The 42,115-nt window shown below is 65.8% G+C and carries 36 protein-coding genes and 1 pseudogene; 16 read left to right on the top strand and 21 right to left on the bottom strand.

What is annotated here, in order from left to right:
* Positions 1–135 precede the first annotated feature (135 nt).
* The 3 genes from EET13_RS18930 to EET13_RS18940 are packed head-to-tail and all read right to left on the bottom strand — an operon-like array spanning position 136 to position 3,532.
* Positions 136–975 (bottom strand): transglutaminase family protein, encoded by an 840-nt coding sequence (locus EET13_RS18930; protein ID WP_122443728.1) that lies wholly within the window; start codon positions 973–975, stop codon positions 136–138.
* Entirely contained in the window at positions 975–1,952 is a 978-nt protein-coding gene (locus EET13_RS18935) for an alpha-E domain-containing protein (protein ID WP_122443729.1), read from the bottom strand. The genes EET13_RS18930 and EET13_RS18935 overlap by 1 nt, the downstream gene beginning before the upstream one ends.
* Positions 1,952–3,532, bottom strand: a complete 1,581-nt coding sequence (locus tag EET13_RS18940; RefSeq protein WP_425293702.1) for a circularly permuted type 2 ATP-grasp protein — start codon at positions 3,530–3,532, stop codon at positions 1,952–1,954. The genes EET13_RS18935 and EET13_RS18940 overlap by 1 nt, the downstream gene beginning before the upstream one ends.
* A 251-nt stretch (positions 3,533–3,783) precedes the next feature.
* Here EET13_RS18940 and rpsT point away from each other — a divergent pair, with 251 nt between their 5' ends.
* The gene (gene rpsT, locus EET13_RS18945; protein ID WP_122443730.1) at positions 3,784–4,047 is read left to right on the top strand and encodes a 30S ribosomal protein S20; all 264 of its coding nucleotides are present in this window, start codon (positions 3,784–3,786) and stop codon (positions 4,045–4,047) included.
* 4 nt (positions 4,048–4,051) lie between these two features.
* Here the strand turns inward: rpsT and holA are convergent, their stop codons facing one another.
* From holA to EET13_RS18960, 3 genes are all read right to left on the bottom strand, one after another.
* Positions 4,052–5,023: a DNA polymerase III subunit delta gene (holA, locus tag EET13_RS18950; protein ID WP_122443756.1), complete on the bottom strand. Its 972-nt coding sequence runs from the start codon at positions 5,021–5,023 to the stop codon at positions 4,052–4,054.
* A 30-nt stretch (positions 5,024–5,053) separates the two neighbouring features.
* Positions 5,054–6,547, bottom strand: a complete 1,494-nt coding sequence (locus EET13_RS18955) for a ComEC/Rec2 family competence protein (protein ID WP_122443755.1) — start codon at positions 6,545–6,547, stop codon at positions 5,054–5,056.
* Positions 6,548–6,642: 95 nt separating this feature from the next.
* Positions 6,643–7,521 (bottom strand): ComEA family DNA-binding protein, encoded by an 879-nt coding sequence (locus tag EET13_RS18960; RefSeq protein ID WP_122443757.1) that lies wholly within the window; start codon positions 7,519–7,521, stop codon positions 6,643–6,645.
* 326 nt (positions 7,522–7,847) lie between these two features.
* Here EET13_RS18960 and EET13_RS18965 point away from each other — a divergent pair, with 326 nt between their 5' ends.
* Genes EET13_RS18965 through EET13_RS18975 form a run of 3 tightly spaced genes read left to right on the top strand, consistent with a single transcriptional unit; the run spans position 7,848 to position 10,746 of the window.
* Positions 7,848–9,014, top strand: a complete 1,167-nt coding sequence (locus tag EET13_RS18965; RefSeq protein ID WP_122443731.1) for an acyl-CoA dehydrogenase family protein — start codon at positions 7,848–7,850, stop codon at positions 9,012–9,014.
* A gap of 7 nt (positions 9,015–9,021) precedes the next feature.
* On the top strand, positions 9,022–10,131 hold the full coding sequence (locus tag EET13_RS18970) for an acyl-CoA dehydrogenase family protein (RefSeq protein WP_122443732.1): 1,110 nt from the start codon (positions 9,022–9,024) through the stop codon (positions 10,129–10,131).
* A 42-nt stretch (positions 10,132–10,173) separates the two neighbouring features.
* A complete protein-coding gene (locus EET13_RS18975) occupies positions 10,174–10,746 on the top strand; it encodes a VOC family protein (RefSeq protein WP_122443733.1) in 573 nt (190 codons plus the stop codon).
* 200 nt (positions 10,747–10,946) lie between these two features.
* Here EET13_RS18975 and EET13_RS18980 read toward each other — a convergent pair whose 3' ends face one another.
* Positions 10,947–12,116, bottom strand: a complete 1,170-nt coding sequence (locus EET13_RS18980) for a GNAT family N-acetyltransferase (protein ID WP_280177730.1) — start codon at positions 12,114–12,116, stop codon at positions 10,947–10,949.
* 124 nt (positions 12,117–12,240) lie between these two features.
* Here EET13_RS18980 and EET13_RS18985 point away from each other — a divergent pair, with 124 nt between their 5' ends.
* The 4 genes from EET13_RS18985 (at position 12,241) to EET13_RS32355 (ending at position 18,509) form a co-directional block, all read left to right on the top strand.
* Positions 12,241–13,290, top strand: coding sequence for an NAD(P)H-dependent amine dehydrogenase family protein (locus tag EET13_RS18985; RefSeq protein WP_103803079.1), 1,050 nt, complete (start codon positions 12,241–12,243; stop codon positions 13,288–13,290).
* 164 nt (positions 13,291–13,454) lie between these two features.
* Positions 13,455–13,883: an MmpS family transport accessory protein gene (locus tag EET13_RS18990; RefSeq protein WP_122443735.1), complete on the top strand. Its 429-nt coding sequence runs from the start codon at positions 13,455–13,457 to the stop codon at positions 13,881–13,883.
* Positions 13,880–16,759 (top strand): MMPL/RND family transporter, encoded by a 2,880-nt coding sequence (locus EET13_RS18995; RefSeq protein ID WP_122443736.1) that lies wholly within the window; start codon positions 13,880–13,882, stop codon positions 16,757–16,759. The genes EET13_RS18990 and EET13_RS18995 overlap by 4 nt, the downstream gene beginning before the upstream one ends.
* 229 nt (positions 16,760–16,988) lie before the next feature.
* Positions 16,989–18,509 carry a PecA family PE domain-processing aspartic protease gene (locus EET13_RS32355; RefSeq protein WP_122443737.1) on the top strand — a complete coding sequence of 507 codons (1,521 nt, stop codon included), beginning with the start codon at positions 16,989–16,991 and terminating at the stop codon, positions 18,507–18,509.
* Between the two features lie 12 nt (positions 18,510–18,521).
* Here the strand turns inward: EET13_RS32355 and EET13_RS19005 are convergent, their stop codons facing one another.
* Genes EET13_RS19005 through nadD form a run of 5 tightly spaced genes read right to left on the bottom strand, consistent with a single transcriptional unit; the run spans position 18,522 to position 21,790 of the window.
* The gene (locus tag EET13_RS19005; protein WP_122443738.1) at positions 18,522–19,355 is read right to left on the bottom strand and encodes a DegV family protein; all 834 of its coding nucleotides are present in this window, start codon (positions 19,353–19,355) and stop codon (positions 18,522–18,524) included.
* Between the two features lie 3 nt (positions 19,356–19,358).
* On the bottom strand, positions 19,359–20,096 hold the full coding sequence (gene octT, locus EET13_RS19010; protein WP_122443739.1) for a diglucosylglycerate octanoyltransferase: 738 nt from the start codon (positions 20,094–20,096) through the stop codon (positions 19,359–19,361).
* A complete protein-coding gene (gpgP, locus tag EET13_RS19015) occupies positions 20,086–20,751 on the bottom strand; it encodes a glucosyl-3-phosphoglycerate phosphatase (protein WP_122443740.1) in 666 nt (221 codons plus the stop codon). The genes octT and gpgP overlap by 11 nt, the downstream gene beginning before the upstream one ends.
* The gene (gene rsfS / locus EET13_RS19020; RefSeq protein WP_122443741.1) at positions 20,748–21,128 is read right to left on the bottom strand and encodes a ribosome silencing factor; all 381 of its coding nucleotides are present in this window, start codon (positions 21,126–21,128) and stop codon (positions 20,748–20,750) included. Before rsfS ends, gpgP begins: the two co-directional genes overlap by 4 nt.
* On the bottom strand, positions 21,125–21,790 hold the full coding sequence (gene nadD, locus EET13_RS19025; RefSeq protein WP_122443742.1) for a nicotinate-nucleotide adenylyltransferase: 666 nt from the start codon (positions 21,788–21,790) through the stop codon (positions 21,125–21,127). The genes rsfS and nadD overlap by 4 nt, the downstream gene beginning before the upstream one ends.
* A gap of 19 nt (positions 21,791–21,809) precedes the next feature.
* Here nadD and EET13_RS30505 point away from each other — a divergent pair, with 19 nt between their 5' ends.
* Positions 21,810–21,962: a hypothetical protein gene (locus tag EET13_RS30505; protein ID WP_168990833.1), complete on the top strand. Its 153-nt coding sequence runs from the start codon at positions 21,810–21,812 to the stop codon at positions 21,960–21,962.
* A 496-nt stretch (positions 21,963–22,458) separates the two neighbouring features.
* Positions 22,459–23,451, top strand: a complete 993-nt coding sequence (locus EET13_RS19030; protein ID WP_122443758.1) for a class I SAM-dependent methyltransferase — start codon at positions 22,459–22,461, stop codon at positions 23,449–23,451.
* Positions 23,452–23,457: 6 nt separating this feature from the next.
* Here EET13_RS19030 and EET13_RS19035 read toward each other — a convergent pair whose 3' ends face one another.
* The 3 genes from EET13_RS19035 to EET13_RS19045 are packed head-to-tail and all read right to left on the bottom strand — an operon-like array spanning position 23,458 to position 27,070.
* Positions 23,458–24,897, bottom strand: a complete 1,440-nt coding sequence (locus EET13_RS19035; protein ID WP_122443743.1) for a vWA domain-containing protein — start codon at positions 24,895–24,897, stop codon at positions 23,458–23,460.
* A 12-nt stretch (positions 24,898–24,909) separates the two neighbouring features.
* Positions 24,910–25,785 carry an AAA family ATPase gene (locus EET13_RS19040; protein ID WP_122443744.1) on the bottom strand — a complete coding sequence of 292 codons (876 nt, stop codon included), beginning with the start codon at positions 25,783–25,785 and terminating at the stop codon, positions 24,910–24,912.
* Positions 25,786–25,810: 25 nt separating this feature from the next.
* Positions 25,811–27,070: a glutamate-5-semialdehyde dehydrogenase gene (locus EET13_RS19045; RefSeq protein ID WP_122443745.1), complete on the bottom strand. Its 1,260-nt coding sequence runs from the start codon at positions 27,068–27,070 to the stop codon at positions 25,811–25,813.
* 180 nt (positions 27,071–27,250) lie between these two features.
* On the opposite strand from EET13_RS19045, the gene EET13_RS19050 reads away from it, so the two are divergent.
* Positions 27,251–28,963, top strand: coding sequence for an amidohydrolase (locus EET13_RS19050; RefSeq protein ID WP_122443746.1), 1,713 nt, complete (start codon positions 27,251–27,253; stop codon positions 28,961–28,963).
* 70 nt (positions 28,964–29,033) lie between these two features.
* Here EET13_RS19050 and EET13_RS19055 read toward each other — a convergent pair whose 3' ends face one another.
* Both EET13_RS19055 and EET13_RS19060 read right to left on the bottom strand, forming a co-directional pair.
* A complete protein-coding gene (locus tag EET13_RS19055) occupies positions 29,034–30,437 on the bottom strand; it encodes a mechanosensitive ion channel family protein (protein ID WP_122443747.1) in 1,404 nt (467 codons plus the stop codon).
* The gene (locus EET13_RS19060) at positions 30,434–32,617 is read right to left on the bottom strand and encodes an adenylate/guanylate cyclase domain-containing protein (protein ID WP_244603998.1); all 2,184 of its coding nucleotides are present in this window, start codon (positions 32,615–32,617) and stop codon (positions 30,434–30,436) included. The genes EET13_RS19055 and EET13_RS19060 overlap by 4 nt, the downstream gene beginning before the upstream one ends.
* A 316-nt stretch (positions 32,618–32,933) precedes the next feature.
* Between EET13_RS19060 and EET13_RS19065 the strand changes: the two genes are divergently transcribed.
* Positions 32,934–33,614, top strand: coding sequence for an esterase (locus EET13_RS19065; protein ID WP_122443749.1), 681 nt, complete (start codon positions 32,934–32,936; stop codon positions 33,612–33,614).
* Between the two features lie 128 nt (positions 33,615–33,742).
* Here EET13_RS19065 and EET13_RS19070 read toward each other — a convergent pair whose 3' ends face one another.
* Positions 33,743–35,146 carry a mechanosensitive ion channel domain-containing protein gene (locus EET13_RS19070; RefSeq protein ID WP_122443750.1) on the bottom strand — a complete coding sequence of 468 codons (1,404 nt, stop codon included), beginning with the start codon at positions 35,144–35,146 and terminating at the stop codon, positions 33,743–33,745.
* Entirely contained in the window at positions 35,143–37,350 is a 2,208-nt protein-coding gene (locus tag EET13_RS19075; protein ID WP_122443759.1) for an adenylate/guanylate cyclase domain-containing protein, read from the bottom strand. Before EET13_RS19075 ends, EET13_RS19070 begins: the two co-directional genes overlap by 4 nt.
* A 138-nt stretch (positions 37,351–37,488) precedes the next feature.
* Here EET13_RS19075 and EET13_RS19080 point away from each other — a divergent pair, with 138 nt between their 5' ends.
* Positions 37,489–38,352: a ribokinase gene (locus EET13_RS19080; protein ID WP_122443751.1), complete on the top strand. Its 864-nt coding sequence runs from the start codon at positions 37,489–37,491 to the stop codon at positions 38,350–38,352.
* Here the strand turns inward: EET13_RS19080 and EET13_RS19085 are convergent.
* Positions 38,349–39,152, bottom strand: coding sequence for a GntR family transcriptional regulator (locus EET13_RS19085; RefSeq protein ID WP_244603999.1), 804 nt, complete (start codon positions 39,150–39,152; stop codon positions 38,349–38,351). The genes EET13_RS19080 and EET13_RS19085 overlap by 4 nt on opposite strands.
* 94 nt (positions 39,153–39,246) lie before the next feature.
* Between EET13_RS19085 and EET13_RS19090 the strand changes: the two genes are divergently transcribed.
* The 3 genes from EET13_RS19090 to EET13_RS19100 are packed head-to-tail and all read left to right on the top strand — an operon-like array spanning position 39,247 to position 41,881.
* Entirely contained in the window at positions 39,247–40,134 is an 888-nt protein-coding gene (locus EET13_RS19090; protein ID WP_122443752.1) for an isocitrate lyase/PEP mutase family protein, read from the top strand.
* Complete coding sequence (locus EET13_RS19095; protein WP_122443753.1) at positions 40,125–41,372, top strand: aconitase/3-isopropylmalate dehydratase large subunit family protein; 1,248 nt, start codon at positions 40,125–40,127, stop codon at positions 41,370–41,372. Before EET13_RS19090 ends, EET13_RS19095 begins: the two co-directional genes overlap by 10 nt.
* On the top strand, positions 41,369–41,881 hold the full coding sequence (locus tag EET13_RS19100) for a LeuD/DmdB family oxidoreductase small subunit (RefSeq protein ID WP_122443754.1): 513 nt from the start codon (positions 41,369–41,371) through the stop codon (positions 41,879–41,881). Before EET13_RS19095 ends, EET13_RS19100 begins: the two co-directional genes overlap by 4 nt.
* A gap of 4 nt (positions 41,882–41,885) precedes the next feature.
* On the opposite strand, the pseudogene EET13_RS19105 reads toward EET13_RS19100, so the two are convergent.
* Positions 41,886–42,115, bottom strand: a pseudogene (locus EET13_RS19105) (hypothetical protein); the annotation flags it as partial.

The following is a 42,115-nucleotide window of genomic DNA, read 5'->3' on the forward strand; positions in this document are numbered from 1 at the left end:
GGACGCCTTCTTCATCGGCAACGGCGGCAACGGCGGCGCCGGCGGCCGCGGTTTCGGCGCCGGACCGCCCGGCAAGGGTGGGAGCGGCGGCACCGCCGGGATCATCGGCTGGGCGGGAAACCCGGGTCCGGACGGTTAAGCCAACCGGGTGATCTCGACGTCGACGTCGAGGTCGGTTGCGCCCAGCCCCGAGTAGATGCCCTTCAGCGGCGACACGTCGCTGTAGTCGCGTCCGACGCCGACGCTGATGTACTGCTCGGTGATTTCGGTGTCGTGGGTGGGATCGTAATTCCACCACGCGCCCGTCCAGGCCTGAACCCAGGCGTGGCTGCGCCCGGCTACGGCTTTACCGGCCACGGCGTCACGATCGGGATGCAGGTAGCCAGATACGTAGCGTCCGGGAATTCCCATGCTGCGCAACAGGGTCAGCGTCAGGTGGACGAAGTCCTGGCAGACGCCGCGGCCCTGTTCCAGTGCGTCCAGTCCCGTCGAATAGACGCCGGTGGTACCCGGGAGGTACTCCAATTCACTTCGCGCCCAACGAGATGCGGCAGCAACGGATTCGGCGGGATCGTGATACTTGGTGATCCGCCGGCCCACGGCGGCGATGCGTTTGCTGGTCGGGGTGTACCAGGTGGGGCGCAGCACCTCGTCGAACCGGTCGATCACCGGTACCGAGTGCAGCTCCTCCCAACTGGTTTTGGCCGTCGGCGGCTCGGGGCGCTCGGTCTCGACAACCGACGACGAGGTGACCGTCAGCTGCGTGTGCGGCGCGTGCAGGTCGAACGCCGTCACCGCGGTGCCCCAATAGTCGATATAGCGGTAGGAACGGGTGGCCGGGACGGTTTCGACCCGGTTGAGGATGACGTTTTGGCGGGTGTTGGAGCGCGGCGTCAGCCGGGCCTCGTTGTAGGACGCCGTGACCGGCGACTGGTATGCATACCCGGTGGTGTGTACCACCCGCATTCGCCACATCAGGATTCCCCTTGCCTGCCGAGTAGTTGGCCACGCCGGCCCGCGTCGGTCCAGGCCACCCACGGAGATACGTGAAAGTACTGTAACGCCAACGCTTCTCCGACATCCCGGCATGTTCGTTGCAAGCCGGCCAACCTGTTGTCCAGGGATTCGAGCAGGACACCGGGCTGCACGAACTCAAGTTCACTGCGGGCCTGGCCGAGCAGCCGTTGCGCTTCGGTGGTGGCCCCGATCCGGCTCTGCGGATTGTGCAGCAATTCGTCGAGGTTGTGTTCGGCCAGCCGCAGCGAGTAGTACACCGAGCGCGGAAACAACCGGTCGAGCATCATGAACTCGACCACCCGCGCCGCGTCCAGCACCCCGCGGTAGGTGCGCAGATAGGTGTCGTGCGCGCCGGCCGAGCGCAGCAGGGTCACCCATGCCGGGGACGACGCGCTGTCTCCCACCCGCGACAACAGCAGGCGCACGGTCATGTCGACCCGCTCAATGGCGCGGCCCAGCAACAAAAACCGGTATCCGTCGTCGCGGGAAAGCGTCGAGTCGGCAAGCCCGGCGAACATAGCCGCGCGGCCTTCGATGAACGACAGGAATTCATGCGGCCCAAGGCGTTTGGCAGCTCGCTCGCGCTCCGGCAGCGCATTGTAGGTGGTGTTGAGGCACTCCCAGATCTCGATGGAGGTGACTTCGCGCGCCGACTTCGCGTTCTCACGCGCCGCCGAGATCGCGGCGACGATCGAGGAGCCGCCCTGGGCGTTGGTGCTGAAAGCCACCAAGTCCGTCAGTGACCACAGGTCGAGTTCGTGGTCGGGGGGCTCGATGCCGAGCACCCGCAGCAGCAGCCGGGACGCCTGATCGGGGTCGACGCTGGAGTCTTCGAGCAGTTGGTGCACCGCGACGTCCAGGATGCGCGCCGTGTCGTCGGCGCGCTCGACGTAGCGACCGATCCAGTACAGCGCTTCAGCATTGCGGGCGAGCATCAGTCGGTCGCTTTCTGCTGCTGGGACAGTTCGTTGCGGGACGGCTCGGTCTGCGGTGGCCCGGGCACCGCCGGGGGCAGTGACCGCACCACCTGGGCGCCGCCCAGCTCACGATCGACCGCGGCAGCCCGGGGCGCCAGCACCCAGGTGTCCTTGGACCCGCCGCCCTGGCTGGAGTTGACCACCCGTGAGCCCTCCACCAGCGCGACGCGGGTCAGCCCGCCCGGCAGCACCCAGACGTCGTTGCCGTCGTTGACCGCGAACGGCCGCAGGTCGACATAACGTGGCGCCAGTGATCCCGCCACCCGGGTGGGCACCGTGGACAGCTCCATCATCGGCTGGGCGATCCAGCTGCGGGGATTGTCGCGAATCTTCTTGCCGACGGTGGCCAGCTCTTTCGCGGTGGCCTGCGGGCCGAAGACGATGCCGTAGCCGCCGGAGCCCTCGACCGGCTTGAGCACCAACTCGTCGATTCGGTCCAGAACTTGCTCGCGTTCGTCATCGAGCCAGCACCGATACGTCTCCACATTGGCCAGCAGCGGCTTCTCGTGCAGGTAGTACTCGATCATGGTGGGCACGTAGGTGTAGACCAGCTTGTCGTCGGCGACACCGTTGCCGATCGAACTGGAGATGACGACATTGCCGGCGCGTGCGGCGTTGACCAGACCCGCCACCCCGAGCACCGAGTCGGCGCGGAACTGCAGCGGGTCCAGGTACGCGTCGTCGATGCGCCGGTAGATGACGTCGACCTGGCGCTCCCCCTCGGTGGTACGCATGTACACCTGGTTGTCGCGGCAGAACAGGTCGCGACCTTCGACCAACTCCACACCCATCTGGCGAGCCAGCAGCGAATGCTCGAAGTAGGCCGAGTTGTAGACCCCGGGCGTCAGGACCACCACCGTCGGATCGGCCTCGTTGGTGGCCGCCGAGTTGCGCAGCGCGCGCAGCAGGTGCGCGGGATAGTCGTCGACGGCGCGGACCCGGTGCGTGGCGAACAGGTTCGGAAAGACCCGCGCCATGGTGCGCCGGTTCTCCAGGACGTAGGACACTCCCGACGGCGAGCGCAGGTTGTCCTCCAGCACCCGGAAGTCGCCGCGGTCGTCGCGGATCACGTCGATGCCGGCCACATGGATGCGCACCCCGTTGGGCGGAACGATCCCCACCGCCTCACGGTGGAAGTGCTCACAGGAGGTCACCAGGCGACGTGGGATCGCGCCGTCGCGCAGGATTTCCTGGTCACCATAGATGTCGTCGAGATACATCTCGAGGGCCTTGACCCGCTGGATGATGCCGCGCTCCAGCCGCGCCCACTCGGCCGCCGAGATCACCCGGGGCACCAGGTCGAGCGGGAAGGGCCGCTCCTGACCCGACAGCGAAAAGGTGATGCCCTGGTCGATGAACGCCCGGCCCAGCGCATCGGCTCGCGCTTTGAGCTCCGACGCGTCGGTGGGCGCCAGCTCGGCGTAGATGCCTTTGTAGGGGCCACGAACGTTGCCCTGCGCGTCGAACATCTCGTCGAAGGCCATCGCATAACCATCCGAGACATCCGAGCTACCCGAGTTGTCCGGGGCATCCGGGATAGGCGAGTTGTCCGAGCCAGCTGACTTGCGGTAGCCGTCGAAGATGCGCTCCGAACTGGCGGCTGATCGCCGGCTGCTCGCTTCAATCGCGTCAGAGAGACTCACCCGTGTCATGGTGCCTCACTTGGGCGTTTCAGCAGGCCAGGGACTGGTCTTTTGGGCGAAAACGTAACCGACTGCTAACCTGAGCAGTCGTTGTCGGGCGACAGGGGCGCCCGAGTGATCCCCGAATCAACATAAGGAATCAACGCGTGGCCAACATCAAGTCGCAGCAAAAGCGCAACCGGACAAACGAACGCGCCAGACTGCGCAACAAGTCCGTGAAGTCGTCGCTGCGTACCGCTGTGCGGGCGTTCCGCGAAGCAGCGCACGCCGGCGACAAAGACAAGGCCGCGCAGCTCTTGGCGTCGACCAACCGCAAGCTGGACAAAGCGGCCAGCAAAGGTGTGATCCACAAGAACCAGGCGGCCAACAAGAAGTCGGCCCTGGCGCGGGCTCTCAACAAGCTCGGCTGAGTCGTCAGTTCCGGTCGGCGACCAACTCGGCCACTTTCCTGACCGCAGATTCCAGCGCGTAGTCGGCGTCGGCGACGGCGCCCTTGACGTTGGCGTTGAGTTCGGCGACCAGCCGCATCGCCGTTGCCACCTTGTCGCGTGACCAACGCCGGGCCTGTTTTTGCGCTTTCTGCACCCGCCACGGCGGCATGCCCAGTTGCGCCGCCAGACGGTACGGGTCGCCGGACAACGGACCCACTCGACCGATCGTGTGCACGGCTTCGGCCAGCGCATCGGCCAGCACCACCAGCGGCTCGCCACGCATCATGGCCCAGCGCAGCGCTTCGGCAGCTCCCGCGACATCGCCAGTTACGGCTTTGTCGGCGATGTCGAATCCCTTCACTTCTGCCTTGCCGCTGTGATAGCGGCGCACCGCCGTCACGTCGACGTGACCGCCGGTGTCGGCGACCAGCTGCGAGCAGGCCGCGGCGAGTTCGCGCAGATCGGAGCCGACCGCGTCGAGCAAGGCCGTCACGGTCTCGTCGTCGACCTTGATGCGCAGGCAGCGAAATTCGCCGCGGACGAATTCGACACGTTCGCTGAGTTTGGTGATTCGCGCGCACGGATGCACCTGTGCACCCAGCGACTGCAGCTGACCGGCCAGGGCTTTGGCCCGCCCGCCGCCGGAGTGCACCACCACCAGCACAGTGCCCTGCGGCAGGTCGGCAGCGGTCGACGTGATCATCGCGACGGCATCCTTGCCGGCCTCGGCGGCGGCCTCCAGCACGACGATCCGCTCGTCGGCGAACAACGACGGGCTGAGGAGCTCGGCGAGCTCATAGGTGCTGACATCGCCGGCCCGTAGGCGGTTGATCGGTACATCATCGGCGCCCGGGCCGACGCCCGGGCCGGCGCCGGCCCGTTGCCGCGCCGACCGCAGTATCTCCGCAACCGCCCTTTCGACCAGCAATTCTTCGTCGCCCAGGACCAAGTGCAACGGCGAAAGTTCTGTCACTCCACGATGGTGTCACGACGGGCCGACCAATCCCGCCAGTGACCACGCCAGCAGGCATCCCAGGGCGGCCACGAGCGCCGACCTCGCCGCCATGCGAAACCACCGGAATCGCCACAGCGCAACCACGCACACGGTGGCCCCGCCGACGACCACCGCCCCGGCCAGGCCGTCGGGTACCGGGACCGTCGCTGCCGGCACACCGGCCGCCCAATGCGCCACCCGTAACACCCACCACACCTCCGGCCCGGTGAAGCGGATCAGCAGCTGCGCCCCGGTCGGCCACAGAACGGCCAGGGCGGCTGCCGCGCTACCCAGCACGGCGATGGGTGCGATCATCGATGCCACTGCGAGGTTGGCGACCACCGCAACCAGACTGAATCGGCCGGAGATCGCGGCAACCAGCGGGGCGGTCGCCAGCTGCGCGGCAGCGGCGACGGCGAGCGCATCCGCCAGCGGTTTGGGCAAGCCGCGGCCGGCCAGCCGAGCTGACCATCGCGGAGCGACGACGACCAGCGCGGCCGTTGCCACCACCGAAAGCGTGAAACCCATGTCGATGGCCAGCTGCGGGGCCGTGGCCATCAGCACCAAAACCGTGGCCGACAGCGCCGGAATCGCTTGCCGACGACGGGAAGTCAGCATCCCCGCTAGCCCTATCGCGCCCATCAGGGCCGCACGCAACACGCTAGCCGTCGGCTGCACCACGACCACAAACGCCGCCAATGCGCCCCCGGCCAGCCCGACGGCGGTGCGCAATCCGATCAGTCGTGCCGTAAACAGCACCGCCGCACAGACGATGGTGACGTTGGCACCCGACACCGCCGTCAGATGCGTCAGCCCCGCCGCGCGAAACTCGCGGTTGGTCCCGGAGCTGACTGCCGACGTGTCACCAAGCACCAGCGCGGGCAGCATCGCAGCCTGATCGCCGGGCAACACCTCCCTAACCGCTGCGGCAAACCGTCCGCGCACGGTATGCGCGGCGCGGTGCACCGCACCGGCACGACCCGCGGACACGGTTCCGGGCCGGCCCACCGCGTTGAGCACCGCGACCGTCAGGTCCCGGCGCTTCGGGCGGGTGATGAGGGCGGTGAACCGTATCGGCTGGCCTGACATCAGTTCTCCGAATTCCGAGGTGCGCGCGAAAACAACTACCCTGCCGGATATTTCGTCGTCCTGCAGCCGCTGGATGGTCCCCCGGAACATCACTCGGCCGCTCCCCAGCGGCAGGACGCTGTCGCTGGGCGTGACCGTCACCGGAACCGATGTTCCGAACGCGGCGCTGATGGGGTGGTGCGCGACCGAATCGGCTCGTATCGCGACGGCGAACCCGTACCCCGCGCCCACCACACCGATCGCCGCGAGGGCCGCGCTGATGGCGCGCAATCGTGGCGGGCAGCTCGGCCGGCGCGCGGCATGCCACCACAGCGCAGCCGAGCCGGCAGCCAGTAGCAGACAGCAGGTTCCGCACGCCCAGCCGACCGGCCAACCGATCCCCGCGGCGGTCACCATCCAACTGGTCAACGCGGCCGGGACCAGGCGCACATCCAGTCGCGCGGCGCCGCCCGCCGCGGGGTCCGTCGGTCCGGTAAGCGGATACACCGGCGTCAGACACGGACCAGCGACCGCAGTTTGTCCAGCCGCGCCGGGCCGATGCCGTCGACGTCGGCGAGCTGGTCGACGCTGGTGAACTTGCCGTTGGCTTGCCGCCACGCGACGATCGCTGCCGCGGTGACCGGACCGATACCGGGCAGGGTGTCCAGCTGCTCCACGGTCGCGGTGTTCAGGTCGATCACCTCGGAGGGTTTGGAGCTCGGCTGGGGACCTGGATGCGGGCCGCCCGAGGTGGCCGTCCCCGGCGCCGGGGTGGCGGCGCCGATCGAGCTGCGCAGCGTGATCGGTTGCCCCGCAACCGGCGCCAGCCCGACCACGATCTGCTCCCCGTCGACCAGCGGGCGAGCCATGTTCAGGCCGATGGTGTCCGCACCATCGGCCGCTCCGCCGGCGGCCTGCAGCGCGTCGGCGATCCGCGCCCCCGGCGCCAGGGTGACTAGGCCCGGGGCGTGCACCAGGCCGACGACGCTGACCACCACCGGCCGGTCCAGGGCAGGCGGCTGTCCCGCGGTCGCCGACGGTCTCGGACCACTGCCCGGCGACCCTGAAACTCGTTCGACCGCAGGTAGTTTGGCCGACATTACCGGCGCAGGCCGGTCTCGAACCAAGGTGAACACGGTAACCAGTACCGCCAGGGCGGCGACAAGTGCCAACGCGACGGCACCGGCGCGTCCCGGATCGGCGCGCACCTTGGCCAGCCATCCACGGCTACCTGGCGTCTCCGGAAGCCAGCGCGGCAACAGCGAGTTCGGGTCGTCGTCCGGGCCTTCGTCGCAGCCCTCGGCTTCGGCGGCGGGGTTGGCGGCTGGCCGGCCATCCGGGTCAGTCCGAAGCCGGCGGTGCAGGCGCTCGGCTGGCAGTTCAGTTCGCATGGCGCCGACCGTAGGCGCCCCGGCCACCACCACGATCCCCCACCACAGCGTCGCGGTCCCCGTCTGTGGATGAAACCCGGGCTGTGCATCGGTGACGTTGCCGCGATCAACGCCGCCAACCAGGACGTGCGCCCCGCGACCATTGGCAAGGGGCCGCAACCGGCGGCCTCGGCGTCGCGGCTTGGCTGACCGATGTTGCACGCCCCGGTGGACGTTGCACGCCACCGGGCGCCTAACGTGCAGGGCAGGACTGCCGGAGGCCATGTGGATGGGTTCCAGCTGCGCAAGATGCCCCACACCGGTGGTCTCCCGACACAGGAGGACCGATGAAGCTGGCGCTGACGACCGACGAAGCCGCCTTCCGCGACGAGCTTCGCACCTTCTACACAACACAGATCCCCCAAGACATTCGCGACCGGGTGCGCCGCGGCGACTCGATGAGCAAGGACGACATCGTCTCTTGCCAGAAGATCCTCAACGATCATGGGCTGGCGGTACCGAATTGGCCGGTCGAATGGGGCGGTAAGGACTGGACGCCCACCCAGCACCAGATTTGGGCCGACGAGATGCAACTGGCGTGTGTTCCGGAGCCGCTGAACTTCAACACCAAGATGGTGGGGCCAGTGATCGCCGAATTCGGCTCCCAGGAGATCAAGCAGCGGTTCCTGCCGCCGACGGCCAGCATCGACATCTGGTGGTGCCAGGGCTTCTCCGAGCCGGAGGCGGGTTCCGACCTGGCCTCGCTGCGCACCACCGCGGTCCGCGACGGCGACAGTTACGTGGTCAACGGACAGAAGACATGGACGACGCTGGGCCAGTATGCGGACTGGATTTTCTGCCTGGTGCGCACCGACCCGCAAGCACCCAAACGCCAGGCCGGCATCTCGTTTCTGCTCATCGACATGGCGACGCCCGGCATCACGCTGCGGCCGATCAAGACGATCGACGGCGGTCACGAGGTCAACGAGGTGTTTTTCTCCGACGTCCGGGTACCCGCCGATCAGCTTGTCGGACAAGAGAATCAAGGCTGGACCTACGCGAAGTTCCTGTTGGGCAATGAGCGCACCGGAATCGCCGGGGTGGGCCGCACCAAGGTGCGGCTGGCCGAGGTGAAAAAGCATGCCACGCAGACGGGCTTGCTGCATGATCCGCTGTTCGCGGCGCGACTGGCCGAAGCCGAAAATGAGCTGTTGGCACTGGAACTCACCCAGGCCCGGGTGGTGTCGGACTCCGCAGACGGTAAGCCCAACCCGGCGTCGTCGGTGCTCAAGCTCCGCGGCAGCCAACTGCAACAGATCGCCACCGAGTTACTGGTCGAGGTGGCCGGTCCCGATGCGCTGCCGGCAGACGGCTCCCACGGCGACGAGATCGCTTCGCCGACTTGGGCACAAACCAGCGCGCCCCGCTACCTCAACTACCGCAAGACGTCCATCTACGGCGGCAGTAACGAAGTGCAGCGCAACATCATCGCGTCCACCATCCTGGGATTGTGAGGCAGTCATGGACTTTCAGCTGAGCCACGAGCAGACGCTGCTACGCGACACCACCCGCGACTTGCTGTCGCGCAGTTACGACGCGGAGAGCCGCAACAAAGTCATCGGCACCGAGCTCGGCTGGAGCCGGGAGGTGTGGAGTCAACTGGCCGACACCGGGATTTTGAGCCTCGGATTCGACCCGGCCGAGTCCGGGCAGATCGAGATCATGGTCGTGATGACCGAAGTCGGGCGGCGCCTGGCGCCCGAACCCGTGATGCATGCCGCGCTGGCGCCCGGCGCGCTCATCGCCGGGCTGGGCAACGACGCACAGCTCCAGCTACTCGACGACGTCGCCGCCGGGCAGCGGTTGCTCGCATTCGCACACCTCGAGCCAGGCCACCGGAGGCCATCAGCCGGCATCTCGACTCGCGCGGTGCGGCAAGGAGATTCGTGGCTTCTCAGCGGGCGCAAGAATCCGGTACTGGCCGGTGACTGCGCCAACACGCTGGTGGTCAGCGCCGCGCTACCCGACGGCGGTGTCGGCTTGTTCCTGGTCGACACCCAGACTGTCACCCGTCATCCGTATCCGACGTTCGACGCCCACCGCGGCGCCCAGGTCGACCTGGACCAGACCCCCGGTGAACCTCTGGGTGAGGCCGCCCAAGACGCGTCACCGGCGATCCGCGACACCATCATTCGTTTCCAGTCGGCATTGTGCTCCGAAGCGGTCGGCGCGATGTCCGAAGCCCTGCGCCTGACCACCGACTACCTCAAGACCCGCAAGCAATTCGGCGTCACGCTCAACAAGTTCCAGGCGCTGACCCAGCGTGCCGCCGACATGTACGTGTCGCTGGAAATGGCCCGCAGCATGGATCTCTACGCCGCGATGTCGATCGCCGACGGCAACCTCGACCCGCTGATCGCGTCCCGGGCCAAGCTGCAGGTGGGCCGGTCCGCACGGCACACCGCGCAGGAATCGATCCAGCTGCACGGCGGCATCGGCATGACCGCGGAATATCCGGTGGGGCACTACGCGGCCCGGCTCACCGCGATCGAGCACACACTGGGTTCCAGCCAGGACCATCTGCACGTCCTCATCGACCACCTCGCCGACTACGACCTTGTCCGGCTTTGAACCGGCCGCCAACACGGGTGGCCGAACCGTCGTATCGGCGACATGACCGCGCTGACCTGGCTCGGCGTGCCCGGAGATGAACAGGCATGGAGCGCACTCGGATTCACCGTCGACGACGGTGAGATCCGGATCGGTCGGGTGTGCTGTGCACTCACCGACGAGCGTTCCTGGGGTTTCGACGAAACCCACGGCGACGCAGCAATTCTCGGCATTCCGACCACGGTTCGCCCGGCACCGGCCGGTGCGGTGCACCCGTGCGGGGTGACGCGCGTCGACCACGTTGTGTATACGGTACCCGACTTGGACACCGGAACAACCGCTCTCACAACGACATTGGGCACCCCGCCGCGCCGGCGCTTTCATCCGCGTGGGCCAGAGGGTCCGGAAATGGCTTTCTATCGTGTTGGCGAGGCATTCATCGAGGTGGTGGCCAGCGGTGCGGAGCCGGCGCTGATCGGGCTGGCATTGCGTTCTCCCGACCTGGATGCCACCGTGGGCGCAACCCGGGCCGCCGGTGGTCCGATCTCGGACCCCAAACCCGCGGTCCAAGGCGGTCGCATCGCCACCGTATGGCACGGCCACCTGGACTGGGGTCTGGCCATCATAGGGCCATAGCAATTTCAGGATCGCTGCCCAGCCGCGCAACTGAAGCGGCGACTGCCGGGGAGCGATCGCGGCAATAATGGGTTTCGTCGCAGCGGCAGTTGTGCCTTCGAAAGCGCAGACCGTCCGCTGCGGGTAATCAAAGTGAACCACCGGAAAGATCGGCCGACTACGAGCTTGCCAGACTGTAGTAAGTAACTGTGGCAAGTCCTTCAGAACTCGAACGCCGTCTGGGCCGGGACGTCACTGGCAAACGCTGCATCAAGCCGATCCACCAAGCCAGAGTCCTTGGTGCGCAACCGGTTCGCCGCGGCCAACGTGGACGCCCGGTGCACCCCGAGGTACAGACTGCCCAGCACGTCGCGACCCAGCACGACGTCCGCCGACGCATCGGTCGGGCTACAGACGGCACGTCCGCCCCGAATCTGCAGCTGATATCGACCCCCATCGGATACACCGATCACCGTGGCGAGGTCGGCACAATAGCCACGCGCCTCGAGCGCGGCCGGGATATTCATGATCCGCAGCCACAGACCGTCGTGGCGAAACGTCGGGCTGGCCAGTCGCGTGTCGGTGAGCAGGAACGGTAGCGGGTCGTCCGGATGGGTGATAACTCTGACTCGCTCCATCGAGTCAAGCCCGAGCAGCGCACGCCATAAGGAGATATGCGCGTCGGCAGTGACGGCCCGCAGCTCCTCGACACGCGCCAGCTTCTGATCCGTGGCGTCCACCCGATACAACGCATAGCCGTCGGTGTGCAGGAAGGCGAACAATCGTGTGTTACCGCGTGGTGAATTCGTGCATTCGCTCAGCGCGCCTTCCCAAAGCACGTCAGGACGGGCCAACCCGCCGGGCACCTGTTGCCGCCAGCGCTCGTAGATCGCAGCGAATTCGTCACGATGCTCGGCGGGGTTAATCAACCGGACCCTTCCGCCATCGGGTGCGTCGAGGTGCAAACGGGCGAAACGCCGGTCGACGGTCAGCTCCTGCAGCACGGTGGCAGGCCCATAGCCGAACCGGCCGTAGATGCCGCCCTCACTGGCATACAACGCCGCCATCGGATACTCGGAATCGCTGATCCGACGATGCAATTCGGCGCACATCAGGCGCAGTAGTCCACGTCGTCGGTGGGTGGGAGCAACCGCGACGAAACTGAGGCCGGCCGCTGGAAGCACCGCGCCGCCGGGCACCGTCAACCGCAGGTCGAGATACAGCGCCATGCCCACCACGTCGTCACCGTCGCAACTGACCACTGCACCGTCGGCAGGTACCAGACTGCGCCAGGTGTTGGCCGGACGCGGACCCATGAAGTCCGGAAAGCTGGCGGCCGCCAGGAAATACATTGACGCCCAGTCGTCCTCCGTTGGGCTACGAAGGGTCAGGGCTGCCGGTAAAGCCTTTGGCGCGGCGACGGTCACGAAACCGACTCTGGCACATACCCGTGCCCCGCGCATCTGAATATCGCAGCAATAATGGGTCTCATCGCATCCGGCAAAGGAGCCTTCGATGAGCACAGACCGCCCGCTGCGCGTGATCCAGTGGACCACCGGAAACATCGGGCGGCGATCGCTGCACGCCATCATCGACCGGCCTGACCTGGAATTGGTAGGCGTGTACGCGCACGGCCCGGAAAAGGTCGGTGTCGACGCCGCGGACCTGGCCGGGTGGCCGCAGCCGACGGGCGTGCACGCGACCAACGACATCGACGCCCTGCTGGCGCTGGGCGCCGACGCATGTTGCTATAACCCGTTGTGGCCCAACATCGATGAACTGGTGCGCTTGCTGGAATCCGGTGTCAACGTGTGCACCAGCGCGGCCTGGATCACCGGCGGCAAGCAGACACCGCAGGACCACGAGCGCATCATCGCTGCCTGTGAACGAGGCGGCTCGACGATCTTCGGCAGCGGCGCGCATCCCGGTATGACCAACATGGTCGGCATGGTGCTCAGCGCGGCCTGTGAGCGGGTGGACGAAATCCGCATCACCGAATCGGTGGACTGTTCGACCTACGAGTCGGCGGAAACGCAGACCGCCATGGGTTTTTCGCAGGATCCCGAGACCCCCGGCCTGGCCGAGAGCGTGCGGTCCGAAAGCGAGGTCTTCGCTGAATCGGCGGCCATGATGGCCGATGCGATCGGGGCGAAGCTGGACCGGATGACCTTCGACGTGACGTTCACGGCGGCCACCGCGGATACCGATCTGGGGTTCATGAAGATCCCCGCCGGCACCGTCGGCAGCGTCTATGGTTACCACCGCGGCTGGCAGGGCGACCGCAACGTCGTCAGCGTGGGGTTCAACTGGACCATGGGCAACCACGTGGTGCCGCCCAAACCGCTGGAGCACGGCCACGTCATCCAGGTCTTCGGGCTGCCCAACATGCGCACCGTGCTGCACTGCCTGCCGCCGAAGGATTGGACGGAACCGGGTTTCATGGGCCTGGGCATGATCTACACGGCGATGCCGGTCACCAACGCGGTGCCCGCGGTGGTGGCCGCGAAACCGGGGATTGTGACCCTTGCCGATCTGCCGCCCGTCACCGGCCGCGTGACGCGCTAGCGCCGGGTCCGGCAGCCGACCGGCACCCCCGAGGAACGGTCACGTGCACTAAGAGTAAGGTGCTTAGCCAAGCAAAGGTTCTGTCTGCACCGGGCCTGGCTTACCGGGTGGGCCGCGACGACCTTTGGCGGTGAGCGGAAGGCGGTCAAGTGAGAACGATTCCCATGACCCGCGTGACCAGGCACCTGTGGATACCGCTGGTCCTGGTGATCGTGCTTGCGGTCTCCGGTTTGGTGGTGATGCGGCTGCACCGGATCTTCGGTTCCCAGGACCTCAACGCGAACGCCGGCGGCGGGATCGAGATCGTGCAGTTCAACCCCAAGGTCGTCACCTATGAGGTCTTCGGCCCGCCCGGCGGCACCGCGAACATCAACTACTGGGATGCCGACGCCAACACCCACCAGGTCAACGCCGCACCGCTGCCGTGGTCGGTGACGATCTCCACGACATTGCCCGCGGTGAGCGCCAACATCATGGCGCAAGGCGACGGCAGCCGCATCGGCTGCCGCATCACGGTGGACGGCGTGGTCCGGCAAGAGAAGAAGTCCGATGGCGTCCACCCCCAGACCTTCTGCCTGGTGAAATCCGCATGACACACGTGGAAGATGCGGCCACCAGCCCGATCAGCACCCAAGACCCCCAGACCCGCCCCAGCAGCCACCCGCACCGGCCCGTCATCCCCCACACCATCCGTATCTTCGCGGTGCCGATCATCCTGGCCTGGGTGGTGCTGACCGTCATCGTCAACGTCGCCGTGCCGCGACTGGAAGTCGTCAGCGAGGAACATTCCGCGCCGATGACGCCATTGGACGCGCCGTCGATGAAGGCGATGATGCTGTTGGGGCACAACTTCCGGGAGTTCGATTCCAACAGCACGGTCATGATCGTCTTGGAAGGTCAGCAGCCGCTGGGCGACGACGCGCACCACTACTACGACAACTTGATTCGCCAGCTGCGCCAGGACCGCACGCACGTCCAGCACATCCAGGACTTCTGGGGAGACCGGCTCACCGCGGCCGGCGCGCAGAGCGCCGACGCCAAGGGCGCCTACGTCATGCTGAACCTCGCCGGCAACCAGGGCACCACGCTGGCCAACGAATCCGTCGAGGCCGTCCGAAAGGTGATCGACCGCAACCAGCCGCCGCCCGGAGTGCGGGCCTACGTCACCGGTCCCGCTGCGCTCAGCGACGACATGCACATCATCGGTAACGCCAGCCTGGCCAAGATCACGCTGTTCACCCTCGGCGCCATCGCCATCATGCTGCTGCTGGTCTACCGCTCCATCATCACCACGCTCGTCCAGTTGTTCATGACCGGCATCGCGCTGGCTTCCGCGCGCGGGGTGGTCGCGGTTCTGGGGTACCACAACGTTTTCGGGCTCACGACGTTTGCCGCCAACATCCTCACCATGCTGGCGATCGCCGCCGGCACCGACTACGGGATCTTTCTGGTCGGCCGCTATCAGGAGGCGCTACGGGCCGGCGAGGACCGAGAAGCCGCCTACTACACCACCTTTCGCGGGGTGGCCCCGGTAGTGTTGGGCTCGGGACTGACCATCGCCGGGGCGACCTACTGCCTGAGCTTCGCGCGGCTGCCCTGGTTCAACACCATGGGCGCGCCCGTGGCCATCGGCATGCTCGTGGTGGTGTTGGCCGGGGTGACGCTGGGTCCCGCGGTGGTCTTCGTCGGCAGCCGGTTCCACCTGTTCGAGTCCCGGCGGGCAGCCGGGAAAGGCAGGCTGTGGCGGCGCGTCGGTACGGCCGTGGTGCGTTGGCCCGCACCGATTCTGGCGGTCAGCGGCGCGATCGTGCTGGTGGGCATGGTCGCGCTGCCGACGTTCAAGACCAGCTACAACGACCGCTACTACCTGCCGACCGCAGCATCCTCCAATCTGGGGCAGGCAGCGGCGGACCGGCATTTCTCGCAGGCGCGGATGAACCCGGACATGCTGATGATCGAAGCCGACCATGACATGCGCAATACCGCCGACATGCTGGTCTTGGACAAGGTGGCCAAGAACGTGATCCGGGTCGTCGGAATCGCCATGATCCAGGACATCACCCGACCGCTGGGCATCCCAATTCAGCACAGCTCCATACCATTCCAGAACAGCATGCAAAGCCAGACGACCATGCAGAACATGGCGTTCCTCAAAGATCGCATGGCCGACATCACCAAGATGGCCGACGAAATGCAGTTCATGATCGACACGATGCAGCGCATGTACCAGGTAACCCAAGAACTTTCCAACGCCGCCGACGACAGCGCACGGACCACAGCGGAAACAGCGGACATCACCAACCGATTACGGGACCACATCGCCGATTTCGACGACTTCTGGCGTCCGATACGAAGCTACTTCTACTGGGAGAAGCACTGTTACGACATTCCCATCTGCTGGTCGATACGGTCGCTGTTCGACTCATTGGACGGCTTCGATCAGCTGGCCGGGCAATTCGACGAACTGACCTCAGACATCCAGCGCACCGCCACCGCCACCCACGAGATGCTGGTGCTGATCCCACCGATGATCGACACGATGAAGACCACCAAGGCCCTGACGCTGACCATGCAGGCCACCTTCTCGGCAATGCTCGATCAGATGGACGAGCTGAGCAATACCGCCATCGTCATGGGGCAGAGTTTCGACGCCTCGAAGAACGACGACTTCTTCTACCTGCCGCCGGAAGCCTTCGACAACCCCGACTTCCAGACCGGGCTTCGGATGTTCTTGTCGCCGGACGGCAAGTCCGCGCGCTTCTTCATCACCCACCAGGGCGATCCGATGACCCCGGAGGGAATCTCGCGCGTCGACGCCGAGCGCACCGCGGCCCAGGAGGGTCTCAAGCAGTCGTCGCTCTCGGACGCCAAGGTGTATCTCGGGGGAACCGCCGCGACGTTCAAAGACATGGCCGACGGCGAAAAATACGATCTGATGATCGCGGTAGTGTCGGCGCTGACGCTGATCTTCATGATCATGCTGTTGCTGACCCGAAGCGTGGTCGCCGCGCTGGTTATCGTCGGCACAGCCGCCAGTTCGATCGCCGCGTCCTTCGGGTTGTCGGTGCTGATTTGGCAAGATCTGTTCGGTTTCAAGATTCACTGGATCGTGGCGGCGCTGTCGGTCATCATCCTGCTGGCCGTCGGGTCCGACTACAACCTGCTGTTGGTCTCGCGTTTCCGCGAGGAGATCCATGCCGGGCTCAAGACCGGAACCATCCGCTCCATGGCCGGCACCGGCGGGGTGGTGACGGCCGCTGGTCTGGTGTTCGCCTTCACCATGGCTGCCATGCTGGGCAGCGAATTGCGGGTGCTCGGCCAGTTCGGGTCGACCGTCTGCATCGGGCTGCTGCTCGACACGTTGATCGTGCGCACCCTGCTGATGCCGTCGATCGCCACGCTGCTGGGCCGCTGGTTCTGGTGGCCCCAGGTGGTGCACCCCCGCGGCGACAACGCCCGGCGAGCATAACGTCCTCGAAAATCATTCGAGCACTTTGATTTTCAAGCCCTGCACGGTTGATGCGGGACCGATAGCCGCAACGGGTGGCTTGGTTCCTCCGCGCAGCCACGCCGAACGTACTTGATGCAACCGTGTACAAGCCCCTGCGGGCGATATCAGAATAATTTCATCACCGCTTCATCACCGCCGCAGATCCTCATCTGGCGACAGCGCAGGTGCGGCGGACGGGAGGTACGAGATGTCGTTCGTGAGCCTGGCGCCCGAGCTGGCGGCGGTCGCGACGACGGACCTGACCCGTATCGGCTCAGCAATCAGCTCCGCGAACACCGCCGCCGCCGCCCCGACGACGGCGCTGCTGGCCGCGGGCGCCGATGAGGTCTCGGCAGTGATGGCCACGCTGTTTGCCGAATACGGTCGCCAGTATCAGGCGCTGGCCGGACAGGTCGCTGCATCATACGACCAATTCACCCGCACGGTGCTGGCCGGCGTGAATGCCTATGCCGCCGCCGAGGTCGCCAACATCACCCAGCTTGCGACAAACGCGGTGAACGCGGTCAATGAGCCGGCTCTAGAGCTGACCGGTCGCCCGCTGTTCGGCAACGGCGCCGACGGGTACACCAACGCTCAGGGCCTGGGGACGGCCGGCAAACCCGGCGGCTGGCTGTACGGCAACGGCGGAACCGGCGGCATCAGCACACGAGCCGGAGTGCCCGGGGGTGCCGGCGGGGCAGCGGGTCTGATCGGCACCGGCGGCACCGGCGGCAGCAGCGTTTACGGTGGGGCGCCCGGAGGCGCCGGCGGACCCGCGCTCCTGATCGGTGACGGCGGCACGGGCGGGGCCAGCGGACCCGGCGGCGTCGGCGGCGTTGGCGGCCGTGCCGGTTTGCTGTGGGGGCACACCGGCACCGCGGGCATCAGCACCCTGCTGTCGCCGAACCAAACCCTGATCTATGTGGATCAATACGGCAACCCGCTGCTCAACATCTCGGTAGGCGGCGGGCCCAGCCTGCCCGTCATCGTCGACTCCGGCTCCACGGGACTCTTGGTCCCGCCGCAATACGTAAACCTGCCAAGCCTCGGAACGCCCACCGGGTCTGGCTCGGTCAGCTACGGCATCAGCGACGCCAATCGCCTCTTCGTCGACTACAAGGCGTATCAGACGAGCGTGAACTACGGAAACGGAATCGTCAGCCCGTCGACCACCGTTGGCGTTGCCACCAGGGCATATCTGGGTACCCCCAGCAACCCCGTCGACGTTTCGTTGTTGCCCGCCTACCTCGGGGTGGGTCCCAACAACGGGTTCCCCTTCTCCGCCCCCACGAATGCGGCGTTGCCGGCCAACATGAATCAAGGGGTGTTGATCAACATGCCACGCGGTTTGCTGGAATTCGGCCCCAATTCGCTGCCGCCGGTCGTCCAACTCGATGGGGCGCCGGGCACCACAGTGCAGGTACAGATCAACGGGGGAATACCCCAGACCGTCCACGCCTACATCGATTCCGGCGGCGTGACCGGAAGCATCCCGCAATCGCTGGTGCCGGGCCTTGCGCTGGGTAGTCACCTTCCACAGGGAACAACCATCACGGTCTACACGATCAACGGTCTCAAGCTGTATTCACAAACGGTCACCGCCGCCAGTGGCCCCATCGTGGTGTCGGGCAGCACGTTCAACACCGGGAGCTATCCCTTCGCCGTCGGACCGATCTACGTCTGGAACAACGACGCCACGGGAACGACCGTCTTCGATCGACTGGGCTGAGCGCTTCGGCGCCTACTCGATACAGTGCAGGCACACCGCCAGCGCTCCGGCACCCACGTGCAGCGCCAGCACCGGACCCAACGGCGTTACGGTCGCCGGTTCGCACGCCGGCAGCCGCTGCGCCAGTGCTGTTGCCACCTCCTGGGCGCCGTCCGGATTGGCGACGTGGTGTACGGCGACAGCCGCGCGGCGCCCGCCCACAATCTCGCAGACCCGCTCGACCATTGCCGCCACGGCGTGCTTGACCGTGCGAACCCGTTGGGCCAGAACAAGTCTTCCGGTGTCGTCGATGCGCAGTACCGGCTTGAGGGACAGCGCGGTGCCCAGCCACGCTTTGGCGCCGCCGATCCGTCCGCTGCGGCGCAGGTTGTCCAGTCGGGGTACGACCATAAAGGCGTAGGTACGGCGCGCCGCTTCCTCCGCTGCGTGCGCGACGGTGTCGAGATCCTGGCCGTCGGCTGCGGCGCGCGCGGCAGCCAGCACAGCGAAACCGGTGCCCATGGCCGCCGACTTCGAGTCGACAACACGTACCGCCGGTCCGAGCTCGGCCGCAGTCATCTCGGCGGCCCGGTGAGTGCCCGACAGCGCCGACGAAATATGTACCGCCACAACCCCATTTCCGTTGCTATCGGCCAGCGCCTGCCGGTACGCAGCAGCCAGCTCGGCCGGGGTGGCCGCAGCGGTGGTGGCATGGCGCTGGTAGATGTCGTCGGGCATCTCGTCGACACCGTCGCGCAGGTCGGCGCCGTCGAGCAGGATGTGCAGCGGCACCTCGCGGATCGCCCAGCGGTTGCGCGTGTCGGCGGGCAAGCGCGCCGACGTATCCGTCACCACCACGACAGACATGGCTCAGCCACGCGGCTTCTCGTGCGGCACACCGGCTTCGGCCAGCGCTTTGAGCATCAGTTCCGCGACCGCCTGATGGGCTTCGAAGTTCCAGTGGATCCCGTCCGGATTGCCCCGCCCGCTCATGATGTGCTCCGCGACCGCAGCTTTGAGGTCCACCAGCGGAAGATCGTGGCCCTGCGCCCATTCGGTGATCGCCGCCGCGGTAGCCGCCCTGCCGTGGTGTGCCCTGCCGTAGGTCTCGGCGATGTGCACCGACGGCAGTGACGCCACCATCGGGATGCCCGGCCGGTTGAAATCGATTGCACCACGGGTCTGCTCGAGGTATTCGACGCTTAGCTGCGGCGGCAGCGCGGATCTGGCGACGGGCGAAAGGCGGGGCTGCACCCAGGCATAGCCGTCGCGGACCCATCGCCGTAGCCACGGTGGCCGAACATAGCGGATGAGCTCCCGCAGCGCGGTCGGCAACACCGACGGCAGCGAATCCATTCCGCTGGTGGCGAACACCACCGCTCCAGCGCGGGGCAGCGCCGCCCACGACCGCGGGTCCTGGGTCGCCGCCCACCACACGTCCCGGCAGGTCCAGCCGATGCGGCCGATCAATTCCAGGTCCCAACCTAGTTGGGCCGCAACAATATTGGGCCAGATACGCGGATCGTCGGCGGGCAGGCCGCCGGTTGGCCCGTAGTAGGCCAGCGAGTCGGCGAAGACCAGTAGCACCGGCCGGCTCTCAGAGGGCATCGCCGGCAACCTGAGCCGAGGCGTTCCACACGTCGAGGCGCCAGCGGATGTCGGAGCCGGCCCCGGTCGAATGTCCGCTGACTTGGGTCCAACTGGCATTGCCCATACCGCCCAGGGCGGGCCAGTGGGCCACCGGCAGCTGCAGCAGGGCGGCGGTCAGGGCGGCGATGAGGCCTCCGTGCGTGACCAGCACCACCGGTCGATCCGGCTGTTGGGGGTCCCCCCATCCCGGTTCGCTGGACACCAGTTCGGTGACCACCGGCAGACTTCGAGCGGCGACGTCAATCCTGGTTTCCCCGCCATGCGGCGCCGACGCCGCATCCTCCCGCCAGGCCAGCCGCGCACCGGGCGCTTCGGCGTCGATCTCGGCGTGGGTCAGGCCCTGCCAATCGCTGATGTGAGTTTCGCGCAACCGGCGGTCAACCCGGACCGGCAGGCCGGTCCGCTCTCCCAGCGTCATCGCAGTGTCGTAGGCGCGCCGCAGATCCGATGACACGATGAGCAGCGGCTGCATCTTGCCCAGCGCTTCGGCAGCGGCGACCGCCTGGGCTCGGCCCAGGTCGGTCAGGTGGGTGTCCAGGTGGCCCTGCATCCGGCTGCCGAGGTTGAAATCGGTTTGTCCATGGCGCAGCATCACCAGCCGCCGCACCCTCACCGCGGATCCTCCGACGTCGGCGCCAGGTCCACCGGCACCACCGGGCAATCGCTCCACAACCGGTCCAGGGCATAGAAGTCGCGGTCATCCTGGTGCTGGACATGCACGACGATGTCGCGGTAGTCCAGCAACGTCCAGCGGCCTTCCCGGGCGCCCTCGCGCCGTGCCGGCCGGTAACCCGCCCGACGCATCTTCTCCTCGACTTCGTCCACGATCGCGTTGACCTGCCGTTCGTTGGACGCCGAGGCGATGACGAAAAGGTCGGTGATCACCAGCTGCCCGGAGACGTCGATCACCACGACGTCGTCGGCGAGCTTGGCTGCGGCCGCACCGGCGGCCACGGTTGCCATGTCGATGGATTCCTGGGTGGCGGTCATGCGCTGTTCCCGGCGGTCAGGCTGGAAGGCGGGGGGTTCGCGGGCTCCCCGGACCTGCGGTAGAGCCGGCGCTTGGACACGTACTGCACCACGCCGTCGGGCATCAGGTACCACAGCGGCCGTGATTCTGCGGCCCGCTGACGGCAGTCGGTCGAAGAGATGGCCAGCGCCGGAATCTCGACCAGGGTCAACGCATCCTCGGACAACCCGGCCAAGGCGCCGGTGACGTGGTCGTGGCGCAGGTCATAGCCCGGCCGGCTGACGCCGACGAAGCGCGCCAGCTCGAACAGCTCCTCCCAGCGGTGCCACGACAGGATGGAGGCCAGCGCGTCGGCGCCGGTGATGAAGTACAGCTGTGCGTCCGGGTTGAGATCGTGCAAGTCGCGCAGCGTGTCCTTGGTGTAGGTGGGGCCGCCGCGGTCGATGTCGACCCGGCTCACCGAAAACCGGGGATTGGACGCGGTCGCGATCACCGTCATCAGATAGCGGTCCTCGGCTGCGGAAACGTCGCCGCCCTTCTGCCAGGGCTGGCCGCTGGGCACAAACACCACTTCATCCAGGTCGAACCGGTCGGCCACCTCGCTGGCGGCCACCAGGTGGCCGTGGTGGATGGGGTCGAATGTCCCACCCATCACTCCCAGCCTGCGACGGCGCTTTTGCACGATGTGCCAGCTTACTTCGATGTTTCGCGGATCCGGTCACGCGGTTCAGCTGGCCGGCATCGTCGACCATGCGCTGGCCGGTGCGGCCGCCGAAGAGCATCGGCTGGCCCTGGCACGCCGGAATCGGCGGGCGCCGGACGTCTCCGCGCCGCACACGGAAATCCATGGTTGACCTGACCCGGAAAGCCGCTGGTCAGCAATTCCCCTTGCGCAGCTCGGATGCCCGGCTCTGTTTTCGGCAGGCCGGTATCGCGGACTGGCTCAAACCGCTCGTCATGGCAGGTGTGCGGGAGATGCTTCAGGTGGTCACCGAATCGGCGGCCATGCCACGTATCGAGTGTGCAGTGACGGCTTTGACTGTGTACGTAGGGCGGGCGCGTCCACGATTCGACCGCCGCCAACGCACACTCGGGGCCGCCAACGCACACTCGGGGCGTGGCCACAGAAGCGGCCCGGGGCTAGGCATCGAGTTGCTGATCCGGGCGCCGCGATCCGGCAGCCATTCGTCGTCCGGCACCAGTTCGGAGGATGTCGGGCCTCAGCCTGGCCTAAGCCGCCTACACCATTGCCTCAATGCCGGTGTAACCGCGCGCCCGGTCGTGTAAAAGGTGTCTGTGGATAATTTGGCGCCCAGCCCCGATCAGCCCACCGCGCTGCTGAAGGAGTCCATGACCCGGCGGTTCTACACCCGCTCCCAGGTCACCGGCGAGATCACGTTGCCGGCAGTTCCGGGCATGATCGACGAATACGTGGCCATGTGCGCCAAACTTTTTGCCGGTGTCGGCCGGGAGTTTTCCGACGACGAACTTGCCCATGTCAGAAGCGTGCTCGAGGGCCAGTTGGCCGAGGCGTACGCGGCCTCGCATCGCTCGAACATCATTATCTCGTTCAATGCTCCGATCGGCCCCACGCTGCATTACCAGGTGCGCGCCCATTGGCGAACCGTGGCCCAGGAATACGAGAGCTGGATCAGCACCCGCGAGCCGCCGCTGTTCGGGACCGAGCCTGACGCACGGGTCTGGGCACTGGCCAACGAAGCGGCCGAACCCCGCACCGTTCGGGTGCTCGAGATCGGGGCGGGAACCGGCCGGAACGCCCTTGCGCTGGCGCGGCGCGGGCATCCGGTCGACGTGGTGGAAATGACCTCGAAGTTCGCCGACATCATCCGCTGCGACGCCGAACGGGAATCCCTCGACGTGCGGGTCATCGTGCGCGATGTCTTTTCGAGCATGGACGAGCTGCGGAGCGACTACCAGCTGATCGTGCTCTCCGAAGTGGTATCTGATTTCCGGACGACACAGCAGTTGCGCGGCCTGTTCGAACTGGCGGCACGCTGCCTGCTTCCCGGCGGCCGCTTGGTGTTCAACGCATTCCTGACCGACTTGGACTACATTCTCGACGAGGCCACCCGGGAGTTCGGACAACAGGTGTACACGAGCATCTTCACCCGGCCCGAGATGGCGGCTGCCGCAGCCGGACTTCCGCTCGAACTCGTCGGCGACGAATCGGTTCACGACTACGAGAAGGCGCATTTGCCCTCGGGCGCCTGGCCGCCGACAAGTTGGTACGCCGATTGGGTCAGCGGCCTCGACGTGTTTCCCGTCGCGCGGGAGACGAGCCCGATCGGTATGCGCTGGCTGGTCTTCCGGAAAACGCGCTAGATCCCGTCACACCGGCAACAGCCGGTCGATCACCTCGGCCAGCTGTTTGGCCGAACGGCATTCGTGCATCGTGATCACGTCCTGGTAGCGCGGCACTGCCGAGTCGCCGCTGCCCCACAGGTGTTTGGGCTCGGGGTTGAGCCAGTGCGCGTGCCGGCTCGCGGAGACCATGTCAGCCAGCACGTCCACTGCCGGATTGCGGTAATTGGTGCGGCCGTCTCCGAGTACCAGCAGTGAGCTGCGCGGCGACAGCACGCTCGGAAAAGCCTGCATGAAGGACACGAACGCGTTGCCATAGTCGGAATGACCGTCGCGGTTGTACACACCGGCTTCCCGGGTGATCCGCTGAATCGCCACGGCCAGATCGGCTTCCGGGCCGAACATGTGGGTAACTTCGTCGGTGGTGTCGATGAAAGCGAACACCCGAACGCGGGAAAACTGTTGGCGCAGCGCATGGACCAGCAACAGCGTGAAGTGGCTGAACCCGGCGACGGACCCGGAAACGTCGCACAAGACAACCAGTTCCGGGCGCGCCGGGCGCGGTTTGCGCAGCACCACGTCGATCGGCACGCCGCCGGTGGACATCGATTTGCGCAGCGTCTTTCGCAGGTCGATCGATCCGGCGCGGGCCCGGCGCCGGCGCGCCGCCAGCCGAGTGGCCAGCGTTCGAACCAGCGGGGCCACCGCCCGGCGCATCTGGCGAAGTTGCTCACCGGAAGCTCGCAGGAACTCGACGTTTTCGGAAAGCTGCGGGATGCCGTACATCTGGACGTGTTCGCGGCCCAATTGTTCGGCGGTGCGGCGTTTGGTCTCGGCATCGACCATCTTACGCAACTGCGTGATCCTTTGCGCCGCAAGCGCTTTGGCGATCTGTTCCTGGGTGGGAGTGGGCTCGTTGCCGTACGGGGCCAGCAGCCCGGCCAGCAGTTTGCCCTCCAGTTCGTCCAGCGCCATCGCTTTGAGCGCCTGATACGACGAGAACGACGGGCCGCGGCTGGAGCTGTACTTGCCGTAGACCTCGACAATGCGCGCGATCATCGCCACCAGCCGCTCGTCGATGTCGGCCAGGTCGGGATTGTCGGTGAGCAGATCCAGCAGCATCTGCCGCATCGCCTCGACGTCGTCGGGTGGCAGGGAATCGTCCTCGTCGACGTCTTCCGCGGCGACGGCCGCGCGCGCACCCAGTGCGGCGGGAAACCAGAGGTCGAACATCGCGTCGTAGGTGTCGCGGTGCTCGGGCCGGCGCAGCACGGCGCATGCGACGCCTTCCCGCAACACTTCACGATCGCCCAGACCCAGGGTGGCCATCACCCGTCCGGCGTCCACTGTTTCGGACGGACCCACCGAAATCCCCACGGCGCGAAGCGCTTCCACGAATCCGACCAAATGGCCAGGCAGTCCGTGCGGCGCCAGCGGCCGGATGGGTCGGATACGTCGGGTGGCCATCTGTCGAGCCCTTCAGTTGAGCCGCAACTCGCCGGCCGCGCGCTGCTGGTCGGATTGGTGTTTGAGCACCACCCCGAGGGTGGCGGCGACCACGGCGTCATCGATGGTGTCCAGGCCCAGCGCCAGCACCGTGCGGCCCCAGTCGATGGTCTCGGCGATCGACGGAACCTTCTTGAGCTGCATGCCGCGCAGCACCCCGATGATGCGCACCAGTTCCTCGGCCAGGTGCTCGGGCAGTTCGGGGACCCGCGACAACAGGATCCGGCGTTCCAGTTCGGGGCTCGGAAAGTCGATGTGCAGGAACAGGCAACGGCGCTTGAGCGCCTCGGACAGCTCCCGGGTCGCGTTGGAGGTCAGCACCACGAACGGCGCCCGCTGGGCGGTAAGCGTGCCCAGCTCGGGAACGGTCACCGCGAAGTCGGACAGCACCTCCAGTAGCAGGCCCTCAATCTCGATGTCGGCCTTGTCGGTTTCGTCTATCAGCAGCACCGTCGGGTCGGTGCGCCGGATCGCCGTCAGCAACGGCCGCTGCAGCAAGAACTCCTCGCTGAACACGTCATCTTTGGTGGCCTCCCAGTCGCCCGAGCCGGCCTGGATACGCAGGATCTGCTTGGCGTGGTTCCACTCGTAGAGGGCGCGGGCCTCGTCGACACCCTCGTAGCACTGCAACCGAACCAGTCCCGACCCGGTGGCCTGGGCGACGGCGCGGGCGAGTTCGGTTTTTCCGACGCCGGCCGGTCCTTCCACCAGCAGCGGCTTGCCCAGCCGGTCGGCGAGAAAGACAGCGGTCGAGGTGGCGGTGTCGGGCAGGTAGCCGGTCTCGGCCAGCCGCCGCGAAACGTCAGCAATATCGGCGAATAGTGGCGTGGACCGAGCGGGTACCGTCACAATCAGTTCTCCTTAACAGGGCCTGCTAGGCCGGACGAGTATGGCCGTCTCCCCACACGATCCACTTGGTCGAGGTCAGTTCCGGCAGTCCCATCGGGCCGCGGGCATGCAGTTTCTGGGTGGAGATGCCGATCTCGGCGCCGAACCCGAACTGCTCGCCGTCGGTGAACGCCGTCGAGGCGTTGACCATCACCGCGGCCGCATCCACACGTTCGGTAAACCGTTGAGCTGCAGCAAGATTGGTGGTCACGATGGCTTCGGTGTGCCCGGTACCGTACTCGTTGACATGGGCAATGGCGGCGTCGACACCATCGACCACGGCCACCGCGATCTCCATCGCCAGGTATTCCCGGCGCAGGTTGTCGTCATCGGCTTTCTCATCAGCACAGATGTGAACGGTGACGCCGGCGTCCTGCAGCGCCGCCAGTAGCCGGGGCATCGCCTGATCGGCGATCGCTGCGTCGACCAACAGCGTCTCGGCCGCGTTGCAGACACTGGGCCGCCGGATCTTGGAGTTCAGCAGCACCCGTTCGGCCACGTCGAGGTCGGCGGACTCATGGACGTAGACATGGCAGTTACCTACCCCGGTCTCGATGGTGGGCACCTGCGCGTCGCGCACCACCGCCTCGATCAGTCCCGCTCCCCCTCGCGGAATGGCCACGTCCACCAGGCCGCGAGCCTGGATCAGGTGCGTGACGGTGGACCGGTCGGCGGCCGACAGCAGCTGTACGGCGTCGGCCGGCAGATCCTGACCGACCAGCGCCGTGCGCAACACCGTGACCAGGGCTTCGTTGGACCGCGCCGCCGAGGAGCTGCCGCGCAGCAACGCAGCGTTGCCCGACTTCAGCGTGAGGCCGAAGGCGTCGACGGTGACGTTGGGCCGGCCCTCGTAAATCATCCCGACCACGCCGAGCGGGACCCGTTGCTGGCGCAGTTGCAGCCCGTTGGGCAGGGTGTAGCCGCGCAGCACCTCGCCGACTGGGTCGGGCAGCCCGGCGACCTGGCGCAGACCCGCGGCGATGCCGTCGATGCGTTGCGGATTGAGCGCTAGCCGGTCGAGCATCGCGGCGGGCGTGCCGGCGTCTCGCGCCGCGTTCAAGTCGTCGGCGTTGGCCGTCAGTATCTGGTCTGCGTGAGACAAGATCTCATCGGCGGCGGCATGCAACGCGCGGTCTTTGACGACCGTCGGTGTCGAGGCCAGCAGCCGCGCGGCCACCCGGGCCCGGCGTGCGGCATTGTGCACCTCTTGACGCAAATCAAGTTGCGATGGTGCTTGCACACTCATCAGCCCAGGGTAACGGGCGTAGGCCGGCCAGGTACGGCGGCCCGGTTCTGGTTGGGCAACCTGCCGGGCGCCGCGCCCAGCGGCATATCGCGACGTGCAGCCACATACATTGTGTGAGCGTCGGCGGGGCCGGCGAACCGGAAGAAAGACCGAAGAAAGACCGAAGAAAGGAAGACATGGATGCCTGGTGACGGATCCGCTGTCGGCGACGAGCCCGCCCGCAAGCTCACGCATCGAGAATTCGGCAAACTCACCGTCTTTCCGGCACGCGAGATCATCACCATGTGCGAGGCGATGCCCACGGCAACGGCAGTGGCCGTGGGTGGCGGCAAGATCGTGGCCGTCGGCACGATGGACACGCTGCAGCCGTGGCTGGACCGCTACGAGTACGACGTCGATGACCGGATGAAGGACAAGGTCCTGATGCCCGGCTTCATCGACCCGCACGTTCATCCGTCCCTGCCTGCCGTGCTGACGCAGTATCCGTTCCTGGCCCCCGACGACTGGACGCTGCCTACCGGCCGGTTCCCCGGCGCGAAAACTCCGGAGTCCTACCTGGCCGCGCTCGACAGACTGGTTGCGGCCCACCGCGACTGGACGGTGCCGTTCGTCTCGTGGGGCTACCATCCGCTGTGGCACGGGCATCTGACGAGGGCTGACCTGACGCAGCGCTACCGCGACAAGCCGATCATCTTGTGGCATCGCTCATTTCACGAACTTCTACTCAACGAAGCGGCGCTCAACTGGACCGGGGTGTCAGAAGAACAGTTCAAGGACCATCCCGAGGCCGACTGGGTACAAGGGCGATTCTGGGAGAACGCCGCCCAGAGCCTCATGAACACGCCCTTCGGCAAACTGCACTTCGATCCGGGAGGGTACCGCAAGGGGATGCAGAACTTTCTCGAAATGGTGCATATGGCCGGCGTGACCACGTGCCTGGACATGGGAGTCGGCATCTTCGGTGATCCGGTCGGCGAGACCAAGCTCATCCGCGACACCGCCGAATCGATGGGCGCGCCGTGCCGCATCATTCTCACGCCCACCACGGCTGACTTCATTCCGCGTGGCATCCCGCCGGCGCAGGCACTTGAGCAGGCCGAAGAATGGGCAACCCACAACAGCCGGCGAGTCATGTTTGACCGCCATTTCAAGCTGCAGGTCGACGGCGCCATTTTCAGCGGGCTGTCGCAGTGCGACTTCCCCGGGTATCTGGACGGGCACACCGGCGTGTGGATGGCCTCGCCCGAGCAGTTGTACAGCTACGCCGAACCGTTCTGGAAGGCCGGCTACCAGCTGCACGCCCATATCAACGGCGACCTCAGCTCCCGGTTCTATATCGACCTCATTCGCACGTTGCATGACGTCAAACCCCGCTTCGGCCACCGCGCGACGTTGGAGCACTATGCCTTCAACAGCGAGGACCAGTGCCGGCAGATGAACGAGATCGGCATGCTGGTCTCCTGCAATGCCTACTACCTGTACATGCTCAGCGACGTATTCAGCGAGCAATGGCTGGGCCCTGATCGCGGAACGCAGATGGTGCGGATGGGGATGCTGGAGCGCATGGGTGTGCCGTTCACGGTGCACTCCGACTGTCCGATGGCGCCGTTGTCGCCGCTCACCCTGGCCTGGGTGGCGGCTAACCGGGTGACGATCAACGGCAACCTGAACTGTCCGCAGGAACGGGTGAGCCTGCACACCGCGCTGAAGGCGATCACCATCGACGCCGCCTGGATCCTACGCAAAGAAGACGAGATCGGCTCCATTCGCGCCGGCAAGAAAGCCGATTTCGCGGTGCTTGACGAAAACCCGTATCACGTTGGCGCAGAAGGGCTCAAGGACATCGGCATCTGGGGGACGGTGTTCGAGGGCGAAGTGCATCCGCTCCGGTGAGGGCACGAGGTTACTGCCAGAACGCCCATGTGCGTGGTGGCGCCGGCCAACGGCATTGAGCTCGGCCGGCTCAGTTGAACCATTCGCGGTGGAGGCCCCGCCGCACCAGGCTTTGCCGTTCTTCGAGGATGTGCCCAAAATCCTGCAGCAGCAACGGTTGACGCATGACCAGATGCTCGACGTGCTCGCGACCGATCTCCACCGTGGTCACCTCATCGATCGCGTAGGCGTTGGAGAGATTGGGCTGCCGGGTGAGCGCGGTCAGGCCCAGAAAGCCGCCTTCTTCCAGGGTGGTGATCGGCACCACCGATCCGTCGTCGGCCGTCGCGGTCAGACGCACTCGCCCGGTGGCGACGAACATCATCTCCTCCGGGACTTCGCCTGCACGTTGCACGAGTTCGCCGGCGCCGTATCGCAGTAACCTCGCATGCGACAGCAACCCCTGCTGGTCGGCATCGCTGAGCCGCAATGCCGGTCCCACCACCGCTTTCAGGGCTTCAAGCAGGCGCTCGGTCGTCGAGAAGTCGTCGTCGGCGCCGTCGAGGTGCAGATTTTCCCGGCGTGCGGCGTACCAGATCCACCGCAGAAATGTCGCTCGAGCGGCGTTTTCGTCAGCCGGTGACCGCAAGCCGATCGTGGTGCAGTACTCAGCGCCACCCACCGGCTCGGAGGTGGGGACAACGGCGCTGTGGAGCTGCGGCAGCTCGGCGGCAATCCGGCACAGCATCGCACAAACCCGGTCGGGCGCGTCTAACTCGGAAAATGTGGTCTTCATCGCCAGCTGGTAGGCGCCCGCGGGCCGGCTCAGATTGGTGAAGGGTGTGCTGGCCAACACCGAGTTCGGCGTGATCCGCAGCCCACTGCCGGTGTCGATGTGGACGGCGCGCCAGTTCACCTCGACAATTCGTCCGCGCGCCGTGCTGGTGTCCAGCCAGTCGTCGATTTGAAAGGGCTGCTCGAACAGCATGAACAGGCCGGACACGATCTGGCCGACGGAGTTCTGCAACATCAGGCCGATGACGACCGACGTCACGCCCACGGCGGTGAACAGTCCACCGATCCGCACGCCCCAGACATAGGAGAGAATCACCGCCAGCCCGGCTCCGATGAGTACGAATCGGGCCACGTCGAGGAAGATCACCGGTAGCCGTTTGCGCCACGAACCTTGCGGCGCCGCGGCGAAGACCGTCGCGTTGAGACCCGACAACAGCAGCACCAACACCAGGAAACCGAATACCGTGGTGAGAATCCGAACGGCGTTGTCGTGGGCCGGGACACCCTCCGAATTCACGATCAGCAGCAGCAGCGCTCCCAGCGGCAGCAAGTAGTTGCGCAGCAGGCTGATCTGCCTGGCGAGGTGACTTCCTCTGCGGCGCAACGTGTGCTGCAACTCGGTGAGGATGACGATCAGGACGGGCAGCCCGAGCGCGACTGCGACCGCCCAGTAGAACCACGCGGCGCTGAAGATGTTCACTGGCGGTCCACCAGCCGCCAGATTTGCTGCTCGGTACCGCCGACCGAGATGGTGCCGGCCGGCACGAACTTCCAGATGTCGCGCATCGCCTCGTATATCTGCGAGGTGACGTAGATGCCGGGCTGCGGTGAGCCACTGTGCATTTGGTAAGCCAGACTTACCGCGGCCCCCCACATGTCGTAGGCGAGGCTGGCGCGACCAACCAATCCGCTGATGACCTTGCCGGTATTGACGCCAACCCGCAGCCAAAGCTTGTGTCGTGAGCGGCTGTTGAATCTGTCGATGATCCGCTGGATCTCGATGGCGAAGTCGACGCTGCGGTGGATGTTGTCCAGCCGCGGGGTGGTGGCACCGCAGCTGGCCAGGTAGCCGTTGTGAAACGTTCGAATCCGTTCCACGCCAAGCGCTTCGGCTGCGGAGTCGAACTGCCGGAAAAGTTCGTTGACGACCGCGACCAGTTCGTCTCCGGACAGGTCGTCGGACATGTCGTCGAGCCCGACCATGTCGGCGAAGATCACGGCGACGTCCTGGTGTTCCTGCGCGACGGTTTGCGCTCCCTCGCGATACCGCTGCACGACGGGTTCGGGCATCAGTGACAGCAGCAAGCGATCGTTTTCCTTGCGTTGCTCGTTGAGCAGCTCCTCTTTGATCTTGAGGTTGCGGCTCATCTCGTTGAAAGCCGCAGTGAGATCGCCGAGCTCGTCGCGTGACCGCACCGGAACGGTCACCTCGTAGTCGCCGGCGCTGATCCTCGCGGTGCCGGCCTCCAGCCGTCGGATCGGGCGCACCAGCAGCTTGGCGAGCAGCATCGACACCACGCAGATGGCCAAGGTGATTCCCGCGACCGCCAGCACCAGCGTCTTGCCGAACGTGGACAGCCGCTGATAGGCGTCCCAGTCGTCCCGGGTGGCCATGATCGACCAGTGCAGATCGGAGTTCGGCACATCCACCGGCGCGTAGGCCTGTAGCTCCCGGTTGCCGAGGTAGTCGGTGTCCTTCGTGACGCCGGTCTGTCCGCGTTGGGCGGCCCGGACACCGGCGCTCGGAACCGGCTGCACCAGAACGGTGGTTCCCAGCCGGATCGCGCTGTCCACCACGTCGCGTGGGGTGCCGCCCGCCATCGCCTCCCGTCGATACTTGTCTCTGTTTTGCAGAAACAGGCGTGAATCGGAACGCATCAAGTTGTCCGGTCCCACCAGGTAGGTCTCGGTCGAGCGGCCCATGCCGACGGCTTCCCAGTGCTTGTGGGCGTTCATGATGTCGTTGATCTTCGATATCGGCAGCGGCAACGCCATAACGCCTTCGATCTTGCCGGCCATCCCGATCGGCGACACCACCCACGCGGTGGGGGCGTCCAACTGCGGCTGATACTGCTGGAAATCGGTGATCCATACGAAGTCAACATTGTTGGAGCGCAACGCTTTTCGATAGGCGTCCCGCAAGACCGTTTCCCGATAGGGCCCGGTGAAGATGTTGGTACCCAGGTCGGGGCCTTTGCTCACCGTGTAGACGACATTACCGTGAAGATCGAGCAACAACGCGTCTCGATAGTCGAAGCGGGTGACGATCCCGCGGAAGAAGTCGTTGTAGCGGGCATTGGCCGTCGACCAGGCGCTGCCGTCACCGGCGTCGCTGCACGACACCGATTCGGTCGCCGACGCGCACTGTGCGGTGTAGTTGGCCTGGAGGTACTTCTGCGAGTTGGAGGTCGGCAGCAGCGCATTGATGTCGACATCGTCACCGGTCAGCTCACTGATCGGTTTGACCACCGCATTGCTGTAGTAGTTGACGATCGACTCCTGCTGCGCCGGACTGATCGTGGCGTTGGATAACTGGTTGAAGCCGTCGGTGAAGGCCTCGATCGCCTGGACGGCACTGAAACCGCTGCTGTACACCTCCAAGGAATTGGTGAACTCGCCGAAAAGACCCTCCAGCTGCCGCTTGTGCGACTCCCGCAACTCGAGCAACCGTTCCGTTGCCACTTGCTGTAACGCGTTGCGCCCGGTCACATAACCGGTGAGGCCGACGACCGCCACCGACATGATGCTGCACAGCAAGAGCGTCACCAACAACTTCGATTGGATGCCCATTCGGAAAAACCGCAGTAGCCGGCGCCCTCGATTCCCGGTTGGGGCGGGTTCTCCTTGGGATACCGGTTCCGTTGGCTGCCCCGACGTCACACGGCTTCCTTTCGCTCACGGCGGCAAGACCGGCAGATCACGCAGCAGACTAACGCGAAAATGCGACGAAAAACGGGTTTGGCCGAAAACATGCCGCCCGGTTCCGTCGCACCCCAGCAATGCTGGGGGCGCCGTGTTGGCCTATGTTGGTCGATGTTGGTCGATGTTGGTCGATGTTGGTCGATGTTGGTCGATGTTGGTCGATGTTGGTCGATGTTGGTCGATGCCCCCGGTTGGTCGACGACTCGGTCGTCACGGCAGCCCGGCACCGGTCTGTTGTCCCGGCGCCGCAACTTTGCCTCGGAGGAATGTCGCTATGCGAATCAAGGTGCCCCTACTTGTCCTGGCCGTCGTCGCTCTCGCCAGTCCCGCAGTCGCTGCTGCCGCGCCCAAGACCTACTGTGACGAGCTGAAGGGCACCGTTGCCGGACAGGTATGCCAGATTCAGATGTCGGATCCGGGTTACACCATCAATATCAGCCTGCCGAGCAATTACCCCGACCAGAAGTCACTGCAAAGCTACGTCGAACAGACACGAGACGACTTTCTCAACGTCGCCAAGTCATCTGCGCCGCGTGATGCGCCCTACCAGTTAGAAATCACCTCGGCCACCTACGAATCGGCGATACCACCGCGCGGCACCCAGTCGCTGGTACTCAAGGTCGTCCAGAATGTGGGCAGCGGGCAGCCGACGACCAAGTACAAGGCCTTCAATTGGGATCAGGGCTACCGCAAGCCGATCACCTACGACACGCTGTGGCAGCCCAAGGCCGACCCGCTGCCGACCGTTTTTCCCATCGTGCAAACCGCACTGCAAAAGCAGACCGGACAGCAGATAGCCACGACAGCTGGATTGGACCCGGCGAATTACCAGAATTTCGCTGTCACCAACGACGGGGTGACGTTCTTCTTCAACCCGGGTGAGCTGCTGCCAGAGTCCGCCGGCCCCCTCCAGGTATCGGTGCCGCGCTCCGCGATCGACTCGATGCTGGCGTAGCCAACTAAGCGTCGAGGTTGACGCCCGCGCGGAAAGTCACGACAAGCTGTGACGCTACCCTCGACCTCGGCGCAAGGACCGCGATCCCCACCCTCGACGAACGTGCGGTGCGCCGGTCCGGCGACAGCTCAACCAACCCGCTCGCGGCGGGTCACCCGCTGGGCCTTACTTTGCCGTTCGTCGATGAGCCGGCCCAGCTCCTGCAGCAACATTGGCTTGTTCATGACGACGTGCTCGAGATGTTCGCGGTCGATCTCGAGTGCGATCATCTCCTCCAGCGCCACCGCACCGGCGGGGTTGGGTTGGCGGGTCAGGGCAGTCACCCCCAAGAACGCGCCCTCGTCGAGCGTGCCGATCGGGACAACGGAACCGTCCTCGGCCGTCGCCGTCAGGCGAACGCTGCCGGCGATGATGAAGGCCATTCCCTTGGGAACGACGCCGGCGTGCTGCACGATCTCGTCGGCGCCGTAGCGCACCACCCTCGCGTAGGGAACCAGTGACTGCTGCTCGGTCAGGCCCAGCCGCAACTCCGGACCCACCACGGTGCGCAGCGCGTCCCACACGCGGTCGGTCGTCGAGAATTCGTCGTCGGACTCGTCAAGGTGAAGGTCTTCTCGTCGGGCGGCGTACCAGACCCACGGCAAGAACGTCGCCTGCGCGGCACCGTCGTCGGCGGGTGATCTCAGCCGGACCGTCGTTCGGTACTCGCCGCCGCCCAGTGCGACGGTTTGCGGATTGGTTCCGGGCTTGAGTTGCGGTAGTCCGCCGGCTATTCGGGTCAGCATCGCACACACCTGGTTCGGCGCGTCGGCGATGGCGAATTTGGTGGTGATCGTGCACTTGTGCGCGCCACCCGGGCGGGACAAGTTCGTGAACGACGTGGTTGCCAGCATCGAGTTCGGAGTAATCCGCAAGCCGGTTCCAGTCTCGATATGGACCGCGCGCCAGTTCACCTCCACGACTCGGCCCCGCGCGGTGGGCGTGTCGAGCCAGTCGTCGATCCGGAACGGCTGCTCGAACAACATGAACAGTCCCGACACGATCTGGCCCACGGAGTTCTGCAGCATCAGGCCGATGACAACCGAGGTCACTCCCAGCGCGGTGAATATGCCACCGACCCGGACTCCCCAGACGTAGGACAGGATCATCGCCAAGCCGACACCGATCAGTGCAAACCGGGCCACGTCGAGGAAGATGGTCGGCAATCGCTTGCGCCAGCTGTCTTCCGGCGCTGACTGGAATACCGTGGCGTTGAGCGCCGACAACAGCATGACCAGCACCAAGAAGCCAAACAGGGTGGTCAGGATTCGCACCGTGCCGTCTTGGGCCGGGATCTGGGACGCCTTCACCATGAGCATCAGCAGGGCACCGAGCGGCAGTAGATAGTTACGCAGCAGGCTCACCTGCCTGGCCAGGTGGCTCTTGCGGCGCACCAATGTGGTGTGCAACTCCGTGAGGATGATCAGCCCGGCCGGCAATCCAATGGCGATAGCGACGGCCCAGTAGAACCACGGTGCACTGAAGACATTCATGATCGCTCCGACAATCGGTAGATCGGCTGGTCCGCGCCGCCGACCGAGATGGTGCCCGCCGGGGTGAACTGTCGGACATCTCTCATCGCCTCGTACACCGGTGCGGTGACGTAGATGCCGGGTTGCGGTGAGCCGCTGTGTGTTTGGTAGGCCAGGCTCACCGCCGCGCCCCACATGTCGTAGACGACGCTGGATCGGCCGACGAGCCCGCTGATGACGTTGCCGGTGTTGACGCCGGCCCGCAGCCGAAGTTCGTGGCCGGTTTGGCGGTTGAACCGGTCGACGATGCGCCGCATTTCCAGGGCGAAGTCGATGGTCCGCGCGACGTTGTCCAGCCGCGGCGTCGTCACTCCGCAGCTGGCCAGATAACCGTTGTGCAGGGTGCGAATCCGTTCGACCCCATGGGATTCCGCAGCCGAGTCGAACTGTCGGAACAAGTCGTCGACGATTCCAACCAGCTCGTTGCCCGACAGGTCCTTGGAAATCTCGTCCAGTCCCAGGATGTCGGCGAAGATCACGGTGACGTCTTGGTGCTCCTGGGCAATGGTCTGTTCGCCCTCGCGATAACGCGCTACCACCGGCTCGGGCATCATCGACAGCAGCAGCCGGTCATTTTCGCGGCGCTGCTCGTTGAGTAGACCCTCCTTGATTTCCAGGTTACGGCTCATCTCATTGAAAGCCGCTGTGAGGTCACCGATTTCGTCACGAGTCGTGACCGGAATGATGACGTCGTAGTCGCCGGCACTGATCTTCTGCGTGCCGGCCTCCAGCCGCCGGACCGGCCGCACCATCGCCTGAGCGATCAGCATCGAAGCCACACAGATGCCCAGAATGATGGCCACGGTGACCAACACCAGCGCCCTGCTGAACGCGGCCACCGCGGCGAACGCCTCGGAGTTGTCACGGGTCGCCAGAATCGACCAGTGCAGGTCGGAATTCGGCACGTCCAGGGGTGCGTAGGCTTCCAGCTCTTTGTTATCCGTGTAGTCGGTTGCGGTGATGGTTCCGGTCTGACCGCGTTGAGCAGCACGCAAACCCGAACTCGCAACGGGCTGCAGCAGCGTCGTGCCACCGAGCTGGATGGCGCGGTTCACCACGTCGAGCGGGGTGCCTGCGGCCACCGATTGTCGTCGGTATTCGTCGGGGTCCTCGACGAAAAGCCGCGAATCCGAACGCATGAGGCTGTCCGGACCGGCGAGATAGGTCTCCGTGCCCTGGCCCATGCCCGCGGCTTGCCACTGCTGGTTGGCGGTCATGATCCGGTTGATCTTGGCGATCGGCAGCGGCAGGGCGATCACGCCTTGGGTTCTCCCGTCGGCCTGAACCGGTGCCACCAGCCACGCCGTCGGCACGTCCAGTTGCGGCTGATACGGCTTGAAGTCGGTGATCCAGGTGAAGTCAACGGCGTTGGCGCCCAGCGCTTTAAGGTAGGCGTCGCGCAGGTTGGATTCCCGGTACGGCCCGGTCAGGATGTTGGTGCCCAGGTCGGGATCCTTGCTCAGGCTATAGACGATGTTGCCCCGGGTGTCCAGCAACACCGCATCGTCGTACTCGAACCGGGTGACGATTTCGCGGAAGTAGCCGTTGAATCTCGCGTTGGCGGCCGACCATGCGCTGCCGTCGCCGGCGTCGTCGAACCGCATCGAGTCCTGATCCGACGTGAACGGCGCGGTGTAATAGGCCTGCAGATACTTCTGGGCGGGCGACGTCGGCAGCAGTGCGGTGATGTCGAGCTTTTCACCCGTCGTGCGTTCCACCGGTTTGATGAGCTGGTTGTTGTAGTAGTTGACGATCGCCTGCTGCTGGGCCGGGTCGATGGTCGCGTCGGCCAATTGGTCGAAACCCGCGGTGAACTGCGCGACGGCCTGCACGACCGTTAAACCGCGCGCATAGATGACCAGTGAATTGGTCAAATCGGAAAACAGCGTCTCGATTGCCCGTTTCTGCGATTCGCGCAACTCGGTCAACCGCTCATATGCTGCCGCCTGCAGCGAGGCACGCCCGGTTTGATACCCGACGATAACGACGGCGGCCACCGAAACGATGCTCGACAACAGCAGCAGCAGCATGAGCTTGGATTGGATGCTGACCCGAAAACGCGGCCGCCTGCGGCCCCCGCTTCTCACGCGCTTGGGGATCACGCTCTTGCGGACCGGGGCGGCGGGCGCCTCCGGAACGGAATCTGTTGCCTCGCCCGATGTCACCGGCTTCCTCTCCACTTCCTCTTTGCTCCCTCTCTACAAGCACCGAATCACCTCGCAGACTAGCGCCGACACGCGCGGGTAAACGGTGTTTGCCGACAATGTGATTACCGGGGCCCGAGCGTTGTTAACGTCGGCACAATGACGGCGCGAGTCTGCGTAGTGGGCAGCTTGAACTTGGATCTGACGTTTGCCGTCACCGCGCTGCCGCGTCCGGGCGAGACGGTGCTGGCGTCGTCGCTGACCCGCTCGCCCGGAGGCAAAGGCGGCAATCAGGCGGTGGCCGCCGCACGAGCGGGCGCGCGGGTGCAGTTCGTGGGCGCGGTGGGCGACGACGTGGCCGCTGACCAGTTGCGGTCACACCTGCAGGCCAACGGTGTGGACATCGATGCGCTGGTTCAGGTGCCCGGCCCGAGCGGGACGGCGATCATCGTGGTCGACGCCGGTGCCGAGAACACCGTGCTGGTGGCTCCCGGCGCAAACGATCAGCTGAAGCTGGCGCCCGGGGCGGTCGACGAGTGTGACGTGTTGCTGACCCAGCTGGAGATCCCGGCGGACGTAGCGGTGGGTGCAGCGCGGCAAGCCCGGTCCGCCGGGGCCGTCGTCATGGTCAACGCCTCCCCCGCCGGCCGGCTGCACGGCGCCGGGCCCGAATTGGCGGAGTTGGCCGACGTCGTGATCGCCAACGAGTCCGAGGCCGAGCAATGGCACTGGCCGCCAGCACATTTCGTGGTTACCCTGGGGGCGCGCGGCGCGCGCTACGTCGGCGCGGGCGGCGAGCTGGACATGCCCGCGCCCGCGGTGACGGCGGTGGACACCACCGGAGCCGGCGACGTGTTCGCCGGGGTGCTGGCTGCCCATTGGCCGCGGGACCCGGCCTCGCCGGATCAACGATTGCGTGCGTTGCAACGGGCCTGTGCCGCAGGCGCACTGGCAACCACGGTGCCCGGCGCCGGAAACTGTGCGCCACACGCCGATGCGATCGAGGCGGCACTGATCCGCTAGGGCTCTGCGGGCACGTCGTGGGCGATCGCCAGACCGTCGGCGGCCTCGAGCTCGTCAGAGGACTGGGTCAACAGCACGCGGCTGCGGGTCGGTGACAACAGTACCGACTGGTAGCGGTGCGGCACCCCCGCCGCGAAGATGAGCCGGTTGATCCGCAGCAGTGCGGCGCCGATTGCCGTATCGAGCAGTTGCGCATAGCGCGGACCCGCGATCTCGGCGGTGATTTCGTGCCGCACCCGGTCAACCACCACCCCGGTGCGCTTCACCAGCTCGTACAACGGCGCAGTACGTAGCGCGGCCTCGGTCAGCGTGTCAGTCAGTTCGGCCGGCAACCAGACGTCGCTGACGATCAGCGGCTCACCGGTGCGCCGTTGCCGCCGCAACCGCAGCACATGCAGCAACTCGCCGGTCGTCTGCAGCGCTTGGGCCACCGCGCGCGGGGGTCGGCGCACCCCGAGTTCGATGACCTCGGCCTCGGTTTCGAACTGGGTCTGCCGCAACCCCTCAACATACGAACGCACCGGCGCGGACCGGTCTGCTGGAACGCCTTCGCGCACAAAAGAGCCGACACCGTGCTTGCGCTGGATATATCCCTGCTCGGCCAGGTCGGCCAGGGCGCGCCGCACGGTGATCCGCGAGATTCCGAATTGCTCGCACAGCGCCTGTTCGGTGGGCAGCGCGTCGCCTGGCGCCAGGACGCCGCGTTCGATCTCGTCGTGCAGCACCAGGAAGAGCTGGCGGTGCAACGGCACACCGGCGCCGGCCGACACGGCCGCGGCGTGGCTGCTGGTCTGGTGCACGCTCCCATGTTTCCACACCGCTGCGGTTGCGCTCTACGACCACGGTTGTTATATCTATATAACAACCATCCGGTGACTGAGAGGACCGACTTCCATGCCAACGACACCAGCCCGACAGCGACTGCGCGCCCTCCTCGATTCACGCGAACTCATCGTTGCCCCTGGGGTTTTCGACGGGATATCCGCGCACCTGACCAAACGCACCGGTCACGTCGCGGCGTATCTGACCGGCTCCGGGGTGGCGGCATCCGGGTACGGCCTGCCCGACATCGGCCTGGTCACCGCGTCCGAAATGGCCGAGCGGGCGCGGATGATCGCCGGCGTACTCGGTGACATCCCGCTGATCGCCGATGCCGACACCGGCTACGGCGCGCCCAAGAACGTCGTGCGTACCGTCCGGTCCTATGACACCGCCGGTGTGGCCGCAATCCAATTGGAGGACCAAGCATTTCCCAAGCGGTGCGGCCATCTACCGGACAAACGGGTCGTGGACGCCGCGGTATTCGAACAGACCCTGGCGGCCGCCCTCGACGCCCGGACCGACGAGGGGATGTTGGTCGTGGCGCGCACCGACGCGCGGGCCCCGCTCGGCCTGGATGCCGCCATCGAACGCGCCAACCGGTATGCCGCCACTGGCGCCGACATCGTCTTCGTCGAAGCACCAGAGGATATCGGCGAAATCGAGCGGATTGCACGTGAAGTCGGCGCCCCGCTGTTGATCAATCTGGTCGCTGGCGGCCTCACCCCGCCGGTGTCGGTGGCGCGACTGAAGCAGCTGGGCTATGCGGTGGCGATTCATCCGGGTCAGCTGGCTCGGCGCGCAACGGCGGCCATGGTGGCGGCGCTGTGTGAACTCAACGGGACCGATCCCACCACCCACCGGTCAGGTACGCCCACTGCATTCTTCAATCTTGTTGGTTTGGCGGAGTGGTCGGACATTGAAGCCAGGTACGCACCGACGGAGGCCTGCGCATGGGCATGACCATCCTCGAGAAGATCTTCGCCCGCAAGACCGGCCAAAACACGGTATCGCCCGGCGACACCGTCGTCGTCGACGTCGACATGGCTGTGCTGATAGACCTCCAGTTCGCCCGAAACTGGATACCGCCCAATACGATTCATGACCCCGAGAGACTCGCGGTTGTGATGGATCACGCGGTACCGGCACCGACCGTCAAAGACGCCGAAGCCGGGCAACATGCGCGCAAGTTCGTCTCCCGCTTCGGTATTAAGCGTTTCTACGACGTCGGAAGGCATGGCATCAGTCATCAGGTCATCGCCGAGAACGGTCTGGCCCGTCCTGGAGAAGTGCTGGCCTGCAGCGACTCCCACACCTGCGCCGCCGGAGCGTACAACACCGCGGCCCGCGGCCTGGGGGCCGACGAGGTGTACTCGATCATGTGCACCGGCCAGACCTGGTATCAAATCGCGCCGACCATCCGCTACGAGTTGCGTGGCGTCAAACCGGACACCGTCAGCGGCAAGGACATCTTCCTGCACATCGCCAACCGTTACGGTGATGCCGCCAACCGGAATCTGGAATACGGCGGCAACGGCCTGGTCAGCATCCCGCTACACGATCGTCGCACCATCGCGACCCAGGGGGCCGAATTATCAGCCGACTTCAGCATTTTCGAGGCCGACGACATAGTGACCGGAGACCTGAGCGCACGGGATATCGATGGATACCGCATTGCGGCACCGGATCATGACGCTCACTACCAGGACATGCGGACCGTCGACCTGGCCGCGCTCGAGCCGTACGTGGCGCTTCCGGGTACCGTCAGCCGCAATGGGCTGCCGGTTTCGCAACTCGGCAAACAGGCGGTGGACCAGGCATTTATCGGGTCGTGCGCCAACGGCCAACTCCAAGACCTTGAAGTCGCCGCACGGGTGCTGCGCGGCCGGAGCGTAGCGCCGGGGGTGCGGCTGCTGATCACACCTGCTTCGCAAGCCGTGTACCGGGAAGCCATGCGGCGCGGTTACTTACAGGACCTCGCAGACTCCGGCGCCGTGGTCACCAACGCCACCTGCGGCGCCTGCTTCGGCTACCACATGGGACTGGTCGGGCCCGGCGAAGTGTGTATCACCTCGAGCACCCGCAACTACACCGGGCGGATGGGCAGCACGGCGGCACGGATCTTCATGGCCTCACCGGCAACCGTCGCTGCGTCAGCGGTCACCGGTTACATCACCGACCCGAGGAGTCTGGTTGCATGACACTCACTTTCAGCGGCAGAGTCTGGCTGTTCGGCGACGACCTCAACACCGACGCCATGTACCCAGCTTTTGCCATGAAGATGGACCGGGCCGAGGCGGCTCGGTATGTCTTCCACCAGCTCCGTCCCGGGTGGGCAGACGGGGTGTCTCCGGGCGATATCCTGTTGGCCGGCAAGAACTTCGGCGTCGGATCGTCGCGCCCGGTCGCGGCGCTGTTCGTCGAGCTTGGCATCGCCGGGCTGGTCGCCGAGGAGTTCAACTCCCTGTTCTTCCGCAATGCGGTCAATGCCGGACTGCCCGCGATGACAGTGCCCCACGCCACCACCACCTTTGCCGAAGGCGATCAGGCAACGTTCGATCTCGCCGAGGGCAGCTGGCGCAACGACACCACCGGCGCCTGCGGAACGGTGCCCACCCTGCCGGCGGTGATCCTCGACATCATCGACAGCGGCGGTGTCCTACCACGGTTGGCCGCACAGGGTTATCTGCCGCCTTGCCATAAGGTCTAACGCGTCAAAGGGGTTCGTCGTCGTCGTGTGGGAATCTTTCGGGGTGGTGATACGGGTTGGTCCGGGGTTGTCCGCGATCTAGGTGGGCTGGGGGTAGCCATTCGGTATCGCCGTGGGTGTTTTTGCGGGTGGTCCAGCCTTTTTCGACGAGTCGGTTGTCGACTCCGCAGGCCAGGGTCAGCTCGTCGATGTCGGTGCGGCCGGTGGCCTTCCAGCCTTGGACGTGGTGGACTT

This window comes from Mycobacterium attenuatum (assembly GCF_900566085.1).
Classification (GTDB): domain Bacteria; phylum Actinomycetota; class Actinomycetes; order Mycobacteriales; family Mycobacteriaceae; genus Mycobacterium; species Mycobacterium attenuatum.

Coding starts and splice junctions, on each gene's coding strand:
- EET13_RS19090 (WP_122443752.1), top strand. CDS start 39,247: ATGCCAACGACACCAGCCCGACAGCGACTGCGCGCCCTCCTCGATTCA.
- EET13_RS18995 (WP_122443736.1), top strand. CDS start 13,880: ATGACACACGTGGAAGATGCGGCCACCAGCCCGATCAGCACCCAAGAC.
- EET13_RS18990 (WP_122443735.1), top strand. CDS start 13,455: ATGACCCGCGTGACCAGGCACCTGTGGATACCGCTGGTCCTGGTGATC.
- EET13_RS19030 (WP_122443758.1), top strand. CDS start 22,459: ATGACCCGGCGGTTCTACACCCGCTCCCAGGTCACCGGCGAGATCACG.
- EET13_RS19065 (WP_122443749.1), top strand. CDS start 32,934: ATGCGAATCAAGGTGCCCCTACTTGTCCTGGCCGTCGTCGCTCTCGCC.
- octT (WP_122443739.1), bottom strand. CDS start 20,096: ATGCCCTCTGAGAGCCGGCCGGTGCTACTGGTCTTCGCCGACTCGCTG.
- EET13_RS18955 (WP_122443755.1), bottom strand. CDS start 6,547: ATGGTGACCGCCGCGGGGATCGGTTGGCCGGTCGGCTGGGCGTGCGGA.
- EET13_RS19035 (WP_122443743.1), bottom strand. CDS start 24,897: ATGGCCACCCGACGTATCCGACCCATCCGGCCGCTGGCGCCGCACGGA.
- EET13_RS18965 (WP_122443731.1), top strand. CDS start 7,848: ATGAAGCTGGCGCTGACGACCGACGAAGCCGCCTTCCGCGACGAGCTT.
- EET13_RS18930 (WP_122443728.1), bottom strand. CDS start 975: ATGTGGCGAATGCGGGTGGTACACACCACCGGGTATGCATACCAGTCG.
- rsfS (WP_122443741.1), bottom strand. CDS start 21,128: ATGACCGCCACCCAGGAATCCATCGACATGGCAACCGTGGCCGCCGGT.
- EET13_RS19045 (WP_122443745.1), bottom strand. CDS start 27,070: ATGAGTGTGCAAGCACCATCGCAACTTGATTTGCGTCAAGAGGTGCAC.
- EET13_RS19070 (WP_122443750.1), bottom strand. CDS start 35,146: ATGAATGTCTTCAGTGCACCGTGGTTCTACTGGGCCGTCGCTATCGCC.
- EET13_RS18975 (WP_122443733.1), top strand. CDS start 10,174: ATGACCGCGCTGACCTGGCTCGGCGTGCCCGGAGATGAACAGGCATGG.
- EET13_RS18970 (WP_122443732.1), top strand. CDS start 9,022: ATGGACTTTCAGCTGAGCCACGAGCAGACGCTGCTACGCGACACCACC.
- EET13_RS30505 (WP_168990833.1), top strand. CDS start 21,810: ATGTTTCGCGGATCCGGTCACGCGGTTCAGCTGGCCGGCATCGTCGAC.
- EET13_RS32355 (WP_122443737.1), top strand. CDS start 16,989: ATGTCGTTCGTGAGCCTGGCGCCCGAGCTGGCGGCGGTCGCGACGACG.
- EET13_RS18960 (WP_122443757.1), bottom strand. CDS start 7,521: ATGCGAACTGAACTGCCAGCCGAGCGCCTGCACCGCCGGCTTCGGACT.
- EET13_RS18985 (WP_103803079.1), top strand. CDS start 12,241: ATGAGCACAGACCGCCCGCTGCGCGTGATCCAGTGGACCACCGGAAAC.
- EET13_RS19095 (WP_122443753.1), top strand. CDS start 40,125: ATGGGCATGACCATCCTCGAGAAGATCTTCGCCCGCAAGACCGGCCAA.
- EET13_RS19080 (WP_122443751.1), top strand. CDS start 37,489: ATGACGGCGCGAGTCTGCGTAGTGGGCAGCTTGAACTTGGATCTGACG.
- EET13_RS18935 (WP_122443729.1), bottom strand. CDS start 1,952: ATGCTCGCCCGCAATGCTGAAGCGCTGTACTGGATCGGTCGCTACGTC.
- EET13_RS19005 (WP_122443738.1), bottom strand. CDS start 19,355: ATGTCTGTCGTGGTGGTGACGGATACGTCGGCGCGCTTGCCCGCCGAC.
- EET13_RS19050 (WP_122443746.1), top strand. CDS start 27,251: ATGCCTGGTGACGGATCCGCTGTCGGCGACGAGCCCGCCCGCAAGCTC.
- EET13_RS19100 (WP_122443754.1), top strand. CDS start 41,369: ATGACACTCACTTTCAGCGGCAGAGTCTGGCTGTTCGGCGACGACCTC.